At 66.3% G+C, this 52,305-nt stretch carries 42 protein-coding genes (1 of these 42 running past the window's edge); 15 read left to right on the top strand and 27 right to left on the bottom strand.

The window, feature by feature from the left end; translation table 11 throughout:
* Positions 1 to 1,370 precede the first annotated feature (1,370 nt).
* Both F757_RS36455 and F757_RS0105355 read right to left on the bottom strand, forming a co-directional pair.
* A complete protein-coding gene (locus tag F757_RS36455) occupies positions 1,371 to 5,405 on the bottom strand; it encodes a hypothetical protein (protein WP_027210520.1) in 4,035 nt (1,344 codons plus the stop codon).
* A gap of 95 nt (positions 5,406 to 5,500) precedes the next feature.
* The gene (locus tag F757_RS0105355) at positions 5,501 to 6,199 is read right to left on the bottom strand and encodes a GNAT family N-acetyltransferase (RefSeq protein ID WP_027210519.1); all 699 of its coding nucleotides are present in this window, start codon (positions 6,197 to 6,199) and stop codon (positions 5,501 to 5,503) included.
* A gap of 422 nt (positions 6,200 to 6,621) precedes the next feature.
* On the opposite strand from F757_RS0105355, the gene F757_RS0105350 reads away from it, so the two are divergent.
* Positions 6,622 to 7,086 (top strand): hypothetical protein, encoded by a 465-nt coding sequence (locus F757_RS0105350; RefSeq protein ID WP_232221359.1) that lies wholly within the window; start codon positions 6,622 to 6,624, stop codon positions 7,084 to 7,086.
* A 128-nt stretch (positions 7,087 to 7,214) separates the two neighbouring features.
* Here the strand turns inward: F757_RS0105350 and F757_RS0105345 are convergent, their stop codons facing one another.
* From F757_RS0105345 to sctU, 11 genes are all read right to left on the bottom strand, one after another.
* Positions 7,215 to 7,682, bottom strand: coding sequence for a CesT family type III secretion system chaperone (locus F757_RS0105345; protein ID WP_027210517.1), 468 nt, complete (start codon positions 7,680 to 7,682; stop codon positions 7,215 to 7,217).
* Positions 7,683 to 7,873: 191 nt separating this feature from the next.
* Positions 7,874 to 8,038 (bottom strand): hypothetical protein, encoded by a 165-nt coding sequence (locus tag F757_RS36065; RefSeq protein ID WP_006047110.1) that lies wholly within the window; start codon positions 8,036 to 8,038, stop codon positions 7,874 to 7,876.
* 107 nt (positions 8,039 to 8,145) lie between these two features.
* Positions 8,146 to 8,406, bottom strand: coding sequence for a hypothetical protein (locus tag F757_RS0105335; protein ID WP_051376676.1), 261 nt, complete (start codon positions 8,404 to 8,406; stop codon positions 8,146 to 8,148).
* An 8-nt stretch (positions 8,407 to 8,414) separates the two neighbouring features.
* Positions 8,415 to 9,881 (bottom strand): secretion protein, encoded by a 1,467-nt coding sequence (locus F757_RS0105330; RefSeq protein ID WP_027210516.1) that lies wholly within the window; start codon positions 9,879 to 9,881, stop codon positions 8,415 to 8,417.
* A 248-nt stretch (positions 9,882 to 10,129) separates the two neighbouring features.
* Positions 10,130 to 11,035, bottom strand: coding sequence for a hypothetical protein (locus tag F757_RS0105325; protein WP_027210515.1), 906 nt, complete (start codon positions 11,033 to 11,035; stop codon positions 10,130 to 10,132).
* On the bottom strand, positions 11,032 to 11,295 hold the full coding sequence (gene sctS, locus F757_RS0105320; protein ID WP_013341121.1) for a type III secretion system export apparatus subunit SctS: 264 nt from the start codon (positions 11,293 to 11,295) through the stop codon (positions 11,032 to 11,034). Before sctS ends, F757_RS0105325 begins: the two co-directional genes overlap by 4 nt.
* A 37-nt stretch (positions 11,296 to 11,332) precedes the next feature.
* Positions 11,333 to 11,983, bottom strand: a complete 651-nt coding sequence (sctR, locus tag F757_RS0105315) for a type III secretion system export apparatus subunit SctR (RefSeq protein ID WP_013341120.1) — start codon at positions 11,981 to 11,983, stop codon at positions 11,333 to 11,335.
* The gene (gene sctQ / locus F757_RS0105310) at positions 11,967 to 13,514 is read right to left on the bottom strand and encodes a type III secretion system cytoplasmic ring protein SctQ (RefSeq protein WP_027210514.1); all 1,548 of its coding nucleotides are present in this window, start codon (positions 13,512 to 13,514) and stop codon (positions 11,967 to 11,969) included. The genes sctR and sctQ overlap by 17 nt, the downstream gene beginning before the upstream one ends.
* A gap of 58 nt (positions 13,515 to 13,572) precedes the next feature.
* Positions 13,573 to 14,256, bottom strand: a complete 684-nt coding sequence (gene sctP / locus F757_RS0105305; protein WP_027210513.1) for a type III secretion system protein SctP — start codon at positions 14,254 to 14,256, stop codon at positions 13,573 to 13,575.
* Between the two features lie 28 nt (positions 14,257 to 14,284).
* Positions 14,285 to 16,381 carry a type III secretion system export apparatus subunit SctV gene (sctV, locus tag F757_RS0105300; protein ID WP_027210512.1) on the bottom strand — a complete coding sequence of 699 codons (2,097 nt, stop codon included), beginning with the start codon at positions 16,379 to 16,381 and terminating at the stop codon, positions 14,285 to 14,287.
* Complete coding sequence (sctU, locus tag F757_RS0105295; protein ID WP_027210511.1) at positions 16,365 to 17,465, bottom strand: type III secretion system export apparatus subunit SctU; 1,101 nt, start codon at positions 17,463 to 17,465, stop codon at positions 16,365 to 16,367. Before sctU ends, sctV begins: the two co-directional genes overlap by 17 nt.
* A 550-nt stretch (positions 17,466 to 18,015) precedes the next feature.
* Here sctU and F757_RS0105290 point away from each other — a divergent pair.
* The 9 genes from F757_RS0105290 (at position 18,016) to sctC (ending at position 27,247) form a co-directional block, all read left to right on the top strand.
* Positions 18,016 to 18,591: an HrpB1 family type III secretion system apparatus protein gene (locus F757_RS0105290; RefSeq protein ID WP_027210510.1), complete on the top strand. Its 576-nt coding sequence runs from the start codon at positions 18,016 to 18,018 to the stop codon at positions 18,589 to 18,591.
* Between the two features lie 225 nt (positions 18,592 to 18,816).
* Positions 18,817 to 19,206, top strand: a complete 390-nt coding sequence (locus tag F757_RS0105285; protein ID WP_027210509.1) for a type III secretion protein HrpB2 — start codon at positions 18,817 to 18,819, stop codon at positions 19,204 to 19,206.
* A 15-nt stretch (positions 19,207 to 19,221) separates the two neighbouring features.
* Positions 19,222 to 20,058, top strand: a complete 837-nt coding sequence (sctJ, locus tag F757_RS0105280) for a type III secretion system inner membrane ring lipoprotein SctJ (RefSeq protein WP_051376682.1) — start codon at positions 19,222 to 19,224, stop codon at positions 20,056 to 20,058.
* Positions 20,025 to 21,422 (top strand): type III secretion protein HrpB4, encoded by a 1,398-nt coding sequence (locus tag F757_RS36450; RefSeq protein ID WP_232221358.1) that lies wholly within the window; start codon positions 20,025 to 20,027, stop codon positions 21,420 to 21,422. Before sctJ ends, F757_RS36450 begins: the two co-directional genes overlap by 34 nt.
* Positions 21,407 to 22,408 (top strand): type III secretion system stator protein SctL, encoded by a 1,002-nt coding sequence (gene sctL, locus F757_RS0105270; RefSeq protein WP_027210506.1) that lies wholly within the window; start codon positions 21,407 to 21,409, stop codon positions 22,406 to 22,408. The genes F757_RS36450 and sctL overlap by 16 nt, the downstream gene beginning before the upstream one ends.
* Complete coding sequence (gene sctN / locus F757_RS0105265) at positions 22,405 to 23,808, top strand: type III secretion system ATPase SctN (protein WP_027210505.1); 1,404 nt, start codon at positions 22,405 to 22,407, stop codon at positions 23,806 to 23,808. The genes sctL and sctN overlap by 4 nt, the downstream gene beginning before the upstream one ends.
* A gap of 4 nt (positions 23,809 to 23,812) precedes the next feature.
* On the top strand, positions 23,813 to 24,352 hold the full coding sequence (locus F757_RS0105260) for a type III secretion protein (RefSeq protein WP_051376674.1): 540 nt from the start codon (positions 23,813 to 23,815) through the stop codon (positions 24,350 to 24,352).
* Between the two features lie 38 nt (positions 24,353 to 24,390).
* Positions 24,391 to 25,206 (top strand): type III secretion system export apparatus subunit SctT, encoded by an 816-nt coding sequence (sctT, locus tag F757_RS0105255; protein ID WP_027210503.1) that lies wholly within the window; start codon positions 24,391 to 24,393, stop codon positions 25,204 to 25,206.
* A gap of 208 nt (positions 25,207 to 25,414) precedes the next feature.
* Positions 25,415 to 27,247, top strand: coding sequence for a type III secretion system outer membrane ring subunit SctC (sctC, locus tag F757_RS0105250; RefSeq protein WP_027210502.1), 1,833 nt, complete (start codon positions 25,415 to 25,417; stop codon positions 27,245 to 27,247).
* A gap of 96 nt (positions 27,248 to 27,343) precedes the next feature.
* Here sctC and F757_RS0105245 read toward each other — a convergent pair whose 3' ends face one another.
* The gene (locus F757_RS0105245) at positions 27,344 to 28,369 is read right to left on the bottom strand and encodes a response regulator transcription factor (RefSeq protein WP_027210501.1); all 1,026 of its coding nucleotides are present in this window, start codon (positions 28,367 to 28,369) and stop codon (positions 27,344 to 27,346) included.
* A gap of 632 nt (positions 28,370 to 29,001) precedes the next feature.
* On the opposite strand from F757_RS0105245, the gene F757_RS0105240 reads away from it, so the two are divergent.
* Positions 29,002 to 30,072, top strand: coding sequence for an aromatic ring-hydroxylating dioxygenase subunit alpha (locus tag F757_RS0105240; protein WP_027210500.1), 1,071 nt, complete (start codon positions 29,002 to 29,004; stop codon positions 30,070 to 30,072).
* Positions 30,073 to 30,151: 79 nt separating this feature from the next.
* Here F757_RS0105240 and F757_RS0105235 read toward each other — a convergent pair whose 3' ends face one another.
* Complete coding sequence (locus F757_RS0105235; protein ID WP_027210499.1) at positions 30,152 to 33,934, bottom strand: hypothetical protein; 3,783 nt, start codon at positions 33,932 to 33,934, stop codon at positions 30,152 to 30,154.
* Positions 33,935 to 34,031: 97 nt separating this feature from the next.
* Positions 34,032 to 34,748 carry a DUF3455 domain-containing protein gene (locus F757_RS0105230; RefSeq protein ID WP_027210498.1) on the bottom strand — a complete coding sequence of 239 codons (717 nt, stop codon included), beginning with the start codon at positions 34,746 to 34,748 and terminating at the stop codon, positions 34,032 to 34,034.
* Positions 34,749 to 35,301: 553 nt separating this feature from the next.
* Between F757_RS0105230 and F757_RS36790 the strand changes: the two genes are divergently transcribed.
* Both F757_RS36790 and F757_RS0105220 read left to right on the top strand, forming a co-directional pair.
* Positions 35,302 to 35,433 (top strand): hypothetical protein, encoded by a 132-nt coding sequence (locus F757_RS36790; protein ID WP_269658429.1) that lies wholly within the window; start codon positions 35,302 to 35,304, stop codon positions 35,431 to 35,433.
* Positions 35,430 to 36,245 (top strand): hypothetical protein, encoded by an 816-nt coding sequence (locus F757_RS0105220; RefSeq protein ID WP_027210497.1) that lies wholly within the window; start codon positions 35,430 to 35,432, stop codon positions 36,243 to 36,245. The genes F757_RS36790 and F757_RS0105220 overlap by 4 nt, the downstream gene beginning before the upstream one ends.
* A 353-nt stretch (positions 36,246 to 36,598) precedes the next feature.
* On the opposite strand, the gene F757_RS0105215 is transcribed toward F757_RS0105220, so the two are convergent.
* Both F757_RS0105215 and F757_RS0105210 read right to left on the bottom strand, forming a co-directional pair.
* Positions 36,599 to 37,798, bottom strand: coding sequence for a cytochrome P450 (locus F757_RS0105215; protein WP_027210496.1), 1,200 nt, complete (start codon positions 37,796 to 37,798; stop codon positions 36,599 to 36,601).
* Between the two features lie 61 nt (positions 37,799 to 37,859).
* Positions 37,860 to 38,471, bottom strand: coding sequence for a hypothetical protein (locus F757_RS0105210; RefSeq protein ID WP_027210495.1), 612 nt, complete (start codon positions 38,469 to 38,471; stop codon positions 37,860 to 37,862).
* A gap of 273 nt (positions 38,472 to 38,744) precedes the next feature.
* Between F757_RS0105210 and F757_RS0105205 the strand changes: the two genes are divergently transcribed.
* Complete coding sequence (locus tag F757_RS0105205; RefSeq protein WP_027210494.1) at positions 38,745 to 39,215, top strand: HrpB1 family type III secretion system apparatus protein; 471 nt, start codon at positions 38,745 to 38,747, stop codon at positions 39,213 to 39,215.
* Positions 39,216 to 39,277: 62 nt separating this feature from the next.
* Here the strand turns inward: F757_RS0105205 and F757_RS0105200 are convergent, their stop codons facing one another.
* Complete coding sequence (locus F757_RS0105200; RefSeq protein WP_027210493.1) at positions 39,278 to 41,539, bottom strand: winged helix-turn-helix domain-containing protein; 2,262 nt, start codon at positions 41,537 to 41,539, stop codon at positions 39,278 to 39,280.
* A 466-nt stretch (positions 41,540 to 42,005) separates the two neighbouring features.
* Between F757_RS0105200 and F757_RS0105195 the strand changes: the two genes are divergently transcribed.
* Positions 42,006 to 43,478, top strand: a complete 1,473-nt coding sequence (locus F757_RS0105195) for a helix-turn-helix transcriptional regulator (RefSeq protein ID WP_027210492.1) — start codon at positions 42,006 to 42,008, stop codon at positions 43,476 to 43,478.
* A gap of 81 nt (positions 43,479 to 43,559) precedes the next feature.
* Here the strand turns inward: F757_RS0105195 and F757_RS0105190 are convergent, their stop codons facing one another.
* The 8 genes from F757_RS0105190 to F757_RS0105155 form a co-directional block, all read right to left on the bottom strand.
* A complete protein-coding gene (locus F757_RS0105190; RefSeq protein WP_027210491.1) occupies positions 43,560 to 44,306 on the bottom strand; it encodes a phage tail tip lysozyme in 747 nt (248 codons plus the stop codon).
* 259 nt (positions 44,307 to 44,565) lie between these two features.
* A complete protein-coding gene (locus F757_RS0105185) occupies positions 44,566 to 45,186 on the bottom strand; it encodes an ANTAR domain-containing response regulator (protein WP_027210490.1) in 621 nt (206 codons plus the stop codon).
* Positions 45,183 to 46,358 (bottom strand): transporter substrate-binding domain-containing protein, encoded by a 1,176-nt coding sequence (locus F757_RS0105180; protein ID WP_027210489.1) that lies wholly within the window; start codon positions 46,356 to 46,358, stop codon positions 45,183 to 45,185. Before F757_RS0105180 ends, F757_RS0105185 begins: the two co-directional genes overlap by 4 nt.
* Before the next feature lie 32 nt (positions 46,359 to 46,390).
* Positions 46,391 to 47,698: an amidase gene (locus F757_RS0105175; protein WP_027210488.1), complete on the bottom strand. Its 1,308-nt coding sequence runs from the start codon at positions 47,696 to 47,698 to the stop codon at positions 46,391 to 46,393.
* A 28-nt stretch (positions 47,699 to 47,726) separates the two neighbouring features.
* Complete coding sequence (locus F757_RS0105170) at positions 47,727 to 48,440, bottom strand: branched-chain amino acid ABC transporter ATP-binding protein (protein ID WP_027210487.1); 714 nt, start codon at positions 48,438 to 48,440, stop codon at positions 47,727 to 47,729.
* Positions 48,437 to 50,296 carry an ABC transporter permease subunit gene (locus F757_RS0105165; RefSeq protein WP_027210486.1) on the bottom strand — a complete coding sequence of 620 codons (1,860 nt, stop codon included), beginning with the start codon at positions 50,294 to 50,296 and terminating at the stop codon, positions 48,437 to 48,439. The genes F757_RS0105170 and F757_RS0105165 overlap by 4 nt, the downstream gene beginning before the upstream one ends.
* Positions 50,289 to 51,122 carry a branched-chain amino acid ABC transporter permease gene (locus F757_RS0105160; protein ID WP_013341090.1) on the bottom strand — a complete coding sequence of 278 codons (834 nt, stop codon included), beginning with the start codon at positions 51,120 to 51,122 and terminating at the stop codon, positions 50,289 to 50,291. The genes F757_RS0105165 and F757_RS0105160 overlap by 8 nt, the downstream gene beginning before the upstream one ends.
* Positions 51,123 to 51,206: 84 nt before the next feature.
* Positions 51,207 to 52,305 carry the 3' portion of a substrate-binding protein gene (locus F757_RS0105155; protein WP_027210485.1) on the bottom strand. 71 nt of this gene lie beyond the right edge of the window, so the window shows 1,099 of its 1,170 coding nt (coding positions 72–1,170); the start codon falls outside the window, past its right edge; it ends in the stop codon at positions 51,207 to 51,209.

The following is a 52,305-nucleotide window of genomic DNA, read 5'->3' as shown; positions in this document are numbered from 1 at the left end:
CGATTGGGGTTGACCCGATCGAGCGTAAAAATCCGTCCATGCAGGAAGCTTGCAGGCGCGAAGCGGTTTGCGGGGAGGCGAAGCGGGGCAGCGGGCTCAACGACGCCCCTCGTCGCTGCTCCCCGCGGGTCCGGCCGGCCATCCGCGCGAACGACGGGCGCCGGAGCCGCTGTCGTCACTGACGGTAGACCATCCCGCAGGCGGCGAAGCCGGCCGGGGCGGAGCCGGNGGGCGCGCTGCCGGCGGNTCGCCGTTGGCAGCGGGCTGTTGCGCCCATCCGGCGCCTGTGGTCGATGGAGGCGGCGCAACGGGGTACGCCGATGGCTGCGGCGCGAACGGCGGCCCCCACCCGAATGGCGATGCCGGGTTCGGCTGTCGCCATGAGCCGGGTTGGGTCCCCGCGGGAGGCGAGGCTTGCGCTGCCGGATTGGATTGCCAACTCGCGGATTGCCAACCCGTGGCTTGCCAACCCGTCGGCCCGGCAGACGGTGGCGGAAACGGCGGCGCAAAGGGCGGCGCAAACGGCGCCTGGCCAGGCGCGCCGGCATAAGGCGCCTGTGGTCCTGCTTGCCACGGCGGCGCGTACGGGCCGGGCTGCTGCCCCGGTTGAGCCCAACGCCCGGCGAACTGGCCGGCGCCGCGGCTGCCACGAAACAGCAGCATGCCGAGCAGACCCATTTCCGCGATCGAACTCAGGCCGAAGATTGCACTCATCGCACCGAACGACATGCCGCCGCCCATCATGCCGAGCGACAGTACCGACGGTATCGTCATCAGGCCCGCGACCACCGCCCATCGCTTTGCGTTCGGGTTGCTTTGCCACGACTGCATCAGGCCTGGCCCAGGTCCCTGGTAGTTCTGCGCGTTCGGTGGATGAGGCGCATAGGACGCATGAGGTGGATAGGGCGGATGGGGCGGATGGGGCGGCTGCGCAGGGTGCGGCTGTCCGGCCGCGCCGGATTTGTATGGGCCGGGCCCGCCGGGAAATGGCCCGCCAGCGGTAGCCGGCCCTCCGGCGCTATCAGAACCGCCATTCGCGCTCACCCCCCATTGCACCCTGTGCGCGCCACCTGCGGCCCGACCGCTTTCCGCGCGCGGCAGACCGTCAATCGGCGAATGTGAGCCCGGCTGGGCCTGAGCCCCGCCCGCACGCCGCGCACCGGGCGACGAACGGCCGTCGTCAGGGTCTGGCCGACCATATTGCCCGTACTCGATGCGCGGATCGGGTGCTTGCGCACTACCGCCAACCGGAGTCGACATGATTCCTCCTGTGCCGCCGAACGGCTCAATCAGTCGATTGTCGTTTGTTGGCGGCGGACCGGCGCTCGATCATGCGAACCCTGCACCACGCGCACGAAGCGCGCAACGTCTTACCGATCCAGCGTTTCGAGCACGGCGAACGGCACGCCCTCGGTCACGATCTCGCGATCGCCGAGCGCGCCGGTGCGCGTCGTCAGTTGCAGCATCACGTTTGGCCCGAAGCTGCGGGCGCTCGCGTTACGCTCTTTTACCTTCAGCTCCGTAGCCATCCATGTAGCCGGGTCGTCGAGAATGCGCGCGTTGCTCTGCGCGATCTGTGCCTGAAGCCTTGGGTCGCCGCCAGCCTGAGCGAGCGCTGCGTGATTGGCGTCGAGCAGCAGCGCTGCGTGCCGGCGCAGCCGGTAGCGCTGCACATAGGTCAGATTGGGGCGCTGGTTTCTGCGCACGTTCGCCAGATGCTCGTCGATGCGCTCGGCGGCTTGCGCCTCGGGGGTGGGTGCATGGGGTGCATGGGGTGCATTTGCTGCATTTGCTGCATTCGGTGCATGAGGTGCATGAGGTGCATGAGGTGCATGAGGTGCATGAGGTGCATGAGGTGCATGAGGTGCATCAGGCGCATGCACAACATCAGCCGCGCGATGCTCGTCACGCCCCGCGGGCGTCCGCCGCCGCGAGCCCGCTGCCTCGTTGCGCTGGCGCCGCGCGACGGCCTCGGCGGCAAAGAGCGCAATCAGTTCGCCGCGCGCCGCGTCGACGGCGCGCGTGTAGGTGCGTGCGTCCTGATACTCGATGTCGAGAATGGACCCGCGATGATTGAGGCGACCGTCCTCGCGCACGAGCAACAGCTTGGCCGAGCGGTTGCGTTCGCGCAGCGCCACGGTCGCGGCAGGCGCGTCGATCGAAAAGAGCCCCACGGTGTGGCGGCCTTCGGCATCCAGCGGATGAGAAAAGCCCGGCGCGATGCCGCCGCGCAACTGCCAGTGACTGCCTACGCCGACGCGGTGCTCCTCGACCTGCACGCGCCCGCTGCGCTCGACCACTTCCGCGCTCTGGCGCGAGCGCTGCCAGCCGCCGCCCGCCGACGGCCCGGTGCGCACCGACAACGGACGCGCACGCTCGCCGCTGTGTGGGTCCACGAGCGTTTCGCCGCCAAAGCTCGCTACCTTGACCGTGGCGTTCGCGTCCAGGGTGACGCCGCGTCGCCGGACCAGCGTGTGCGCGTCCGTCCAGCTGACCGACACATCCGGGTCGTCCCAGTAGCGTGACGCAAGGCGGTTCCAGACATTCTCGGGCCCGTCGCCGTGCGCTCCGGCCGATTCGTCGAACAGATGCTCGACGACGCCCGCAAGCTTCGCGCGCAGCGCTGCGTCGTCGTAGCCGCTGCCGTCGGGCAATGGCCGGCGTGCGACGCGCAGCGTGACGCCGCGCGGCTCGCTCAGTTCCCGCGCATGCAGCGTGGCGTTCGCCACGAGGCCCGCGCGCAGCGCTGTCAATGCTGTGCTCACGTCATAGCCGACGAGGAGTCCCGCGCCGACGTGGCGCATGCTCGACCTGGCGGTGCCGATGAAAATGGCCGCGCCATGCGTCGAGCGGCTGATGTCCACCACCGCCTCTCGCGTGCGCGACGCGCGCAAATCGAGGCGCGGCGAAACCGGCACGCCGTGGCCGCGCAGGACGGTTTCCACGGTCAGGTTCAGGCCGCGCGTGCTGATGCCTTGCCTGCCGCCGTCCGTGAGCCGCAGACGCTGCCCCGATTGCAGGTTCGCGGCCACGTCGAGCAGCGTCTCGCGCACGTCGTCGACATTGTTGGCGGCGCGCGCGTCCTGCTCGTGCCGTGTGGCCGTGCGCAGTTCGTTCACCGTGTGCCAGAAAGGCGCGTCGTGAGGCAGGCCGGCGACTTCGCCCCACACGGCGAGCCGCTCGACGGTGAACGGCCGTTTCGCAATCGAGCGAAACGCTCGCGTGCGTGCGAGTTGCTGCGGCGTCATCGCGAGCCAGTTGGCGGCGGCCTCGCGGGCTCGTGCGCGCACCCGCCGCGGCGCGTCGACGTGTCCTGCGGCGGCTGCGCCATCCGCGCCGGCAGACCGGGGCAGCAGCGCTTCTTCGCACAGCGCATGCGCGCGCTGGGCGATCGCTCGCAGCGCGTCGTCGTCCAGGCGGCCGGGCGCAAAGCCGCCGCGTTCCAGCCACACACAAAGCCCGGCGAGTTCCGCGAGCGACGCCTCGGGCCGCGCGTGAGCAAGCGCGGCACGCGGGCTCATCGCCGGGCTTTGCAGCAACTGCGGTAGCGCCGCTTGCAGGTGCTTGCGCACCTTCGCCTGTTCGGCGGCGATGGTCTTGCGCGGCACGCCCTGCGTGCCCAGGCGCAGCGCCGACAGCGGCGAGCCGTGCCGGCCGCGGAACATGCGCGGCAACAAGGTCTTCCAGCGCTTTTCGCCGACGCGCGGGATGGTGTTGCCGACGAAGCGGGCAAGGCGTTGTCTTGTTTGCGAGAGCTCGCTGTGGCGGCTGTCTTCGCTGAACGACTGGCGCCACGCGAACAGCGCGCCGTGCTGATCGGCGCTCAACGCGTCGCGTCCGAGTGCCAACAGGGTGGAGGCGGCATTGAAGGCGCGGGCGGGGAGCGGGGCGGCGGCTTGGTTGGGTGTGCGGATGGCAAGCGCCGGGTTTTCTCCGGTGTGGGTCGTGTGGGCCGGCGGGTTTGCGTCCGTCTGGTTCGGGTGGGCCTCGGAGTTTGCGTCGGTCTTGTTCCTGTCGGCTGCCACATTTCCGCCCGGCTGTCTCGCAGGAACCGCAAGTTGCTCGCCAGTCCTGGCCGTGTCTGCTGCGGGCGTTCCGCTCATGCGCGCGGCGAGCGCGCCGGGCGCCGGGTCGCTGGCGGCGAGCGGGTCGTCGTCGATTGCAACCGGCTCCAGTGCATTGGCGCTGGTGAGGAGGACCTCGATGGCAAAGCGCTGCAACTCATCGCGGTACGGGTTGAGCGTCGCAGCGCGCAATGCTGCAAGTATCTCGCGGCCTTCGCCGGAGCGCGCGAGCACACGCGCCGCGCGCCACGCCTCGCGTTCGGCACCGCTCTCCGAGCGACGTCGATGCGGTGCGGCGAAGTCGAGCATGCCGATGCGCTCGATCGTCAGATGCGCTGACCGGCAATCGGCCGCGCCTGCGCGGGCGAGCGCGTCGGCCAGCAATGCGCCGCGCAGCGCTACCTGGGCGTCGTCGGCTTGGGCGTCGTCAGCATGTGTGGCGTCGGCATGCGTGGCGTTGTTGCCGGGCGGCGCAGCAGTGTCCATGCGTCCAGCAGTGGCGCATAGTCGGTACAGACGGTCGGCGAGGGCTGCCCCGTCGATGGTCTGATCGACGCGGACATTGAATGGCCGCTGTGCATCGGCGGAGAGATCGGCGGGGTCGTTGAATGGCCGCTGCGCATCGGCGGAGAGATCGGCGCGGGCATTGAATGGCCGCTGCGTTTCGGCGGCGAGATCAGCGGCGACAGTGAATGCCCGCTGCGCATCGGCGGCGAGATCAGCGGGGTCGTTGAATGGCCGCTCCCCCTCGGCGGAGAGATCGGCGTGGGCATTGAATGACCGCTGCGTTTCGGCGGAGACATCGGCGGGGACATTGAAGCGCCGCTGCACATAGGCCGTGAGACCCGCTCGCGTCACGACAGCTTCGAAGCACAGCTCCTGCGATGCCGCTGCCTGCTGTTCACCGCTTTCATGCGCAGCCGACAGGCCTTGCGCGTCGCCGCCAGACTCCGACTCGGACCGGAACACCACCTGGGCCCCACGCGCACTCGACGCCGACGCGGCGCGCGCGGCCAACAGTCCCGTGTCCGCGAGCGGACCGGTTTCGCGCCGCGCATGCCGCGCGGTGTCGGCCGGCGGAAAGCGGCGCTCGCCCGGCACGTGATGCTCGGGCCCGGACGCGCTGCCATGCGTGCTGTGCTGAAACAGCGCCGTGCTCAACTCGACGCGCCGCGCGCCGACGATTCGCGCCGGCCGCGCGAGCGAAGCGCGAAACCACCCTGGCATGCGCCGCTGTATCGGCTGCACCGGCGCGGGCGCTTCCTGCTGTGGCCCCGCGCCGGGCGCGTTGTCCAGCAGACTGTCGGTGGACGAAACATCGAGCGGACGATAGCGGAACATGTCGACGCGGCAGAAGTAGACCGCGTTGCACTATGTCCTCGCAATGTGACAGCCGGATTGATGCAGCGCCGCGCGATGCGAAGCGCGGCGTCGATTTACGAATCGGCGATTTGCGGGTCCTGCGCGTGGCCATGCGCGAGCGCAAGCGCGTCCGGGCCAGTGTCGGTGCCGCCCGGCTCGAAGTCGGCATCGAGCGCTGCGTACTCGGCGAGCCAGCGTGTCGCGGGCGTGTCGTCGGGCGCCTGCAATGGGCGCGTCATCGCGTAGAGATAGCTGTCGCCGGCGAGCACGCCGAGATTCGGCCGGCACTCGTAATTGGTCAGCTTCGCTTCGAGCGTGAAGCCGAGCTTTTCCATGCTGCTGTGCGCGTCTCCATCCACGGCGCAATACGCATAAATGCGCAGAATCGGCGGCTGCGCGAGCATCCATGCAAGCAGCTTGCGCAGCGCACGCAGCCCCGCACGGCGGCGACGCGCACCGCCGCGCCGGCTGATCATTACGCCGACTTCGACGCGCGGCGGATGCGGCCGCAGTTCGATCATGCCGGTGAGGCGGCCGCTCGCGCGGTCTTCGAGAACCCAGCGGATCAGTTCGCCGCTGCGCCAGCCTTGCACGGAATCGTCGATAAACGCGAGGGTTTCGTCCAACTGCGTGTGGCGCCGGAAACTGAGGTGGCGCGTCGTCTCGGGGTCGCCGAGCATTTCGTCGAACAGCGCTTCGGCGTCGCGCGGCTCGGGCGGCCGCATCAACAGGTCCGCGGATTCGATCAGGGCAGGAAAGCGGAATGGCGACATTGGCAACCTCTACGCACGGCATGTGATGCGATTGTCGATGCACGGGCGCAACGCGCAGCGGCCGGAGCGAAGGCGCACGCGCCAATGCGAAGGTGTTGGACAACGCCGGCGCATGCATGGCCTTTAACGCGATTGCCGAGGCGCGCAGGTGTGGTGTTGCTGTCGCTATTGCTGTCGCTGTCGCTGTCGCAATCGCTGTGATGCCCCTGCGACTGCCAAAAGCCGTCCTTACCCCAGCGAACACGCATCGACGCAAACATCGCAACCCGATGCAGCGAAGATTTTGCGGACAGCATGCGCTCGCGCTTCGCTTCGCCTCACGCCATTTCGCGCGACGGGAAACGCCGCGCGCCAGCGGGCGCTAAGGTGCGTCGATGGCGGCACACGTCGGTTTGCCGCGCCGAACCTGGGAGACAGCAACCGTGAACAGCAAGGCAATTGCCGCGGGGCCGGCGACGAGCGTCGGCGGCATCGAAGGCACGCACAACCACACGACGCACGGCAAAGCTGCCGGGCGCGCGGCGCTCGTGCCGACGAGCGTGAAGCTCGCGGCGGAACTCGCGCCGCTGCGCGACATCCCACCGCCCCAAGGCCCTGTCAGATTCAGCCTGTCGCGCAAGGACGCCGACAGGCTGCCGGTTCTGCGCAGGTCGAGCGTCGTGGTGATCAAGCCGGGCGCCGCGCACGCGCGCGACGACGTCGCGTCGTCATGGGCGCGCACGTTGCCCCTTCGGCCCGTTGAGCCCGTGCGAACGCAATTCACCGGGACACCGCCAGTCACAGACAGCCCCTTCGATGCAGCGGCGGCGAGCCAGCTGCTCGCGAATCTTCAGGCGCTGGTCGAATTCACCAAGCACGTTGGCCAGGTCATTCATGGCGCGACCTGAGCTGACCGAGGCGCTGCGGCACCGCAGCGCCTCAGAGCCGCTGTCTAAAGGGCCACGCGGCTCGGGCCTGACTGTGAACGTCTGCCACTGAACCCGCCATTGAAGCCGCCTTTCGCGCCCACCTCACTTCACGCCCGCAGCCAGGTAAACTCGCCGGCGACGATCCCTTCGAACATCTCATCCGTCGACTCGATAATGCTCTTGCGCCAATAGCGGCCATGCTCGGCGTAATGCGCGAGCAGATCGGCAAGCGCGGCGCCGTCGACGTCGTGCGTCATGGGCACGCGCAGCACCAGCACGATTCCGCCGGTGTCGGTGTCGAGTCCCAGTTGCGCCTGGTCCTGCGCGTAGATCAGCAGATTGGCCTCGAGCATCAGCCGGAACACGACGAGCGTGCGGCCAGCCGTTACCGTGCCGTAATGAAAGTTGGCGTACAGCGCGTCCAGATCGTTCTCGAAGTGTTCGAGCCGCACGTCGAACCCTTCCACTTCGACGGAGCGCGTGCGCAACACGTGCTCGGCGTCCGCGAGGCCGACCGTCGCGCACAGGTCGCGCACGAGCGATGCATAGCGATCCGAACTATCGTGGGTGTCCAAGTAAAAGGCCCGCGCAACTCACAAAGGATCATACGGACGACGCAAGAAGCCGGCGCGCGGAGAACCGCGAACCGGCCGGCAAGACGTGACGCAGCCCGGCAACCAGCGGCCTGCCGCAGACCCAACGGGTAGGCCTCGCGGCGCTGCCGGTCCTCGCGAACCGGCACGCGCCGGACTGCGAAGCTTGCGCGCTAGTGCCCAGTGCCGCCCTGGATCGTCTGACCCGCGGTTTTCATGGTGTTGGCCACCGCGCCCGCCAGCGACATCTGCAGCGTGGCCTGCGCCGCGCCGATGGCCGCCGTGCTGCCTTGCGCGGCCATGCCGGTGATCGCACCCATTGCTGGACCGATAGACATAAGACCTCCTCGTTTTCCGGTTAAAAAGAAATGCTGCCCTGTGTGACAGCCAGCCGCCGCCGCACAGGGCGAGCCTCGTGCCCGGCGCTCACGCCGGTGGCGCGCCCTCAGGCCGCGCCGCGTTTGTCCGCGAGCTGACCGACGATGCGGCCGGCGGCAAGCAGGCCGCGATACAGCTTCGCCAGATCGTTGCGGTCCAACTCGGTTGCGCCATGTGCTTCGCCGACGTTTTTCGCGGTCGCTTCCAGCGCCTCGCGTATCGCGGCAAGACGCGGCCCGCCGGCGGGATCGGCGAGCGTCTTCTGCAGATCGTTGAAGTCGGCGGCGCACGCTTCGAGCGGTGCGTAAATGGTCGATGTCTGCGTCATGGGAAACCTCACTTCGGTAGCGGCAGATAAGCGGTGGTGTTCGCGGCTCGCGTCGCGGGCGAGGGCGGCGTCGCGGGAATGTCCTCGACGGGCTGCATCACGCCGCGCGCGGCGCCGCTGCGGACCAGGCCCAGGCCGTCCGACGGTGCGGGCGTGAGGGAATGCACGCCGGGCCCTTCGCCGGCACTGTCCGTCGCGCTCGTGTCGGGAGTGGCTGCGCTGTTGGCTGCAAGATTTGCCGCGCCGTTTGCGGCGTTGTTTGGCGCGCTGTTTGCCGCGTTATTGGCAGCGTTGTTTGAGGCATTGCTCGCAGCGTAGTTTGCCGCGCCGTTCGCACTGGAGCCGGCAAGACCATTCGCCGCGGCCGCGATCGCCGCCGACGAAGCCGGGTCTTCCGGCACGGTGTAGATATGCTTGACGCCGTCGGGCGTTTGACCGTAGCGCACGTCGTCAGAAGCCATCAGGAAAGAGAACGAGGGCGCCGACGGCAACGCGTCTTCCGCCTGCGCGACGTTCACACGCACGTTCTTCACGTTGTCGCTGAGATCGTGGCGCATTCGCGCAACGGCCGCCTCGACGTCGCGCGGATTGGCGGCCTTGCCGCTGATCTCGAAGACTCCGCGCCCCGCATACGTCACCTTCAGCCCCTGCATCGCGAGCGAATCGGCGATGTTGCGCACGTCGTTCTGCGCGATGTCATAGTGGCGCACGATACGGTCCGGCGAGATGCGCATCAGCATCTTGCGCACTTGCGTGTCTTCGTCGGCTGTCGCCACCATACCGCTTACGGTTACCGTCGACCCGCGCACGTGCGCATGCAGTTCCTTCATGTGTGCGGCGGCCAGTTCGAGATTGACACGCTGCGCGAGGTCGCCCGCGTCGCGCGGCAACGCGGCACGGCTCACGGCCGTCGTCAGCATGACCGAGCCGATCACCAGTACCGCACCCAGCATTGCGCAAGCGGAGACGACGCCTGTCATTTTGCGGCGGCGCGAGCGCTCGGCGGCGCGCCGCGTCTGGTCCGGCTTCACGAGCAGCGTGGAGAGCAGGTCCAGATCGCTTGGCCACGCGGCGTCGTCCGAGCCGATACAGATGACGGTATCGCCGAACTGCATCGGCACGAACTCGAGCAGGATGACGGTGCCGGGCTCCTCGTCGCTTTGCGCTGCGTGGCGCGCTCCCTGCTCGCCGTCGTGACCTTCGTTTGCGCGAATGCGTGTGCTGCTGTGTGCGTCGGTATCCGGGACGGTTTTCGGTGCGGTGTCCGGGTCGCCCTCCGCGAGCGCGACGACCGGCTGCATGCGGCGCGCACTCACCACGCCGCTTGCATCGACGACGAGCGACACGTCGTCGCCGCGCCAGTCGGAGATGCGGATATCGGCGTCGTCGTCCGCGCCGATCCGGTGAATGCCGGCGCTGAGACGCAGTTCCGCGCCGGCATGCACGCCAGTCAGGATACGCAGCAGCTTCGTCATGAAAGGCCCGTTGGAGGATGATGCGGCGTGCAGCGGCACGCCTTCGACACTCACTCTAGCCGCCGCGGGTGACCTTCCGGCACACAATGCGAAGCAGATACCAGGAAAGCGAAACCGCGCGCGCCCGTCAGGGCAAAGCGCTGCGTCGGCCGCTTTGGTCAGTCGCGTTGGGCGGCCGCGTTGTCAGCGGCGTTCATCAGCCGCGTTCATCAGCCGCTTTGGTCGGCCGCGTTGGTCAGCCGCGTTGGTCAGCCGCGTTGCGCGGCCGTCAGCGCGACGCCGCGTTGCACGATGCGTACGTTCATGGCGCGCTCGCGCATGGCCGGTGTCGAGGGCCTGCCGTAGCTGAGCAGCAGGAGCGGCATGAGCAGATTGAGCTGGCCCACGCGGGTGATTTCTTCCGTCGATGCGCCGGCTTGCGCGCCTGCCTCGCGTTCGCCCGATGCCTCGATCAGGCGCTGCCGCCATGCGCCCATGCTCGCACTGGCAGTCGCACCGCCGCTTGTACCGCCGCTTGCACTGATTTGCTGCTGCACGGCGAGCAGATCAATGAAGTGCTCGTGCAGCAGCGCATCGAGCGGCGCATGCGGACGCGCTGCGGCTTCATCGCGCAACGCAAGCAGTGTGTCGCACCACAGACGCGGCAACGTCTGCGCCATTTCCGGATTCGAACAGAGCGCCTGTGCAGCGACGTATTTTTGCAGCGCGCCCGGCGCGGGCGGCGCAATCACAGCGTGTCCACGACGCGTGCGGATCTGCGCGCGCGGCATGCCCCCGTCGCTATCGGCACCGTCACGACCGTCATGCTGCGGTTGGCCGTTACCACGGCCACCGCCTCCGCCTTCGCGTTGAATGCGCCCGGAGTGGCCGCTGTCGGCGGCATGCTCATACGCATCGTTGCCAGTCACGACGAGCGGTCGCCGCATGCCTGTGCGGCGTGCCGCATTGCGCTTGCGCGCGTTGAGCGCCGCGAGCTTGCGCGCGAGCAGCGAGCCGCGCATCGCCATCTGCTGGGTGCGGGCATAGCTGAAGGTAACGGTGCCGCGATACAGCACGGCAAAACGCGCGAGCGTGGCCTGCTGCGAACCCTCGCGCACCGCCTGTGCCTGTGCGCCGAGCGACGTGGCATGGCTGTGACTGCCGACACGCGTCATTGCGGCACCGCCGTATGCATGATTTCGTTGGCAAAGTGCAGCAGTGCCGCCGCGGAAAACGGCGCGGCGATGACGATAGCGATCGTCACCGCAATCAGCTTCACACCGTGCGACAGCGTCTGGTCCTGCATCGACGTGATCGCCTGCAGGAACGACACGCCGAGCCCCACGAGCGCGGCCACGATCACGATAGGCAGCGAGATGTACATGCATAGCAGCATGCCCTGAGTCGTGAAGCGAACGAGCGTGTCGATGTCCATGTGCCGGTTGTCCCGAGTGGTTCGCGCGCGGGCCGCGCTAGCGATAGGTCATCACGAGGCCGTGAATCAGCGTGGACCAGCCGTCCATGACGACGAACAGCAGCAGCTTGAACGGAATGGCCACGTTGGTCGGCGTCACCTGGTTCAGACCCATCGCGAGCAGCACATTCGCGATGATCAGGTCGATGACGATAAAGGCAATGTAAAGCAGAAAGCCGATCTTGAAGGCGTCGGTGAGTTCGGTGAGCGTGAACGCAGGCGCGAGCACGATCAGGTCGTTCTCATGCAGGCTCGACGCGGCTTCTTTGGGCCACACCACGTTTGCCGAGCGGATAAAAAAGCGCTTCTCGCGTTCGTTGGTGTGCTTCTGCAGGAATGTGCGGAACGGCTCGCGCGCCGCGCTGAACACCTGGATCAGCGCCTGGGTCGGCTGGCCGGCAATCGCCTGACCCTGCATCGACTGCATGGCCTGCATGCCGACCGGGGCCATCACATAGATCGATACGAGAATCGCCACGCCGTTGAGCACCATGTTGGGCGGCACCTGCTGCACGCCGAGCGCATTGCGCAACAGGCCGAGCACGACGACGATCTTCGCGTACGAGGTGACGACCATCGCGACGAATGGGACCAGGCTGATCGCGACAATGACGATCAGCAGCCCGGTTATGTCACTGAACTGGACCATCGCCGTGCGCCATGCGCAGGATGCGAATGCCGAGATGATCGCCCACGGTCACGAGTTCGCCATAGCCAATGGTCTGCCCGTGCGTGACCAGTTTGAGCTGTGCTTCGGCAACCGGGGTCGGCAGTTCGAGCACATAGCCGGGACGCAGCGCATAGAGTTGCGAGAGCGGCAACGCGACCGTGTCGACTTCGAACTGGACGGGCAGATCGAGTTCGCCGATCTCGATCGGACTCGAATGTTGATCTGGGGCGAGCAGGTCGTCAGGGCGAACGGGGTCCAGCTCATCGGTCATGATGGGCTCCTTCGTGAGTGAAAGCCTGCGGCCTTCCATGTTGACTTGCGCGTGCACGCGCATCAGGCCGGGCGAGCCCCAGGCCACGGTGGCGCTTGCGGGCTCCGGAAGCGGCGCGGCGTGGCCCGTGGCAGCGGGGGCGGCGCCGGCTTCATCGACATGCCGGCCACCGCTGCCCGGCAGCAGCGCGCGCAAACTGGCGGGCAGCGAACGCAGCAGCACGTCGCCCGCTTCGAGGGCGCGCAATGTGTCGACGGGCAGGCGCCGCGCACCGAGTATCAGGCGACCCGGCACCATGCAATCGGCAAACGCAGGCGCTATGTCGGTCACTTGCGATGCGGTGTGCGCCGCGAATGTACCGGCCGCATGACGGGCTGAATGACGGGCCGAATGCGCGGCCTGCAGGGCTTCGAGCGCATCAACCACGGGCGCCGTGAGCAGCACGCGCGCGCGATGCCATGTTCCGTCGAGCGAGAAAGTGACGCTGAACGCAGCGCAATCTTGCGTATTCGTCTTATCGAACACGTGCGGTTTGCCGCGCGCAAGCTGCGTGACGCGCATGCCTGCAAGGCCGAGCGCTTCAAGACGCTTGAGCAGCGGTTCGAGCAGTACACCGGCGACTGCAATGCGCAACGCGCGCGCCGTGTCGCCGGGCGTGGCCGGCCGCGAACCGTCGGGCAGTGCGGCGATGTCGAGCGCGGGGTACTCAGCCAGATCGAACAGCACGCAAACCGGGCCGGCCGGGTGAGCCAGATGGAGCACGCCCGGTTGTTCGAAGGAGGCGCTGCTGCTGTCGAATGACGCTTCAAGCGTGGCTTGCCATGCCGCGACGGCGAGTTCGCGTTCGAGGCGCCGCGCAGTGCCTGCGTTGCACACGAGCCTCGCCACGCGCGCGGCCAGCGGCTGGACGGCGCGAAGCGGCAGAGCGGAGATCGGCGCGGTAGGCGTAGAGGCTATTGCGGTGTGTGCAGTGCCGGGCGATACGTGGGGCAATGTGGTTTGCGCGGCTGTGCCGGCGGTGGCCTCATGCTTCGCGCGCGCTATGGCTATGGCGCGGTGTCCACTGGCGGCGTCGGCTTCGCTCACGCCGCCAATATGGTCAAGTTCGCGAACCTCGTCGGCATCGCCAATTTCTTTAACCTGTAGAGCGGCTTGCCCAACGCCATGCGCTGCGTCATGCGTCGCCGCGTGTTCGGCGGCAGCCTCCATCCCTCGCAGTTCGGCGGTCGAATAAGCCATGCGGCGTCGGTTCAAGGATGCGGCCAGCGTCGGCCTGGATAAACGATGGACGGCGCGCTCACCACACCGTCAGCTCGATGTCGCGCGGCGTGCCCCACGCGTGCAGCAGCGCAGCGAGCTCGCGTTCGAGCATCGCACTGTGGTCGAAGAGTAACTGGCGCGTTTCGATACCCCGCGTGTCGAACCGAAGCGACAACCAGAAACGCGAAAGAGAGAGATAAAGCGTGGTGTCCGGAAGGATGCGCTCGTCGAGCGCCATGCGCACTTCCCAGTTGCCGGCCTCACCGATCGCCGGGTCGGCGCAGAAGGCCGCGACCTCGCGCGCGAGCGAGCGCGCCAGTTCGAGAAAATGGCCTTGCGTGCGAAACAGGGCGTCGACGGCGGGCATCGTCGCCGCCGGCAAACGCTGCAAGAGCGCGTCGTGCGCGGCGAGCGCCGCTTCGGATGCGCGTGCGCCTTCGCCTGCCGTCGCGGCTTCCGTGTCGGCGCTCGAGTCGCGCGCTTGTCCGTCGTCGAACTCGCGCTCATGTGCGGTGTCTTTACTGCCGCCCGCTGTGCCAGCCACACGGTCGGCCTGCGCCGCGTCTGCCGCTTCGCTTGAGCACACCTGCGCGCGCGGCGAGCGCGTGCGGCGAACCAGCGCCGCGTAATCGAAACGCCGCGCGCGCGCAGTGCCGTCGGCCGGACGCTGTTCGGAATCCGCAGGAATGATGCGCAGCGGCCGCGATTCGATGAGGGTCATGAGCGTGAATGTGGCAGGAATGCCGCGGCTAGATCGTCACGCGGCCAAGCGGCTGCAACTCGACGTGCTCGCCCAGTTCCTGATACGAGTAGACGGCGAGCCAGCCAAGGCGCGCCTCGATCATACGGCGCACATAACGGCGAATATCCATCGAGGTGACGAGCGCGACGCCGTCACGCGGCGTATCTCCAACAAAAGACTGAATGCGGTCGATCAGAAAGCCCACTTCGTCCGGCGGCAGCGCAAGAAAGTTGCCGGTCGGCGTCTGCTTGATCGCCTGACGGATGTGCTGTTCAACTGGAAGATCGAACAGTACCGCGGGTAATTGCCGGCCCGCGCCCGCCGCGCGATGCGCGAGAAAGCGCGCGAGGTCGCCGCGCACGTATTCGGTCAGCATGAGCATGTCCTTTTCCTTCGCGCCCCAAACGACCAGGCTTTCCAGAATATTGCGGACGTTGCGAATCGGAATCTGTTCTTCGAGCAGGCGCCGTAGCACGTCGGCGATACGCTGCGGCGGCAGGACTTTCTGCACCTCGGCGACAAGGCCCGGATATTCGGCGTTCTGCTGATCGAGTATCCATTGCACCTCCTGAATGCCGAGAAAGAGCGATGCGTGCTTGCGCAGCATCGCCACCGACGCGTGCGCGATGACCTGCTCCGCGCGCCACGCCGCTTGTTTGGGCGGCAGGCTCTTTTCGTCGAGCCACCACGTGGGGCCGGGGCCGCCGTCGAGTCCCCGGCGTTTTTCCGCGCGGGCGTCGCCGCGCGCGGCGAGCGCTTCGGCGTCGGCGCGAGCCGCCTCGTGCGAGCCGGTGAGCGCCGGGTCGGGCAGCATCACCTTGCCAGGCGGCAATTCGATCGCACAGTACGGCACGTCGTGCATCAGCAGTTCGCAGCTCGAAGCGGGTAGCGCGTCGCTCGTCCACATGGTGATGCCTGGAAACGGCAAGCCGAGATATTCCTGCAGACGTGCGCGTTCCGTTTCGAACGAGCGGTCGAGCGCGGTGGTCGACAGGCGCGCCACCAGGTCGGGCGAAATGCGCACGCCGAGCGGACAGGTGAATTGCGGCGCACGCGTGAGGATGGCCGGTGTCTCGGCCTTCGAGCCGGCGCGCTGCATTGCATTGACGGCTTCGCCGGCATGCGTGGTCGCCGCGGGCTTGCTCTTGCCGAGCCGGTAGCCGCAGAAGGCGAGAATTGCCGCCAGCAGCAAAAACAGCGCGCTCGGAAAGCCCGGCACGGCGGCGAAGCCGAGCAGCAGCAAGCTCGCGAAGTAGAGTGCGCGGGCGCTCGCCGACAACTGCCGGCCGATCTCGTCGCCAAGCGAGAGGGGGCGCGCGTCGCGCTCGTCGGAAACACGCGTGATCATCACGCCCGCGGCGACCGAGAGCAGCAGCGACGGAATCTGCGAAACCATCGCGTCGCCGACCGAGAGAATCGAGAAACGGTTTGCCGCTTCGCCGGCCGACATCTCGTGATACGCGACACCTACTGCAATGCCCGCGATGATGTTGATCAGGGTGATGATGAGCCCGGCCACCGCATCGCCCTTGACGAACTTCATGGCGCCGTCCATGCCGCCGTGCAACTGGCTTTCGACGGCGAGCGTCGCGCGCTTGCGGCGTGCCTCTTCGGGCGTGAGCAGGTTCGCGCGCAGATCGGCGTCGATACTCATCTGCTTGCCGGGCAACGCGTCGAGCGTGAAGCGCGCGCCGACCTCGGCCACGCGTTCCGAGCCTTTCGCGATCACGATGAACTGCACCGTCGTGATGATTACGAACACGACCATGCCGACCACGAGGTTGCCGCCCACCACCAGTTCGCCGAAACTTTCGATGATATTGCCCGCATCCGCGTGCAGCAGAATCGATTTGGTCGACGCGATGTTCAGCGAAAGCCGGTACAGCGTGGTGAAAAGCAGCAGCGAGGGAAACACCGAAAGCGACACCACGTTCGGCACGTACATGGTCACCATCAGCAACGTCACGCTGATCGTGATGTTGATGGCAAGCAGAATGTCGATCAGAAACGGCGGCAGCGGCAGAATCATCAGCGAGATGATGGCGACCACCAGCAACGCAATGCCGATCTCACCGCCAGCGGGTAACTTAAGTGTCTTGAACATCGCGGCTCCCGAAGTTGTGGTCCTCGCGCTCCTCGATTCGGCGCGCGCCGATTGCATCGACCCAGCGCAGGATCGCAGCGACCGTTTCGAACAGTTCCTGCGGGATCGGCTCGTCGATTCCAACCTTGTAAAGCGCACGCGCGACGGGCGGGTTGCCGATGATCGGCACATTGGCGTCGCGCGCAAAGCGCCGCAGTTGCGCCGCGCTTTCGTCCATGCCGCGCGCGATCACCAGCGGCAGCGGATGCTCGGCCGGCGCATAACGGACCGCTACCGCATAGTGCGTCGGGTTGACGATCAGCGCATTCGCGAAGCCGACGCGTTGCGCGGGCGCGGCCGAGGTCGCGAACTCGCGTGCGAGCTTCTTGCGTTCGGCCTTGATTTTCGGGTCGCCGTCCATCTGCTTGCGTTCGCGCTTGACTTCGTCTTTCGACATCTTCAGCTTGCGCAGAAACAGCACCTGTTGCAGCTTCACGTCGACCACTCCGATCACGATGAATACCGCCACCGCGACGGCACACAGTTTGACGAGCAGCGACCAGAACAGCCTGGACAGTTCCGGCAGCGGCTGATAAAGCGAACCGACGATCAACGGCAGGATCCACTTGATCGTGAACCACATCACCGCGCCGATGATGGCCGCCTTGACGATCATCTTCACGAGGTCGATTACCGTGCGCCACGAAAAGATCCGCTTGACACCGTCCACGGGGCTGACGTGCTTGAGATCGGGTACGACCGGCTTGGTCGCGATCTGAAAGCCCACCTGCGGCATCAAGGCGGCCACTGCGGCGAGCGCCGCGGCGCCTACGCATGGCACGATCACGATCAGCGCCTCTTTGCCGAGGTCGAACAGCTTGCCGAGCATGAGCGGCTGATCGTGACTGCCCGACACGAATTCAAGCGCGATATTCACAATGGAGCGCAGCGCGCCGCCAAAGTGCGCTGCCGCGAACGCGAGCACGCCGAGCACCGCGGCCATCGTCGCGGCGTCGACCAGATCGGTGCTCTTCGACGTCTCGCCGTCCTTGCGCGTGTCGCGCAGCCGCTTGTCGGTGGGCTGCTCGGTTTTCTCTTCGCTCATGACCTTCCGCTCGTCACCGCATGCGCCGCGCTCCGCCGCGTGTGATGCTGATACGCGACGCCCATGCCTTCGTAGCCCGACGGTAGCGGGCCGCTCGCCGGGGGGCGCAGCGAATGCGAAGCCTGCGTGTGGGAAGCGAAGCGAGGCGGCTCGGCAGCAGGTGAGCCGGGTGGGGGAGGGGCTTTGCGGCTTTGCCGCTTTGCGGATAGCGGATAGCGGATAGCGGATAGCGGATAGCGGATAGCGGATAGCGGATAGCGGATAGCGGCATAGCGGATAGCGGATAGCGGATAGCGGCATAGCGAGGCATGTGTGTATCGCTGCGGCCACCGCATACCCTCGTTTTGGCAAGGCCACGCGGCCATCAGTGCGCCACACCGTCCGCCCCCGCCACTCGCGCTTCGCATACATCACGCTCGCTTCGTATCGCGCATGTGCCCGAGCGCGCCGGACGGTATCCTGGTGCATCGCTGCGCGCCGCGTGCCGATGCCTCGATCGGCGTCGCGCCACAGTGCTTCGTCGACCAGTCCATCAGCAGGAGTTCTCGCCATGAGTACCGCCACGCCGGATTACCTCAACTGCAGTCAGGCCATAGTGGGCGGTCTGATCGACACGCTGTCCTGCGCGCTGCTCAACAATTTTCCGACGCTCGAAGCAGATCCCTACGACATCGAACTGACACTCGACGCGCTGCGTCTGTTGCGCCCGCGCATGGCCGAGCTCGACACGATGGAAGCCGTGCTCTACATGCAGCGCGGCCATTGGGATGACGCGATCCGCGTGTTCTCGCGCGTGATCGAGGGCGCGCCGCATTTCTCGTATGCGAAGGCGCTGCTGGCGTTCTGTCTTTCGGTAAAAGGCGATGCGGGTTGGCGCCAATGGGCGAGCGAGGCCCTTGCGCAAAATCCGGATCGCGACACGCGTCAACTCGTGCGGGCGCTGGAAGCACGCGACGATCTGCGCGAGGCGATCCGCGTGTATCGCAACGGCGGCACCTTCGAAGTGCCGCTGTCGATCACCGCGCTCAACGACGAGTTGCCGCAGGAGCCGCCCGTCGTCACGACGCCGCCTCCGCCGGCCGCTCACCACGAGGCGCTCGCACAGCAGGGGTACTTGCGCATCTGAATCGGCGCATTTGAATCGGCACGCTTGAATCAACGTGTTCGCATCCCGGTGTTCGAATCAGCGCATTCGAATAAGCACGTTGGAATCAGCACATTTGAGCCGGCGTGTCTTTGTTAGCGCATTCAAGTCAGTGCACGTGCATTGGCACATCAGTTCAGCACATTTCGGGTCGGGCGATGCCGCGCTGCGGCGTCGCCCGAAACCATCCACGGCAAGAGGCTCACCATGGCACTTTCTGTCACCAACCAGCAGATTGCGGCCGCGCTGCAGGCGGCCGCGCCGGCGGCGGGCGGCGACGCGTCGCTGCAACAGGCCGGAGACCGCTTCAAGGCGATGATGCAGAACCCGCGCATGGCGCCGCCCAATCGCGGCGACGACATGAGCAACAACGTGATCGCGCAGATGGCGGCGTCGCAGGACGCGGAGATCCAGAGGTCGGTGAACGACGTGGTCGCGCTGTCCAGCCAGGCGAACAGCATGTCGGTGCAGGAGATGACCGCGGCCGCAATGAAGGCGACGCTCGAACTCGCGAGCACGCAGCTCGACATGGAGGCCAAGATGGGCGTGGTCAACTCGTCGAAGTCGTCGGTCGAAACGTTGATGAAGAATCAATAGGCCATGCGCAAAGCCATGCAAGCGCCGCGTGCCGCAGCCGGCCCGCGCGTCCACGCGACGCGTGCGGCCCTGCTCGGGCTCGCGCTGGCCGGCTGCATTCTGGTCGCGGGCTGCCAGAAGGAGCTGTACCGCAATCTCACCGAACAGGACGCGAACGAGATGGTGGTGGCGCTGCTGGAGCAGGGCGTCGATGCGTCCAAGAGCACGGTCGACAACGGCAAGAGCTGGACGCTCGAAGTAGACGACAGGCAACTGGTTCGCGCCATGCAGGTGCTGCGCGAACGCGGCCTGCCGCACAGCCGTTACGACGATCTGGGCAGCCTCTTCAAGAAGGACGGCCTCGTGTCGACGCCGACCGAGGAACGTGTGCGGTTCATTTATGGCTTGTCGCAGGAGCTGTCCGCGACGCTCTCCAAGATCGACGGCGTGATCGTCGCGCGCGTGCAGATCGTGCTGCCGAACAACGATCCGCTCGCGCAGCAGATGAAGCCGTCGTCGGCGTCGGTGTTCATCAAGTACCGGCCGGATTCCGACGCCAACGCGCTTGTGCCGCAAATCAAGACGCTCGTGATGCACAGCGTGGAGGGCCTGACCTACGACGCGGTGAGCGTAACTGCCGTGGCCGCCGACCCGGTGGATGTGCCCAGAGCCGCGCCGATGCAGGCGTCGCCGCTGCCCGCGCTGATCGCGGCCGCACTGGTGTTTCTGGCCGGCGCCGCAAGTCTCTTCTTGTGGCTGCGACGCGGCATGCCCGCGCAGCGCACGGCGGCTTCGCTGTATTCGCGGATTCATACGCGGGTCCATGCGCTCGTCGGCAAATGGCGACGGGCGAAACCTTCGTCGGCTGCGTGATGGCGGCGTCCACCGTGTTCTTGTGCGCCGTTGCGGCGTCGGGCGCCTCGGCGTTTCCCGCAGCGGGGCCCGCGCCTGGCGCAGCGCTTGGCTCGGCGTCTGCTGCTGCGCCCGCATCGGAGTCTTTGGCAGCGGTTCCTTCGGCGGCTTCCTCAGGGGCCGCCGCTGCGCTTCACTCGACGCCCGCCGCTGCGCTTCACTCAGCGCACGGCGCTGCGTTCCGTTCAGCGCCTCCCGCTGCGTTTCCGTTTTCGCGCACGGCTGCGGCGCTCGTCGCGTGGCAGCGTAATGCGAGCGAGGCCGCGCGCTGGGCGCATCCGTCGTGGTGGGGGCCGGCGCTCGATGTGCCGCCCGCCACGGCTTCTGCCGCCTTCGAAGCGCTGCGCGAGGCGCTTGCAAAGACGCACGCCGCAGCGTTGGCCGCCTGTTCGCGGGCGCTGTTGCGTGCCGCGGACGTGGCGTTGCCGGGCTTCGACAGCCTGCGCGCGCCGAACCCCGCCGTGCTCGATGCGTTGCCGGTCGAGGTCGGTCTGCGTGTGTTGCGCATGCGCGCTCTGCTGTTGCGCCGCGCCGAGGTCCGACGGTTGATCGACAAGCAAAGCCGCCGCCGCCTCGCACACTGGATCGGGGTCCCGCTCGAACGGCTGGCGTTCGAGCCCGGGCAGGGCACGGCTCACGCGGCGCTGGGCACCGAGTGGGCTCGCCCGGGGCCCGGCAGCGAGTCGGCGCGTTTGCCCGCTGATCTGTCCACTCATCTGTCCACTCACCTGGCCAGTAAGGTGCCGACTAGGGTGCCAACTAGGGTGCCAACTAAGGTGCCAACTAAGGTGCCTCGTCACGTATCGGCGAATGCGCCCGATCTTGCGCGCCTCGTCGCGAGAGGCGATTTGCCCCCACTCGATGAGATCGACGACGAGCGGCTTGCGTATGAAGGCTACGCGTTGATCGCGAGAGACATGCAGGAAACAGCATGGTCGCATAAGCTCGCCGCGGCAGAGCGGCAAGCCACGCGCAAAGGACCCAGTGACGATCCGCACGAAGGACTGCATGACCGTCCGCACGAAGGACCGGGCAAAGGACCGCATGACCGTCCGCATGACCGTCCGCATGAAAGTCCGCATGAAAGTCTGCAAGAAGGACCCCACGAAGCGCACCACCACTTTCACGCTCCCAAAGCGAGCCCCACCCACGGTCACCCGCCACCCTCGCCACGCCCGTGTCCGTTGCTGCGCCTAGCACTGCCACGCGATCTGCCGCCGCCGTGGCCGAGCGCAAGCGCACGGGAACTCGATGTGGGTGACACCGCGCTTCTCTTCGCGCAACTTCCCGAACTGCTTCCGGAGTGGGCATGGCTATTTGGCTGAGATCGGACCGGCTGCTGCCCGCGGTCGGCGACGGAGTCTGCGGCGGCGAGGCGCCCGGCGAAATGCCCGGCAAATCGAGCGGCGAACCGAGCAGCAAATCGAGCGGCAAACCGGGCGGCACCGGCCAGGTGGGCGCGCATGCCGACGTGGTGCCGCGCGCCGCCTTCGGCGCACTGCTCGAAATCGACGCAGCCTACCAGCAATTGACCGCCGATCGCGACGCCGCGCTTGCCGCCGCCCACGACGAAGCGGCGGCGATTGTCGCCGCTGCCCACGCTGAGGCCGATGTGATCCGCCAGGCCGCGCTGCACGACTACGAGCAGGCGGCCGCGCGCGGCTATCGCGACGGCGAACAGCGCGCACTCGCCGACTGGGTGGAGCGTCTCGCGGACGCGGGCGCGGAGCAACGCAGGGCGCAACTGAAAATGCGCGAGCGCATTGCGAGCATCGTAACGGTGGCCGTCGAGCAGATCGTTCAGGTGCAGCAGGCCGATCAGTTGTTCGAGCGCGCGCTTTCGACGGTGGACCGCATCGTCGAGGGCGCGACATGGCTGCGCGTCGCCGTGAGTCCGGTCGACTACGACAAGGCTTGCATTGCCTTCGAACGGCTCTCGGCGCGCTGGCGCGATCTCGGCCGGCCGTTTCCGCTCTCGGTTGTCGCGGACAAGCGGCTCGCGCCGGGCAGTTGCCTGTGCGAATCCGACTTCGGTGCAATCGACGCGAGCCTCGCCACGCAAATGCGAGCGATGCGGCTCGCGGTGTCGCGCGCGCTCAAGCAGTCGGCGGGCGAAACGGGCGAGGCTGGCGAAATGGACAAAGCGGGCGAAGCGGACGAAGCGGACGAAGCGGACGAAGCGGACGAAGCGGACGAAGCGGACGAAGCGGACCAAGCCATGCAGTCGCTCGCGCCTGATCCGGAAAGGGCATACCGGCACACCGCCGAACTCGCGGATGCAGGCGGCTGGAACAACGAGGGCTGGCAATGAGTTCTCCGCGCGCAGCGGCCATGCCCCGCATCCGCGAAGCGAGTGAGCCGGAGGACGCGCTGCTGCCGCTCTTCGATGCACAGCGGCTTGCCGACGCGATCGAACACGAGATCCTGTCGACGCCGAGCATCGCGCGAACCGGCAAGGTGCTCGAAGTCATCGGCACGCTAGTCAAGGTGGCCGGACTCGACGTGACGCTCGGCGAGCTGTGCGAACTGCGCGCGGCGAACGGCGCGTTGCTACAGCACGCGGAAGTGATCGGCTTTACCCGCGACGTCGCGCTACTTTCGCCGTTCTCGCGGCTCGCCGACATTTCGCGCTCCACGCGCGTCGTGGGGCTTGGCCGCTCGCTGACGGTGCCAGTCGGCGACACGCTGCTCGGTCGCGTGATCGACAGCCTTGGCGAGCCGATCGACGGGCTCGGGCCGCTCGAGGCGACCGAACAACGCCCGGTGTTCGCCAACCCGCCTTCGCCGATGAGCCGGCGCATGATCGACACGCCGCTTGCCACCGGCGTGCGCGTCGTCGACGGCATGATGACGCTCGCCGAAGGGCAGCGCATGGGTATCTTCGCGCCGGCGGGCGTCGGCAAAAGCACCTTGCTCGGCATGTTCGCGCGCGGCGCGCAATGCGACGTGGCCGTGATCGCGCTGATCGGCGAGCGTGGCCGCGAGGTGCGCGAGTTCGTCGAGCTGATCCTCGGGCCCGAGGGCATGGCGCGCTCCGTCGTGGTATGCGCGACCTCGGACCGCTCGTCGATCGAGCGCGCGAAGGCGGCCTATGTGGCCACCGCGATTGCCGAGCACTTTCGCGACCGCGGGCAGCGCGTGCTGCTGATGATGGACTCGCTCACGCGCTTTGCGCGCGCGCAGCGCGAGATCGGCCTGGCCGCCGGCGAGCCGCCCGCGCGGCGCGGTTTCCCGCCGTCGATCTTCGCGGAGCTGCCGCGTCTGCTGGAGCGCGCGGGGATGGGCGAGCACGGCTCGATCACCGCGCTCTACACCGTGCTTGCCGAAGACGAATCGGGCAACGATCCGATTGCCGAGGAAGTGCGCGGAATTGTCGACGGCCACATGATCCTGTCGCGCGAAATCGCCGCCAAAAACCAGTATCCGGCCATCGACGTGCTCGCAAGCCTTTCGCGTGTGATGCCGCAGGTCATGACGCCCGACTACGTGCGCGCGGCGGCCCGCTTGCGCGAACTGCTCGCCAAACATCGCGAGGTCGAGCTGCTGCTGCAGATCGGCGAATATCAGCCGGGCGGCAATCCGCTTGCCGACGAGGCGATCCGCAAGATCGACGCGATCCGCGCGTTCTTCAATCAGGCGACCCACGAAATGGCCGCACCGCAGGACACCGAGGCGCGGTTATTTGAACTGGCGCAAGCGGCGACCGGCTGAACCGATGACGACGACGCAAAGTCCCGAGACGACACGTCGACGCATGGCCGCGCTGCAGTTGACCATTGGCCGCCGCGAACGGCTGGAGCGCCGCCTGCAGTCAGACCTGGTTGCCGCGCGTGAAGCGCACGCCGCGGCGCTCGGGCAGCACGACGCGCAACTCGCGCGCACGCATGCGGAGCGCGCCCAGTTGCACAGTTTTCACACCCGCATCTCGCAGATGATGACGGGCGGCACCGCGTTCCAGTTGGCCGAACTGAATGCGACGATGCGCTATGCGGAAGTTGTTGCCGTGCGGGTCTCGCAGATGGAAAACGAACTCGCGTCGTTAGAGGTAGCGTTGCGCAGCAAGGCCGATCAACTCGCCGCTGCGGCCCGCGCACTTGCGCAAAACCGCGGACGCATCGACCTGTGTGGCGAGCGCATGGCCGGACTGCGCGCGGCCCTCGAGCGCGAGGCAGCCGACGCCGGCGACGAGGAAGCGGAAGAAGCGGCGCTCGCACGTTTGCGCTCGTCTGCTCAGGCGCAGCGCACGGCGGCATGACAGCCGGCAACGTTTTGCGATTTGATTAGCCATCCATAATGTACGACACTATCACCACGCTACCGCAGTTCGGCGCCACACTGATCCGCTCGCTGACCGTGCTCGGCGTCTGCTCGGTGCGGCTTTTTGTGGTGCTTTACCTGTTTCCGCCCACCGCGGACGGTATCCTGCAAGGCGTGGTGCGCAACGGCGTAGTGTTGCTGTTCAGCTCGTTCATCGCTTATGGCCAGCCGGTTTCGCTATACACGTCGCTGAGCGGCACCACGTTGGTTGTGATCGGCCTGCGCGAGGCGGCCATCGGCCTGTTGCTTGGATTTGCGGCATCCACGGTATTCTGGGTTGCGGAAGGCGCGGGCATTTACGTCGACGATCTGGCCGGCTACAACAACGTGCAAATCACCAACCCGCTGCGTGAGGAACAGTCCACGCCGACCGGCACGTTGCTCGCGCAGGTGGCAAGCGTCGCGTTCTGGACCTTCGGCGGCATGACCTTCCTGCTCGGCGCGCTGTACGAGTCGTACCACTGGTGGCCGCTCACGGCAGCCACGCCCGTGCCCGCGAACGTGCTCGAGAGCTTCGTGCTGCAACAAACGGACTCGCTGATGCAGACCACCGCCAAGCTCGCTGCGCCAATGATGCTGATGTTGCTGCTGGTCGATTTCGCGTTCGGCTTTGCGGCGAAGTCGGCGCAAAAGCTCGAACTGATGACGCTTAGTCAACCCGTGAAAGGCGCGCTCACGGTGATGATGCTCGCGCTCTTTGTCGGCATTTTTGTCGACCAGGTGCGCGACCAGCTCGTGCTGACCGGACTCGGCGAGCAGTTGCGCGCCATTGCCGGCGCAGTGCGCAAATAGACACGGCGCGCAGGCCGCGCCAGTACAGGCCGTGCCAATGCAGACCGCGCCAATACAGGCCGTGCCAATTCTCAACACTCCTCAAATGCGTGCCAACCGTCAGATTTGTTGAGGATGTGGTTCACACGCTTCGATACATTGGGCATCGCCGGCTCGCGTTGCATGACGCGCGGCCCATTCCTTGACCATCGTGGACATCGTGGAACTCATGAACAATAAACCGCTCATGCTTGCTGCCCGGCTGGCAGCGTCTCTTGCGTTCGCATTGCCCGCCTTGCTCGCGGCGCCCGCCGAAGCCGCGGCCATTCACTGGCGCAGCTCGGTGGTCCATGTCAGCGCCGAAGGGCAGGACGTGAAGGACGTGCTGCGCGATTTCACCGCTGGACAAGGTGTGCCCACAACCATTTCGGGCGACGTGCACGGCAGCGTGAGCGGTCGCTTCGACATGCCGCCGCAGCGCTTTCTGGACACGCTGGCGTCGAGCTTCGGCTTCGTGTGGTTTTACGACGGCAGCGTGCTCTCTATCAGCGACGTCAACACCGTCACGCGGCGCGTGATCAAGCTCGATCATGCGAGTGCCGCCGACCTGCGCTCGGCGCTCACGCAACTGCGAATCGAGAATGCGCGCTTTCCGATCACCTACGACGAGAGCCAGGGGACCGCGCTCGTCAGCGGGCCGCAAGCGTACGTGCAGCTCGTGTCCGAAGTCGCGCGCCGTCTCGACGACAACGCCGCGCAGCGTTCGGGTTCGATGATCCGCGTGTTCCAGCTCCATCACGCGTGGGCTGCGGATCACAACGTCGAGATCGACGGCAAGACGGTGACGGTGTCCGGCGTCGCAAACGTGCTGTCTGCCATGTACCATCCGCGCGATCAGCGTGGCCGCAACGGCGCGGACAGCTACGAGCAGGCCGCCAACCGCGCCGCGCGCGAACCGACAATGCGCCGCTTGCAGCCGATGCGCGACGTGACCGGCAGCACCGACGGCGGCGGTTATCAAAGCGGCGTGAATCCGCCGCTGCCGGCCGGCATTGCCGCGAACGGCGGCGTGGCGCCGGGCATCGGTGGATTGCTGAACGGCATGGCGGCGGGCGGTGGACCGGGCATGCAGTCGATCGGCTCCTCCAGTAACGGCGACGGCGACAGCGGCGCCGATACGTCGGTGAGCGGCAGCCAGACGCTGCCGGTTATCGAAGCCGATCCGCGCACCAACTCCGTGCTGATCCGCGACGTGCCGCAACGCCTCGCGCAATACCAGAGCCTGATCGACAAGCTCGACGTGCGGCCGCGCCTGATCGAGATCGAGGCGCATATCATCGAAATCGACGACAACGCGCTCAAGCAGATCGGCGTTGACTGGCGCGCGCACAACAGCCACATCGACATCCAGACGGGCAACGGCACCACGCAGCAGAACGGCTATAACGGCAACATCGATCCGATTTTCGGCACGCAGACGCTTGCAGACGGCACGACCGTGATCAACACGTCGCCGCTCGGCGGGTCGCTGACAGCCGTGCTCGGCAACGCGGGCCGCTATCTGCTCGCGCGCGTGAACGCGCTGCAGCAGAGCAATCTCGCGAAGATCGACGCGAGCCCGAAAGTCGCCACGCTCAACAATGTGGAGGCCGTGATGGACCAGAAAACGCGCTTTTTCGTGCGCGTGTCGGGCTACACGTCGGCGGATCTGTACAGCGTGTCGACCGGCGTGTCGCTGCGCGTGCTGCCGCTCGTGGTCGAAGAGAACGGCAGAACGGACATCAAGCTCAACGTTCATATCGAGGACGGCGCAATTACATCGCAGCAGGTGGACAACATTCCGGTGATCACGACGAGCACGATCAATACCGAATCGTTCGTTGGCCAAGGCGAGAGCCTGCTGATTGCGGGCTATCGTGTCGATACGTCGACGAACGGCGAAACTGGCGTGCCCGGTTTGTCGAAGATTCCGCTGATCGGCGGGCTGTTCCGCTATCGCGACGACCAGCGCAGCCATATGGAGCGGCTCTTTCTGCTGTCGCCGCGCATTATCGAGTTCTGAGCGCGCGAGTGCCGGCGAGTGGTTCATCGGTTAGTAGGGGTTGGAGAAGCGGCGCGCAACGGAGTTGAAGGCGCGCCGCGCTGTTCTCACAAGTTCTCACCCATTGCCGCGCGTGCGCGCGGCGAGGGCGGCCGCGCTCAGCAGCGCATACGGCGTTTTCGGCACGCCGCCCGCCGAGGCAGCGAAGGCCGCTTGCGAGTCGCCCCACGCGGGCGCATTGCGTGCCACGGCGCTATCTGCGGGATGCACCTCGGCACGCGGCGGCGAGGCCGGCACGGAGGCGCGCGGCATCGGTCCGATGCAGACAACGGCCGCCGCTGCTCGCGACTCGCCGTGCAGCGAGGCGAACGCAGTGCTTTCCACGCTTGCCGGGCTATCCAGGCTTTCCATCGTCTGCACGCTCTGCGTGCTTTCGTCGAGCGCCGCATCCGCTGTGTCCGTCATCTCGATCCGGTAACCGTGCGCATACAACGTACGCAGATGCACGCCCCAGGGGCCGTTCAGTTCGAGCTTCTTGCGCAGTTTGTAGATGTGCTGTTCGAGCGTGCGGCCAATGATGTCCTCCGAACGGCTCCACACCGCGCCGGCAATCTGGCGTCGGCTCACATATTCGCCGCGGCGCGAGAACAGTAGCCACGCAATCGCGAACTCGCGCGGCGTGAGCCGGACCGCGTGGCTGTCCACGTGCACCGTGCAGGTGCGGCGATCGAGCCGGTACACGCCGCATTCGAGCATGTCGCTGGAATCTGCGCTCTGTAGTTGCGCACGCAACAGTGCGAGATGTACCCGCAGCATCACCTCGCGCGCGTCGACTGGCGAGAGCACCACGTCGTCCGCACCCGCGTCGAACAGACGGGCTATGGCTTCGCGATCGTGACACGCGCCGATCACGATCAACGGCGCGCGACGGTCCGCGTAACAGGCGCGCCTCGCGAGCACGGGACGCAGCGGATTGAGCCCCGTGTCCGCGTCGATCAGGATCGCGCTGTATTCGTCGCGGTAGATTGCGCGCGCGAAGGCCACGTCATCGGCGAACCGGTGGCAGACGGCGCCGTCGGCTTCGAAACAACGGCAGATCAACCCGAACAGTGTTGCGCTTCTGGTCATCACTGCAAGTTTCATTTTTCCTCCGTGCGATGCCGGGCGCCCGTGAGACTACGCGGGCGTAGGGCAAACGTTATTCGTGGAACCGGTGGGTCGATGCGTTTGCGCGTCGAAGCGATTACGCATTTCGAATGACTCGACAGTAGAGGGAGCGGCCCATCAAGGATGTAACGTTTTGTTTCGCAATCGCGATTCAATCGGCTGATTCAAAAACAGATCACGAATTCGACATTTTTCTTCCACCTGTTTTTCGTAGTTCGCCACCTGCATTACACGTTTTTTGCACGGCCTCGAAAAAATAACGCGGATGCGGGACGGAGCAAACCTTACAGATGCGAAGCGTGGCGAACCGCGGGAGATCCAGTGTTTACGGTGGTTTCTTGGCTAACCTTACAGTAACGTAATTTATATGTAAGGTTTCGGCGCGCTTCAGATGTGGGCCGCTTGGGGTTTGCCAGCAGAGCTGTCGGCAAATTCCCATACGCATTGTCGCGGTATTAGGGATTCGCATTTATTTCCGATTCACGCGAATGTAATTGCAAGAATGCTGCTATTTACCGCTATGAGAATTGTTGAGTGTGCTTATTTGTGTAGTGCCTAATATGGGCACGCCGCCGCACTGAATCGCCGCGTTCGATGGGAGTCTTGCCGTGCCCTATCTGCTCAATGCCTGGTATGTCGCCGCGCTGTCCAGCGAGGTCACGGCGCATGCGCCGCTCGGGCGCACTTTGCTAGACGAGCCCGTGGTGCTTTACCGTACTGCTGGTGGCGAGGCCGTCGCGCTCGCGGACCGCTGTCCACATCGCTTTGCGCCCCTGTCGCGCGGCCGCATTGTCGACGGTACGCTGGAATGTCCGTATCACGGACTGCGTTTCAACGCATACGGGCATTGTGTGTTGAACCCGCATGGCGACGGGCGCGTGCCTGCGCGTGCGCAGGCACGTCGCTATCCGGTGCACGAGCGCTATGGGGCGGTCTGGTTCTGGCCGGGCGATCCACAGCGCGCGCTGAGCACGCCGCTCCCCGCATTCGACTATCTCGATCCACGCGATCACTTCACGAGCGAGCGTTATTTGCACACGCGTGCGAATTACCAGTTGAGCGCCGACAATCTTCTCGATCTCAGCCACTTTCAGTATCTGCATCCCGACACGCTCGGCAGCGAGCAGATGGCGAGCGGCGTGGTACGCGCGACGGTGGCTGGCGACACCGTGTCAGTGCATCGCGAGATGAAGGGCGAATTGTTGCGGCCGATGCTCACGCAAAGCTTCGAGCTGCTGTACGGCGAGCGCGCCGACCGCGAACTCGACGTGCAGTGGATGCCGCCGGGGCTACTCACTATCGCCGTGCGGGTTTGCGAAAGCGGCTGGCCCGAGACCACGCGCGAAGTCGTCTCGGCGCACTGGCTTACGCCGGAAACCGCCGCGAGTTCGCATTACTTTTTTGCGTTCGGTTTGCCGCGCGCAATCGGTGCGCATGGGGCGGAGCTTGTGAACCGCACCGCACAGAGTCTGCTCGCACCGTTTCGCGACGAAGACATTCCAATGCTGGAAGCGCAGCAACGCATGATCGGCGATCGCGATTTCTGGTCGCTGCGCCCAGCCATGCTGCCTATCGATGCGGGCGCGCTGCATGCACGCCGGATCATGGAGCGGCTGATCGCAGACGAAGCGCGGCAGGGCGGCCGCGAGGGCGTCTCTTCTGTGCAGCGGGCGTCGTAGTTGGGGGAACCCGAGCGCGGCAGCGGCACGGTGGATGCCCAAGCCGCTCGCGGCTCAGGGAACCAACCGTCGCGCGCATTCAAACACCGCCGCCAGGCCCCGCTGATGCAGCCGCGCTGCCCGCAGCGCCTGCGTCTGCCAGCTTCTGAGCCTGATTCATCTCCGGAGCCAAACTGCCCGTAGCCGCGCTCACGCCTTCCGCCGCAGTCGATTCAAGCTCCGGCTCCGACACCGGCGTCCAGAACGTCAGGCTTCTGCCGATCCGGCTTTGTTCGTGGGAAGCGCGCACGCCATACTTCCAGCCTTGCGAGCTGCTGCGCGAAACCTCGCGTAGACCGAAGAGACCGAGCGGTCGCCAGGCGGACGGATCCTCGAACGTGCTCTGCATTTTCCGCTCGAGAACCCGCAGCCTGGCCTCGGTCAGCGCGCGCTCGGCGCGACTCGGCGCGGGCACCGACGCATCGTCGAGGCGCGCTCTCAGCTGATTCGAGAGCGTCAGATACTGATTCAGGCGCGGCACGCATTCATCCGCGATAACCCAGCGTTCCCCGAACGAAAACTCGCCCGACGATTCGAGCTGCGTCTGCTCGATCACCTGTTGCAGCCGTTGCGCGCCGATGCCCTGCACCCACGCCGGGTTCGCGCGAACCGAGCGGGCCCAGTCGTCGGCATTGCGGAACATGCGGTCCTGCATCGTGTATTCGGCGACGAACCCGCGGTTATCGCGCATCGCAAACATGAATGAAGAGCGCCCGAACGGCGTAGCTTCGAGCGCCGCGCCCGCGAGCGTTTTCGCGCCCGGGCTCACCGATCCGACTTCGCCCGCGCCGTCGGCGAGCGTGAACGCGCGCGGCGCGAACTGCGTGCCCGCGCTCGCGCTCAGCGTCCCCTGCACGGCGGTGGCGCCGATCGTGCTGGCGAGCGCGCCGCTCTCCTTGAGATCGGCGGCGGAGTAGAGCGTCACGCCCGAGCTCACGCCCGCATACATGCCGACACGCTCGGGCGAGTTCGCGCCCGGCACGTTCGCTCGCGCGACGCCGCCCAGAGTTAGCGGCGTGGCCGTCACCGAGGTCGCGTTATTGTTTTGCGACGACAGCGAAATCCGTTCGTTATCCGCAATGCCCGCGGCGAGAACCTGCATGAACTCGTCGGGTGTTTGCGCCTGCTCGGCCGCGTCCCAGTACGCGTTGACCATCTGCTGGCTGTCCTTGTGCCAGTGCTCGGCTTCGAGTTCGGCGGTTGCCGGCGTGGGCGCGAGCCGCCGCGCGCGCAGCACGACCGACTCCTCGCGCGCGAGATAACCGCCCACGCCCGAGGCGGCCCACGCGCCCGCCATGCCCGCGACGCCGGCCACGTCCAGCGTCGCGCCGACGAAGCCCTGCGCACCCACTGCGCCGTTCACGCGGCTACGGGTGCCGAACATCATCTGTCCGCCTTCGTACGCGGTGCCGATCGAATACATCGAATCGCGCCCGCCCAGCACTGTGACGATCGGTCCCGCCGACACCAGCAGCCGTGCAGGCAGGTTGCCCCACGCGCTCGCGTCGATACCGAGCGCATTGCCGTCATACGACGTAAAACCCGTGCCCGGAATGTTCTGCGCCATCAGCGCGAGATGCTGTTCGCGCAGGTTGTGCGTCGTAATGCGTTGCAGCGGTGGAATGCCGGGGTTCCCCAGCAGTTCGTGCGCTGCCTGCAGATTGCGCTGCGCTGGTTGCGCGCGGGCGGGGTGGTCGGCGGCCATCCCGCTCGCGTTGATGCAGCGTTCCAGCGCGGCCAGCGTGAAGCCGCCGCTCGTCACGTCGTCCACGAAGCGGCGGCGGCGCTGCGGATCGTCGAACATCCGCAACGCGCGCTCGACGTTGCGTTGCGTGCGCTGATCGCCTTCGGCGCGCAAACCGGCGACGCGGGCACGCGCGTCGTTCCACATGCGGCGGGCCTCGCGCCGCCCGATGCCGAACGATTCGGGCCGGCGCTTTTGCAGCTCGCGCGGTTTGGCGTTCGCCGGGACATCAGGGCGCGCATCGGTCCAGGCCTGCAGGCGCTGCGCATTCAGCGCGTGCGTCAGCATACGGCCCGGCGTCGCAGCGGCCGGCAATTGCTCGTTGCTGTAGTCGAGCAGCGCGTCGCGCGCGGCGATCAACGCGCTGTCGTATTGCCCGCGCGTGGTGTCGAAGAACGGCGTGTCGGCGCCAAGCAGACTGGAGGTGTCGATCGGCGAGCGGTTCCTGCCGAACGCGCGCGGCACGTCGTGCACCGCCAGTCCCACACGCGCCCGCGCTTGCGCGAAGCGCTGGGCCGGCGGGGCGCCGTCGATCGGTCCCAGAGCACGGTCCTTGCGCGCTTGCCGGTCGGCGCCGCGCGCGACCCACGTGGTCCCGCCGTCGAACAGCAATTGCGCCGCGCGCTCGAGATCCGAACCTGGGCCGCCTTCGTCGAAGCCCATCTGCCACAAGCGGTAAGCGGTGATTGCTTCGATCTCGCAGTCGCCCGTGTCGTGCACGCTCGCGGCGTCGGGCGGCAGACGGCGGGCCGCGTCGAGCGCGAGCATCGCGTGCCGGCCATATGGATCGTCGACGAACATGCGGTAGGGGGAGTCGTCGTTCAACTCGGCGGGTGTGGCGCCGAGATCGGCGTCCATCGAACGCAGCTTGTGAGCGGCCTGCAGATAGACCACGAGCCGTGCGGCCATGCCGTTGCCGCGCTCCGCGTGTGGCGCGTTGTCGCCGTACTGGAGGCACAGCAAGCCCTCGAGCGCGGCGCAACGTGCGTGCGCGAGGTTTTGCGCGCAGCGCCACGCGCGCTGTTCGAGGTCGGCGGGCGCCGCCTGCGACGGGTGTTGCGCTGGCGCGGCGCGCATGCTGGTTGTGCGACTAATGCTGCTGGTGTTGCTGGTGTTGCTGATGTTGCTGATGTTGCCGGTGTTGCTGCTGCCGCTAGTGTCACTTGTGTGCGCAGTGTCGGTAGTGCCGCTCACACCGCTCGCACCGCTGACGTCGAGCGGCTGCTGCAAGCGGTGCAGAATCCGCGCGGCCAATGCCGGGTCGCCACCGCTTGCCTCGGCGAGCGCCTCGGCCACGGGCACCACGCACTCCTGCGGCAGACGCTCGACGGCCGCGGGCAACGACGGATCGGCGTGGACGGGCCGCGGCCTGCGCAGCGTGAGACCGTCGAGCAGGCTGTCGATGGCAGCCTGGCGCGCATCTGCAACTTCGCGGCTCGCGTTTGCAGGCACCGGAAACAGCCGGTTCACGGCGATCACCGGCTGCATGAAGTGCTCGTCGAGCGTGTCAGCCCATTCGCGGGCGGCAGCGTTTGCCTCGCGGTTGCGCAGGCGGCGCAGCGTGTCGCGAATTGCGCGGGGATTCATGAACCTGGGCACGGGCAGCGCCCCGCGCGTTGCATCGCCTGCGGCGAGGAAGGCGGCCGTGCGTGCGATCGAGGCGTCGGCGAGCTTCGCACCCTGGGTGCCTATCGCTATCTCTGGCACGTCGATCGCGTCTTCGTTCTCTACCGACCCCGGGTGCGCCCCGGGTTGCGCTGATGGCTGCGGCGGCGGCCTGCGTTGCGGCGGGCGGGGAAAGCGCGCATCGCCGGCCGGGTTGGCGACGCTGCCGGCCGCACTCAGCGTCGATTCGAGTACGGTGACCGTGGTGTTCGACGCGCGGAACATCCGCGTGACGGGGTTGTGCCGCACGCGATCCGACAGACGCGCAAGGCCGCTGAGCGGCGTCTGCGAATCGGCGGTTGGGTCCGGCCGCGGTTGAGGTGAGTCGTCTGGTTGCTGTGGATGAGCGGCGGATGGAGCGGCGCTGTCGCGTCCCGGCAGGAGCGACACGAGCGCGGTCAGACGAAAGTTCATCGGGTCCTCCGAAGCGTGCAGCGACGACGCGCACGGCCGGCAGCCTGTCGCGCGCGAACAGCGCCTACGTTGTCAGATCGCGCGCACGGCAGCGACTCTATTGCGTGGCCGAGGCGGCATCCAGCGGCGGCTCGGGCGCGGGCACGACCGCGTCCGGGTCGCTCGCGCGATAGAACAGATAGGTCGCGGAATACGGCACGAAGAGCGACACGCCTTCCTGAGTGCAGACCGGGTTGGGCGGAAGGCCGCCCGAGGTGAGCACGCGCTGCACCGACGTGGTCCGCGCGAAGCGGCCGTCGCCCGTGCGCTGGCCGGCATTGAAGCGCGCGGCCACGCGTTGCCACGGTAGCGCGCCGGGCGTGACGGTTTCGTCGGCCGTGACGCGTCCGATCACATAGCTGCCGTCGTACGCATTGAACATGCGATTGGGCATGACGGTGCCGACGCTTTTGCGTGCCTGGTCAACGAGCGTAGCTTCGGCGCCTGCCGAAGTCCATTGCAGCGTGGCGCCGCTTCGGCGGCAGTTCCATACCTCGTCGCCGACCGCGCTCAGCACGTCTTGCAGGACTTCCTGCGAATCGGCGCGCAGCGACAGCGGCAACGTTTCGTTGGCGGGTGGTACGAGCTTCTGCTGTTGCGTGATCTTCAGTTGCGCGCCGCCTGGCGTGGGGTCGGCGCAGGCTGCCATGAGGCTCGTGAGCGCAAGCGCAAGGGCCGCGCGCATCGCGACACTGGCAACGCCAGCGGCAGCAGGAGCAGGGCGCACAATCGGGGCGGCCACGGGGCACACATCGGCAAGGGCATGTTTCGGCACGGCGGTCTCGACATAACGCAATGGCGCCAGTAGACCCGAAGCGCGACAAGCGCGCCTATGCGCTGCGAAGTGCCGGACGGATTTGCGCAGAATCGGCTTGTTGCGAGGGCGTGCGGGGAGCGTCGCGAGTTGTGGCGCGGAGGACTGTGCAGACGGCTGGGCGGACATGGACTAATGAGGCCGAAGCGCTTTGCACATGATGCCGTCTGCGTTGGTGCAGTTGCATCGGCATCTGGCATCTGGCATCTGGCATCTGGCATCTGGCATCTGGCGTTTGGCGTTTGGCGTTTGGCACTTGCACCTCGCACCTCGCGCCTCGCACCTCGCACCTCGCACCTCGCACCTCGCACCTCGCGCCTCGCGCCTCGCACCTCGCACCTCGCACCTCGCACCTCGCATTTTGCATTTTGCATCTTGCACTTCGCATCTTGCACCCGGCACCCGGCATCTGCCATCGTCCGCTTCGCTTCGCTGCATATTGCTGCGCACTACACGCAACCGTTGTGCGCCGCCGCGCATACAGTCAGGCGTGCCCCGAAATGGGTGCGCCCACGTGCCAACCACCTGCACGCCCACGAGTGCACCCATCGACGCGCGCCGCGCAGCGGCCTTGATCGTGTCGATGGCGATGGTCGTCATATCGCGCGCGGGCGGCGTTGCCTCGCTCAACAAGGAGTCGTCATGACGTATAGCGCATTTTCCACGCTGTCATACCCGGCTGGTGGATACATGGGCGCAGCCGATCCGTCGTCGCAGTTCACGCGCTCAATCACTGCGCAGCCGAACGCGTGGGCAAACGCCGGCGCAGGAACCGCCTTCGGCAGCGGCAACAGCGCCGGCTGGAACTCGTCCGGCGGCCTCGGCGACAATGCACTCGAGCAACTCTTCCTGCAATTCCTGCTAAGCATCACCAGTCCGTCGCAGGAATCGTCGGGCATGCCGATGCCTTCCATGCCGTCGCTTCCCAGCAGCGGCGGTGGAGTCACACAGGCGAGCTACCGCCGCTCGTCCGGTACGGGCCCGGTTAGCTCGGGCGGGGCTGTGGAGCGAGGCGATCCCAATGTGAGGCCCGCGGGTTCGGGCAATGCGGCGGGCGTCGCGCAGACGCAGTTGCACAAGTCAGCGGCGAGCATCATGGCAGACCAGGGCGTGCCGATGGACAAGGGCGTCGATACGACGGTGTGCTGCGCGAACTTCGCGTCCGCGTGCCTCGTCAAGTCGGGGAAGATCTCCGAGTTGCAGCACACGAATCTCGTCTCGACACTGCACAGCGAATTGAAGGGCGACGGCTGGCGCACCGTGAGCCGCAGCGAGGCCAAGCCGGGCGATATCTGCATTGTCGGCGCCGACGAGCATGTCGAGATCGTCGCGAGCAACGAGAACGGCCGCATCACGCTGATCGGTTCGAACAACACACAAGGCGGCAGCGGCCCGCAGGTCGTGTCGTACGACACGTACACCGGCAACCGCGGCGATGTGACGTTCCTATCGGAATGAGGGCGATGCGCGATGAGTGGGCGTCGCGCACATCCGGTTCAATGCGCCGTTATGTCTCGCTCCGCCGGGCGTGTGCGCGAGACATAACGGCGGTGGCCAAGCGAGGGCGGCACAACTACGGCGGCACAGCTACGGCGCCACCTCAACAACACCACCACAACACCACCACAACACCACCACAACACCACCACAACACCACCACAACACCACCACAACACCACCACAACACCACCACAACAACACCACCACAACAACACCACAACAACACCAGCACCACAACAACAGCACCACAACAACAGCACCACAACAACAGCACCCCAACAACAGCACTCCAACGCTACCACCCAACGCCACTAACGCTCCACCATCAACCGGTCGTATCCATGAAACGAGCCGTGCTGCTGCCGCGGCTGCCAGCCAGGCGCGAGTCTCAGCCCAGGCATGCGCCGCACGAGCGCACGTAGCAGCGACTCCAGTTGCATGCGCGCGAGCGCGACGCCCATGCAACTGTGCGGGCCCGCGCCGAACGTCAGCGAACGGGCTGCTTCGCGCTCGAAGCGAATTTCATCGGGCGCGGCAAATACCGCAGGGTCGCGATTCGCGGCACCAATGAGCGGCATCACGCGCTCGCCGCGACGAATCCGGCAGCCGCCGATATCGACGTCGTCCCACGCATAGCGAAACACGGACTGCACTGCGGGATCGTACCGGTACAACTCGCGCACCGCTTGCGGAACGAGCGAGGCGTCGTCCGTGAGCGCCTGCCAGGCGTTCGGCGCGCGCAAGAGCGCAGCGATGCTATTGCCGATCGACAGCAAGGTCGTGCCGTATCCGGCAATGAACAGGAACAGAACATTGACGAGCATTTCGCGCCGGCCGATTCCGCCTTCCTGTTCGAGCCGCAGGAAGCGCGAGGCCGCGTGATCGGGTGCGGCGTCCGGGTCGACTTCGCGCAGGAACGCTTCGACCTTGCCGATGAACGTCTCGGTCTGCGCGGCCGCGAGCGCGCGTTCTTCGGCGGACATCGGCGCGCCGCTGATGAGTTGCCACGCGCCCGCCGACGCTTGCAGATAGCTCGCGCCGTGTGCATCGGGAAAGCCGAGCAGGCGGCAGATCGTGCGCACCGGCAACACACTCGCGACATGCGCGATGAGATCGAAGCGCGGCTGAGCATCGCATTGATCGAGCAGACGCTCGACTTCGCCGTCGATAAATTCTTGCAGCGATAGCAGCGCCTTGCGCGAAAACAGCGGCGCGAGGAAACGCCGTAGCCGCTCATGCGCTTCGCCGGTCTCGAACACAACCATGTTCGTGTAACCGAGCGGGTCGTCGAGCGGTTGCGTGCCGGGCGGCGGCCGTGCCGAAAAACGCGCGTCGTCGAGAATGCGCGTCACCAGCGCGTGCGACGACGCGAGCCAGACCCCGCTCGCGTCGCGACACAGTGGCCGATGCGCGCGCAACCATCTGTAGAGCGGGTACGGATCGACCGAACCCGTGCCGATAATGGACGGCAGCACGCTGCACGAGCCGGGGTCCGCGCTCTCGCAGGTCATACCGCAGGTCGTGGCCGATTCTTCGGCGCACCACAGCATGCGCGCACCGGCAGATCGCGGCTCAGACAGCAAGACCATAGTTGGCCGGCGACTGGGCGGGCTGCTCGACCGTCAGCGGTTGCACGCGGTTGTTCGGCGTGCCGTTCAGGTTCAGGTCGCCGGCGCCGATGTTGACCTGGTCGGCCGCGAACTTGTACGTGCCGTCGCTCTGTTTCTCGCCTGTCACAAAGCTGCCGCTCATGATCAGATCAAAAGGCGAGCGGCCGTTGGTCATCAGTTCGTTGACTTCTTTCTTGCCGTCGGCCGTGAAGCTCACGCTGCCATCCGCGCCGATGGTGCCGACCGATTTGCCGGTCTTGTCGTACAGATTGCCCGACGGATCTTCGAGCAGGCTCACCTCGCCGCCCGAGCGCGTCGACAGTTTGATCGAACGCAGCGGTGGATTGCCGTTCGAGGGCACGCCGGGATACTGGCCCGTCGAGCCGGGGAACTGCCCCCCGCCAGTATTCTGAGTGCCGCCCGGATACTGGCCGCCCGAGATGCCGAGGTCGTTGAGCAACTGCTGGATATCGGCGTCGATCTGCGCCTGATTCGCGCCGCCATACGACTGCCCGCCCGGGTACTGGAACGTCGGGCTCTGGAAGTACGCGGAGTTCACGTTATTGGTGGTCATGGTTCCTCTCACAAGGTTGATTCATGCGGATAACGAAGACTGATGAGGTCGCCAGATCGCGCCGACTTCAACACATACAGACTATGGAAAGTGCACCGTCTTGCGCGAGCGAATGCGAAGCAGGGAGTGGACGCGCGAAACCCGCGCGCGAGGGCATCGAGCGGATGCTTCGCGACCGCGCTCCGCGCTTCGTGTGTGCGCGATGCCAGAGCGCGACGAGTCCGAGAATGCAGAGTGTCGCCTCTCGCCATTCGTTCGCCCTGGTACGTGCACATGAAAAACGATCAATGCAGTTTCGCGGTGCTGGGTGTGCTGCTGACGATTTTCTCCGTAGGACTACGGATCGGCGCGCATGCCGATCTGGAGGAACTGCTGCTGGTGTTGCGTCAGCTTCATCCAAATCCGGCGGTCGTCGACATCTGCGAGGTGAGGCTGCTCGTGAATTCGCGGCGCTGGATCGACGCGTTGCGTCTGTTGCGGCAGATCGACGAGCAGGGCTACGGTTCGCCCGTCGTCACCGCGTTGCAGAGCTGGTGCCTGTACATGCTCGCGGATCGCGACTGGCGGCGCTGCGCGGCGGCCGTGTTGCACAGCGGCGATCCGACCGCGCTGGCGATTGTCGCGAAGTTTCTGGGCGTTGGCGGGGAGCCGAGTGCCGCGCGCATTGCCACGGTATTGGCCAGCGAATCAGGCAATCTGCCGGGCAACACGCTCGGCAACGAACTAGGCAGCGAATACAGGTGACAACGTTGTTACTGCATTTGCTTCGCGCGAGCGGTGCCGACTGGTCAGCGAGAGCCGCGCGCTCAGCGCGCCGCAGCGCCGTTGCGCGCCTGAGAGGCTCTGACGATGCGGTCATAGCGGGCCTGCAACTCGGCGGCGCGGCGTGCATCGCCCGCCTCGCTGCAGCACACGATAAGGCCGGTCAGCGCACGCTCGCGAAACGCGCTGTCGGCACACGCGTTGGCGAGTTCGTAGACGGTTTCCCACGCGGCGATCGCCTGCGCGACAGGCGCGTGGGCGAGCGGCAGCGCGCTTGCGAGAATCGCATGGAGGCGCATCTCGTCGCGGCGTCGAGGCGTCGCGCCGGCTTGCACGCCGGCAAGCACGGCACGGCCGCGCTGCAGATATTCGCGCTCCAGCGAAAGCCTCGCCCACAGCCACGCGGAGCATTCGAGCAGCGAGATTGCCGTGTCGAAGCGCCGGCATTCGACGCACCATTGAAGCGCCGCGCGCAAGTCCTCGAGATCGCTCATGTCGAGCGCGTCGATATGCGCGCGCTCGCCGCGCTTGCGGTGCGCGTTCAGGCGCACCGGCAGGCCGGCCGCGAGCGCATGCGCGGTGCGGTCCTGTTCGCCGGCGTCGCGCAGCATCTGGCGCGCGAGATGGCGGATGGGCCGCCGGATGTGCAGCATCCACTGACCGCTGCTGTCCAGTTCTTCGACGAGGCCCGCTTCGGTCAATACATCGAGCGAGGCGTCCGCGAGCGCGTCGCCGCGAATCGCGTCGCTCATGGCGTTGTGTGTGTCGCTCAGCATCTCGCCGGACGACTCGCCGCTCCCGGGCGGATCGCATGCGGTGAGCAGGCCGATGGCCGCACAGCGCGGGAATTCACCTGCGAACATCGCGAGCCGCAGCAGGTGCAGGCGCGCCCGGCGATCCAGCCGCGCGACGTGCAGGTCGAAGGCGAGGGCAATGGGCGCCGGGCGCGGATGCCGAACCCCCGGCGTTTCCATGCGCGGTCCGATGAGGGCCTCGAGACACTGCGCGTAGCGGCTCATGGCGGCTTCGAGCGGCTCTCCGGCGCGCAGGTCGTGGTCGATGGTCGCGGCAGCGAGTTCCAGGGCGAGCGGCACGCCGGCGAGCAGTTGCGTAATCGACACGGCTGCGTCTATCGCGGCCTGCGGCATCGCGCCGCCGTCGAGCGCCGCGAGCAGCGCGTTACCGCTCAGCGGACGCGGCGACGCGGGCGCTGCGATGCGTTGCCGGTCGCGGCGCGCGGACAGGATCGCGAGCCGCGCGAACAGGAGGCGCAGCGCGTCGTATTCCGGTGCGAGTGTGGCGTTGACCTGGGGCTGTTCCGGAATGCGCAGCGGACCAAGCGTGACCACTTCCTCGTTGCGCAAGCCGAGCGACGCGCTCGCGGTGACAATGGCACGTACGTTCGGTCCGGCCGTCAGCACTGCCTCGATGATCTCGGCTGCGAGCGCGCCGCTTGCAGCCTGTTCATGCCCGCCATCGTTGCATGCGTTGCAATCGATCACGAGCAGCACATCGCGCTCGCGCACGCCGTCGAGTAAACGGGCAAGCGGAGTCTGCGCGGGACCCGCCGGCAGGTTCAATGCGAGCGCGAGTGCATCGGCGAAACCGTCCTCTGGGGAGAGCGCGGATAGCGCGACCGGCACCACGCCGTCACGAAAGCGTCCGGCGAGGCGCCGCGCCGCTTCGTGCGCGAGGCGCGCCTTGCCTGTACCGGTTGCGCCGACGAGCGTGATGAGCCGCGCGATGGATATGAGGCCCAGCACCTCGGAAAGCTCCGCGTGCCGGCCGATGAACGGCGTGAATTGCTGCGGCGTGCGCGAAGCGCCGACTGCAAATGCCGGCTGAGCCGCGCGCGGCGCGCTCGCGCTGGCCGGGTCGCCCGGCAACCGCGAGCCTGCCCGAGGCACCGCGGCCGCTGTGGCCCCCGCGGCCCCCGCGGTCACTGCCGCTGCTGTGACAGGCTCCGGCGAGTGAGCGAGGCTGTTCGTATGAACCTCGGCTGCAAACCGATAGCCGAAGCCCGGCACCGTGACGATCAGATCACGGTCGTCGCCGAGCGCGCGCCGCAGCGCCGAAATCTGCACCTGAACCGTATTGACGTCGACATTCAGATCGGGCCAGCCGCGGCGGCCGAGTTCGGCCTGCGCGACGGGCCGGCCGCGCGCTTCGACCAGCGCGATCAGCAGCTCGAGCGCGCGCGCGCCGAGTTCGACCTCGAGGCCGTCGGCGACGAGCCGCGGCGGCTCCTGGGACAGCGTGAAGCGACTGAACGCTATGACCGTTTCGTTCGGTCGTAATGACGGCATTGTGGATCTCCAGCGGATTCGGCAAGCCCAACGCTTCAGGGCGGTGCCGCGTGCGGCGGATCAAATGCTCACCGGCGATCGTCGTCGTGGCGGCGTGCGCGGCTGCGCGCTCGCGGCGCCCGCATGCTGCGGGTGACCGCGCTCAACAGTTTCGCCGGGCGATGGATTCGTCAGCTTATTGCGAGTTGCATGGTTCGGCAATAGGGTGCAGCGCGCGGGTCTACGCACGACACGGCGTTGCGCGCGAAGCTCAGCGAACGCTTGCAGTTCTCGCCGACATGTGTTTCGCGCTGCGAATCTCAACAGTTCTCAAATCGGCCTCAACGCTCAGATTTGTTGAAGATGTGCGCCGCATATCTGCATAGATTAGGGGATGCGCACGATGGTGGCATACGCAACCATCGGTTTGCAGCAGGCGTGCGTCCCGTAGCCGTGGGCCGCCCGCGCATCGACGAGGAGTAGCGCAATGTTCCTGACGCTTTACTTTCCCCTGGCGGCTTCGTTGTCCGTTCACGATCTGCCGGACGGCTTTCTCAACAAGGTACGTGACGGCGACCTGCAGCCCGCGGGCGCTCAGGCGAGCCGTTGGTCCGAGCTCGCGCGCGGCGCTGCGGGTTCATACGAACTGTTGCGCCTGCATGCCGACATGCAGATGACGCTCGGCATCTGCGACGAGGCCGAGGAACAATATCGCCGCGCGCAGAAGGCAATTCGCTCGCCGCGCCACGCGATCCGCGCGGCGTCGTGCCGCAATGCCGGCTGGCAGGCGCTGTTCCGGCACAGGCTTGCGACCGCGCTGTCGTGCTTCGCGCGGCTCGTCGACGAGCCGGACGTGGGCACGGCGCAACAGGTCGAGGCTCGGCTCGGTATTGTCGGCGCGCTGCACGAGCTGGGCCGTTCGCGCGATTGCGGCGACGCACTCGACGAACTTGCGGCTGCCACCACGGACCCGTCGCTCGGCCACTGGCGCGAGCTGGTCGCCACCTTGCGCTTCGACATTGCCGTGCAGCGCGAATTGCGCGGCGCCACGCTGTTGAGCGATCACGCGTACTGGCAGTCCGGTCTTGCCGAGCACACACTGCGCGGTGTGGGTGCCGCGGGCGGCTTTCATGCGATGGCCTCGGCGAGCGACGCCGCCGATCTGCATGAAGTCGAGGCGTTGAACGTCTGCACGCCGCTGCTGCGACAGCGCGTCGACTATTTGCGGCAGTTGCGTGAGCTTGCGCGTGGGGAACGCGCGGCGCTCGAGGGTATCACCGCACATCTGAACTGGGCGCAGCAGCGCGGCTTCGGCGATTATCTGCGCAGCACGCGGCTCGAAGTCGTGCTGGCCGCCCTCGCGTCCGACGCACCGCAGTTGGCCGAGATGCTGCTCGAGCCGCTGCATCGCATCGACCATGCGGGGTCGACCGGGCATCGGCAGCTCGAATATCTGTATGCGGTCGCAAAGACGCATCAGGCGCTCGGGCGCAGCCGCGAGGGCATGCTGTTTTTCGGCCGCTACGCGCTGATCGCCACGCAGTGTCTGCGCGACGATTCGCAGGTGCTGGTGTCGTATGCGGGCAAGGCCGCACGCCAGGCGCCGCAACTCGACGATGTCGCCGCGCGGCTGCCCGCGCGCTACCGGCGCGCGTATCGCTACCTGCACGAAAACCTCGACCGGCGCGACCTCTCGGTGCGTGAGGTGGCGGCGGAAGTAGGCGTGACCGAGCGCGCGTTGCAAAGCGCGTTCAAGCATTCGCTCGGTCTTTCGCCCACCGAACTGATTCGCCGGCTGCGCATGGAGCGGATTCGCGCGGATCTGCTCGACGACTCGTTCACCGGCGAGCGCACGGTGCTGTTGACAGCCAACAAATGGGGCGTGCAGAACCGCTCGACGCTCGTGAGCGGCTATCGCAAGCAGTTTCATGAGGCGCCTTCGGAGACGCTGGAGCGCTGACGAATCCGTGCCGCACATGCGGTACGGATCGGTACGGATTCGGCATGGATGCGCCGCGGGCCGCTCACGCGCCGCGGCGAATCACGCCGTCAGCACGTATTGCAGATCGGCGAGGCGGCTCGACATTTGCGGATCGCCGGGGCGCTCGAAGGTGTTGCAGAACACGACCGTGGCGTCCTGCGCGGAGTGGGTATTCCTGATCGCGTCGATGGCGCCCGACTGCGAGGTCTGCAATTCGTGCTTGAGGAAGCCGTAGTTGGCTTGCTCGCTGGACGGATCGAGGTGGTTCGCGGAGCAATAGTCGAGATAGTCCTGCTTGCGCGAGCCTGTCCATTGCGCAATGCCGTAGCCGGATTGCAGGTTCGAATTGGGCGCGCCAATTGCGCCGCCCTGGTTGATACCCGGGTTCATACCGCCGCTTTCATGCCACAGGTTCGCGACAATGCCCGCCGCCTGGTTGCGGGTCAGGCCGAAGTCGCGTTGCAGGTTCGTCATGAAATATGCAGCGGTTTTCTTCGCTTCGGGCGTGCTCGCGGAGGTGGATTGGCCGGAGCCGTCGCCAGCCGGCACGCCTGCTGTCGAGGCCGTGCTCCTGTAGCTGGCGGGGGAGGCGCGGCCCGCGCTCGAAGGCGCCGAGGGCATCGCGGGGAGGGAAGGCATGGAGGGCATGCCGGAGTTCGACGATCCGCCGTCGCTGAAGAGCGCTGCGAGAATCTGCTCGATTTCACGTGCGATCTCCTCGTCGCTTGCGCTGCCCGAGCCGGAGCCGCTTGGGCCGAGTTGATGAATGAGCTGGTCCAGTCGTTTGAGTTCAGCGGCATCGATCATGGTGGTCTCGCTCGGGAGGTGTGGGACGAGATCGGTTGAGCAGGCAGGATCGAACCCACTCTAGCAGCGCGAATTGGGCGGCTGATACGCGGGTCGGAAGTTGACGCTGAGATAGCGAAGCGGTGAAGCGGTGACGAAGTAAAGCAGTGAGAAGATGAGAACGTGAGAAGGTGAAGGCGAAAAGGTGAAAAGGCGAGTAGGCTAGGCGCGGCCATCACGCGCAATCGCCGTCACAGCCTGGCTGCCGCGCAACTGCCCACTACGGCCTTAAGCGCTTGCCGAGCCCGAGCTTTTCCATGCCTTCATGAGCGTCGATCACGATGGTCGCGATTTCGCCGACCGTCACACGCAATTCGGTCGCGCGCGAGCGCATATGTTCGTACGCTTCGTTCTCGCTCAGCCGATGCGCGTCGATCAGGATACGCATGGCCCGCTCGATGTGGCGGCGCGCCTTGATGGCTTCCTCCAGCTTGCCGATCTTCGCGTGCAGCCGTTGCTGATAGCCCGACGACGCCCGCGCCAGCACGAGCGTGCTGAGCACGCCGGTGGAGCGGTACGGTTTGGTGATCACGCCGTGCGCCTGCGTATCCAGCAGCATTTTCAGCGCAGTGGGGTTCTCGTAGTCGGAGAGCGCGATCAGCGTGGCCTGCGTGTCGGCGGCGCTCCAGTTACCCGCGTTCCTGATCTCCAGGCCGACCAGAAAGAAGATCACGTCGGCGTCCGTCGGCAAATGCGCAGGCAGCGGCCAGACCGCGCGAACCGGGCAGCCTATGCGCCGCAACTGCTCTTCGAGCACGCTGCGGTCGTCGCCGGGCGGATGGATCACCACCACGCGCAGCGTGCGCAGATCGTCGAAGATGCGGCGGGCGCCCGCGTTCATACCGGCTCTCCATCAAGCCAGAATTCGGCGAAACCGTATGAAGTCAGATAAGGGTCGGGCTTCACCGGATGGCGGCCCTCCCACACAATGTCGAACGCGCCGTCCGGCCGGCACACCGCAATGCGCGGCGTGAGAATGGCGTGATTGTTCGCGCGGTCGATGCGCAGCATGCCTTCGGGCGAATCGAATTCCACCTCGTACACCGCATCGACCAGTTTTGCGGTATCGAGGCTGCGGGTACGCGCGAGCGCAAGTGCAAACAGATGCACCTGGTTGTACGCCATTTCCGACCACATGCTCGCGGGCTGTTCGCCAAAGCGTGCGCGCCATGACTTGAGAAAGCGCTGGTTGCCCGGCAGCGGGAGCGTGTTCACATAGCTCGCCGAAATGATATGGTGGCCGCACAGTTCAGGACCGATCATCCGCGTTTCGCCCTCGGTCATCGTCAAGCTTGCAATCGGGATGCGCGCGGGATCGATCCCGTGCTCGCGATAGAGCTGATAGAACGCACGCGCGCCCCGGCCTATCAACGTGGAAAATACCACGTCGGGCTCAACGGCCCGGATCTGCTGAACGACTTCACGCAATGCGGCGGGCTCGGCGTCGCTAGGCAGATAGACTTCTTCGACAATCTCGCCGCCATGCTGCTCAACCATGTCGCGCATGATCCGGTTCGATTCTCGCGGATAAATATAGTCCGCGCCAACCAGAAAAAAACGCCGGCCATGATTGCGCAGCAGATAAGCGGCGAGCTGCATGCTGTTCTGATTGGGCACCGCGCCCGTGTAGATCACGTTCGGCGAGTACTCGAATCCTTCGTAGATCGAGCAATACCAGAGCAGCGCGTTATAGCGCTCGATAACCGGCAGCACTGCCTTGCGGCTGGACGACGTGGAGCAGCCGAAAATGACCGTGACCTCGTCTTCCTGCAACATGCGCGAGGCAAGCCTGCGGTATTCGTCGGGATCGCTTTTCGGATCGTACACGACGGGGTCGAGCAGACGCCCGTCGATGCCGCCTGCCGCGTTGATTTCCTCGATAGCGAGAACGGTGCCGAAAAAATGCTCGGACTCCGTGGCCGCCGTTACGCCGGTACGCGAGAACAGCACGCCGACGCGCCAGCCGGACTCGGCCGGCGGCGCTTTCGCGGACTGTAGCGGATTCGTCTCCATTCAGTGTTCTCCTCGCTGCGTTCGGCGACCGGCTAGCGTGCCGCGCGCTCGCCCGGCGTAGCTGTTGCGATGATCGCCCGCTCGACGAACGCGGCCGCCTCGAGGCAGCGCGCGTCGTCCCACGGCCGGCCGATGACCTGCACGCCCACGGGCGCGCCGCGCGCGCCGGTGAGGCCCGGCACATTCACGCACGGACAGCCGAGCAGGGTCCAGTTGCGATTGAATGCCGGGTCGCCGGTCGACGCCAGTCCCTCCGGGGCTTCGTCGGGGGCGCTCGGAGTGAGCAGCATGGTGACGCCCTCGAACAGTTCGGCGAGCCTCGTTTTCGCGTGGCTCATCGCGGCGCATGCGCTTTCGTAGGCCGCGGCATCCACGTTCGAGGCGCGCGCGAGAAACGCGAACAGCATCGGCGAAAGTTGCGCGCGATGACGATCGTACTCGAAGCCTAGCGTCTGCCATGCCTCATAGCTTTGAATGGTGTCGTGCGCGGTGATCAGTTCGGCCATCCACGACTCGAAGCGCACCGGGCGCACGCGGCCACCCGCGCGTTCGACAGCGCGTACCGCCGTCTCCAGCACGTTGCTCGCGTTGGCCGAGGGCTCGGTCCACGGGTAACGCTCGGGCACGCCGAAGACCGGCGGCTGCTCGTTGCCTCGAATGGCCAGCGGGCGGCCGCTCAACACCTGCGCGAGCAAGGCCGCGTCGCGCACGCCGGCGGCAAAGAGGCCGACTGTGTCGAACGACCAGGAGAAGCATTTCATGCCCGCCGTCGGCAGCATGCCGAAGGTCGCCTTGAAGCCCGCGACGCCGCAATACGACGCGGGACGTATGGTCGAGCCGCCGGTCTGCGAGCCGATCGCAAACGGCGCGATGCCGGCCGCGACCGCCGCTGCCGAACCCGACGACGAGCCGCCCGCCGTGCGGCCCAAAGCGGCGGGGTTGCGCGTGGCGGTGGGCGCCATATAGGCGAACTCGCTAGTCACCGTCTTGCCGATCACGACCGCGCCGTTGCGCTTGAGCAAGGTGACAATGGCCGCGTCGGACTTCGGCTGATGGCCTTCGTAAATCGGCGAGCCGTACGAGGTCACGAAGTCGCTGGTGTCGAAGATGTCCTTCACGGCGACCGGCAGGCCGGCAAGCGGACCTGTCGCCGCAGCGGCGTTGGCGAGCGCGGTGTCGCGCGGCGCGACGGCGGTCATCGCCCGAATTCCGGCGTCGAGTTCGTCAATACGCGCGAGCGATTCGGGCACGAGACGGCTGCGCTCCGCGGGATCGCGGGCCGTGCGCTCAAGCAGCGCATGAGCGGAAAGTGGTCGATAGAATGATTGTGCAGTGGTCATGGCATGAGTATCGCGAAACTGCGGCGCGTCAGACGCGCAAATGTTCGTAGATCGATTCCGCGGCGGCTTCGTCTTTCGCATTGCCTTCGTCGACAATTTCGCCTTGCTTGAGCACTGCGTAGCGGTCGGCGACCTTGAGCGCGAACGGCACGTTCTGTTCGATCAGCAGCAGCGTGGTGCCGTGGCGGCTGCGCTCCCACAGCAGTGCGTCGGCCAGCCGGTCGATCACGGACGGTTGCAGTCCCTCGGTGATCTCGTCGAGCAGAATGATGGAAGGGCGCATCATCAGCGCGCGCGCCACCAGCAGCATCTTCTGCTCGCCGCCCGAGAGCGTGCCCGCGTACTGACGCAGACGGCTGGCGAACACCGGAAAGATCGGCTCGATCTGCGCAAAACGCTCGTCGAACACGGAGACGTTCGTGAGCCCCAGCCGCAGATTGTCGCGAATGCTGAGGTCCTGAAAGAGCGCATGTTCCTGCGGTGCATACGCAATGCCAGCCCGTGCGATGCGATGCGGCGGCACGCGCGTCATGTCCTGCCCATGCACGTGGACCGCGCCGCTTTGCTTGGGCAGATAGCCCATGATGGTTTTCAGCAGCGTGGTCTTGCCCATGCCGTTCTTGCCGAGCAGCGCAACGGCCTCGCCGTTGGCGACGCTCAAGGAAAGCTTGCGCAGCACGACCGACGCCTTGTATCCGCTTGTCACGTCCTTCAGGTTCAACGCGATCTGGCTCTGGTTCACGAGGCCTCCCGTTGTGTTGCCGCGCCGACGGCCGTATCGCCTTGCGCGGTGCCGGCGTAAATCGTCCGCACGAGTTCGGAGTTGACCACTTCGTCGAAATTGCCTTGCATGACGATGCGCCCCTGATGCAACACCACGATGCGCGTCGCGATGCCGGCCACGAAGTCGAGGTCGTGCTCGACCAGCAGGCAACACAGCTTATACCGGTGAGCGAGCGCCGCAAGCACGTTGCCGATTTGCGCGCGCTCAGTCTTCGTGAGACCCGCGGTCGGCTCGTCGAGCAGCACGATGCGCGGTTCCAGCGCGAGCACCATCGCGAGTTCCAGCGCCTGCTGTTCGCCATGCGAAAGGTCCTTTGCCACGGCACCGAGCTTGCGCTCGAGGTTGGTCGCGCGAACCACCTCCAGCGCATACGGCGGCAACGCGAGAGTGCCCGAGCGTCGGACGAACGAGGGCCGCTCGATCAGCGTGCCCGCAATGCGCAGACATTGCGCCACCGTGAGCGTCTCGAAGATGTTGGCATTCTGGAACTTGCGCCCGAGACCGAAGCGCACGCACCGGTCGGGCGGCAATTGGCGGATGTCGTTGCCGCACAGCATGACAGTGCCGGCCGAGCGCTCGGCGCCGTCGCTCATGCAGCGCATCAGCGTGGTCTTGCCCGCGCCGTTTGGGCCGATGAGGCCGACCAGTTCGCCGGCTTGCGCATCCAGATCGATGCCTTGCAGCACCTTGAGGCTGCCGAAATGACGCGCCACGCCGCTCATGCGCAACGCCGGCGCGGATGCATCCGGCTCATGGCCGCTGTGTACGGGCCGCTCGACGAGTTCGGGTTCGCGCGATTCGCCCGCGAAATGACGCAGCGGCGCGAGCAGCAGCGGCACGAGACCTTGCGGCAACAGCACGATGACGGCGACGAACGCGCCGCCGAGTATCAGCTGCCACGCGAACGGCATGATGCCGCTCAGATACGACGTGCCCACGTTGATCAGCAGCGCGCCGATCACCGGCCCCCACAACGTGCCGCGCCCGCCGAGCGCGACCCAGATGATGAGCTGCGTGCCCAGCACGAAGCCGGTCAGTTCGGGCGCGACCACACCGCTGAACGAGCCGTAGCCGAAGCCGGCGAGCCCCGCGACCGCCGCGGTCGCAACGAGCAGCACGATCTTCACGAGCGAGGTGTTGATGCCCAGATACAGGCACCGCGACTCGTTGTCGCGAATCGCCGCGAGCACGCGGCCGCCGTCGCTGCGCACGAAGATCCACGCAAGCCCGACGACGACGGCGAGCGCCGCGCCTGCGATCCAGTACCACGCTTCGAGCGAAAGATCGAAGGTCTGGTAGCCGGTTAGCCCGGAGCTCGAGCCTGTCCATTCTCCGCCGGAGAGCAGCAGCTGACTGAGCACGATGGGCAGCACGAGCGACATGACGGTGGCAAAGAACGGTGAAGCGCCGCGGTAGAACGACAGCCAGCCGAGCAGGGCGGCGACCCCGGCCGTCACGGCAAGCGTTGCCGCGAGCGCGAGCAGAACATAGGCCGCTGAAAAGCCGCCGTGCGTGAACACCAGTCCCGCGGCATAGGCGCCGAGTCCGAAGAACGCCGATTGGCCGAACGTCAGATAGCCGGTGTAGCCCCAGAGAATATCCACTGTCACCGCGACGATCGAGAAGAAGAACGCCTGGATCAGCACGTTCAGCAGATACGAGCCGAACAGAAAAGGACCGGCCGCGATCAGCAGAACGCCGAGCACGCCGATTGTTGCGAGACCGCGTAACGGCCTGGACCGGCTGCGTTGCCGCTTGCCGGCGGGCGACGGCTCGCGCCCGGCATGCCCCAGCGACGCGTTGACTTTAGCCATGAGAGAACCCCTGCGGACGAATACGCAATGTGAGCGCGGCGAGCACCGCAATGGTCAGCCCGCCGAGCACTGGGCTCACGAACGTGCTGACGAGCACCTGGCAGGCGCCGAACACGAAGCAGGTGACGAGCAGGCTCAGCATCGAGTGGCCGGACACCATGACCAGCATGAAAGCGCTCACGAGCCACGGCAAACCCATGTCCGGGTCGACGCTCGATAAAGGCGTGATCAGCACGCCGGCGAGCGAACCGAAGGCCGCGCCGAGGCTGAAGGTGATGAAGCGGATGCGTCCGGAGTGAATGCCCAAGCCGCGGGCGAGGTCTTCGTTCATGATGACCGCGCGCGTTTTGACACCGAAGCGGGTGCCCGTCAGAAGCGCAGTCATGATCGCGCAGATGCCGAGCGCGACCGGAATCAGCAGCAGGCGGTAAGCGGAATAGTCGGTGCCGGCAATCGACACGACGCCCTTGAGCGGCGTTTCGACGAATTGCACCTCGCGGCCGAACGTCATCACGATCAGTTGCCCGATGACGATGCCGAGGCCCCATGTGGCGAGGATCGCGTCGAGCGGACGCTTGTACAAAGGCCGCACGATGATCCACTCGACCAGCATGCCGACCACGGTGCCGACCACGACGGCAAGCGGCAGACCGAGCCACGGGTTGAGCTTTAGCTGCGTGACGACGAAGCTTGCGTACGCACCCATCGTCAGCAGCGCGCCGTGCGCGAAGTTGACGATCTTCATCACGCCGAAAATTACCATCAGGCCGGCCGTGACGATGAACAGCACGGCCGTGGTGGTCAGAATGTCTAATGCGAGAACCATGGTTGTCTCCAGTCGCATTCGCCAGAACGCAGGGCATCGCGCGGCGGTGCCGCGCTCAGGCGAATGCCGTGTTGCCGGTAGCGCCTACTTGAGGTTCGGGCACTGCGCGCCCGGATCGACGTCCGGGAAAGTCTGCAGGATCTTCACCGAGCCGTCGGACTGGATCTGGCCAAGGCGCATGGCGAGCGGCGTATGCCGGCTCTTGACCATTTCGATCTGACCGCGCGGACCGTTGAACGATACCTGATCGAGTGCCTTGATGACCTTGGCGGAATCCGTCGAGCCCGCTTTTTCCACCGCGGCCTTGTAAAGGAAAAACGCTTCGTACTGCGGCTCGGAAAGCTCGTTCGGGGTCTTGACGTCCTTGCCGAAGCGCTTGTCCATCGCGGCGAGAAACTTCTTGTTCGCGGAGGTATCGATACTCGTCAGATAGGAGCCCGACATATAAATGCCGGTCGCGACGTCGCCCATGCTCTTCGCCGTGCCCTCGTCGATGGCGAGATTGCCGTAGGGCAGCGTCAGGCCCGAGCCCTTCAACTGCTTTGCGAGCGACACGTTGGGCGCGCCGCCCGCGGTCGCGCTGATTAGCGCATCCGGATGCGCGGCGCGAATCTTCGAGAGAATCGGCGTCCAGTCCGTGCCGTCGGTGGGCAGATACTCTTCGCCTACCACCTTGCCGCCGTGTGCCTCGATGTATTTGCGCGTGAACTGCAGCATGCCGCGGCCGAATGCATAGTCGTTGCCGACCAGATAGAAAGTCTTCGCGCCCTTCGCCTTCGCGAAGTAGTCGACCACCGGCGCAACCTGCTGCTCGGGCACCCAGCCGTTGACGTACATCCACGGATTGCACGAACGTCCTTCGTAGAACGACGTGTAGATGAACGGCTTCTTGCCGCGCGCGACGATGGGTAGCGCCGCATTGCGCGCCGCGCTGGTTTCCATCGAGATGATCGCGTCCACGTTCTTCTGGAACACGAGCGTGTCGTAGGCCTTTTGCGCACCGACCGCGCCCGATGCGTCGTCGGTGATCTCGAGCTGGACGGGCCGGCCCAGGATGCCGCCCGACGCGTTGATTTCATCCACGGCGAGTTGCGAGGCCTGCACCACCGCGGGCGCGACCACACTGTTCGCACCGGACAGCCCGACCGCTACGCCAATGCGGATCGGCTCGGCGGCGAACACG

This window comes from Burkholderia sp. WSM2232 (assembly GCF_000472545.1).
Classification (GTDB): Bacteria; Pseudomonadota; Gammaproteobacteria; order Burkholderiales; family Burkholderiaceae; genus Paraburkholderia.
Note: the sequence above shows the minus strand (reverse complement) of the source record. Positions and strands in the feature narration are given on the sequence as shown.

What these genes read in the sequence shown, in the direction of transcription:
- F757_RS0105175 (WP_027210488.1), bottom strand. Translation starts at nt 47,698, where the DNA reads ATGACCACTGCACAATCATTCTATCGACCACTTTCCGCTCATGCGCTG.
- F757_RS0105260 (WP_051376674.1), top strand. Translation starts at nt 23,813, where the DNA reads ATGACGACGACGCAAAGTCCCGAGACGACACGTCGACGCATGGCCGCG.
- F757_RS0105220 (WP_027210497.1), top strand. Translation starts at nt 35,430, where the DNA reads ATGACGTATAGCGCATTTTCCACGCTGTCATACCCGGCTGGTGGATAC.
- F757_RS0105205 (WP_027210494.1), top strand. Translation starts at nt 38,745, where the DNA reads ATGAAAAACGATCAATGCAGTTTCGCGGTGCTGGGTGTGCTGCTGACG.
- F757_RS0105165 (WP_027210486.1), bottom strand. Translation starts at nt 50,296, where the DNA reads ATGGCTAAAGTCAACGCGTCGCTGGGGCATGCCGGGCGCGAGCCGTCG.
- F757_RS0105160 (WP_013341090.1), bottom strand. Translation starts at nt 51,122, where the DNA reads ATGGTTCTCGCATTAGACATTCTGACCACCACGGCCGTGCTGTTCATC.
- F757_RS36455 (WP_027210520.1), bottom strand. Translation starts at nt 5,405, where the DNA reads ATGTTCCGCTATCGTCCGCTCGATGTTTCGTCCACCGACAGTCTGCTG.
- sctL (WP_027210506.1), top strand. Translation starts at nt 21,407, where the DNA reads ATGGCTATTTGGCTGAGATCGGACCGGCTGCTGCCCGCGGTCGGCGAC.
- F757_RS0105195 (WP_027210492.1), top strand. Translation starts at nt 42,006, where the DNA reads ATGTTCCTGACGCTTTACTTTCCCCTGGCGGCTTCGTTGTCCGTTCAC.
- sctS (WP_013341121.1), bottom strand. Translation starts at nt 11,295, where the DNA reads ATGGACATCGACACGCTCGTTCGCTTCACGACTCAGGGCATGCTGCTA.
- F757_RS0105285 (WP_027210509.1), top strand. Translation starts at nt 18,817, where the DNA reads ATGGCACTTTCTGTCACCAACCAGCAGATTGCGGCCGCGCTGCAGGCG.
- sctC (WP_027210502.1), top strand. Translation starts at nt 25,415, where the DNA reads ATGAACAATAAACCGCTCATGCTTGCTGCCCGGCTGGCAGCGTCTCTT.
- sctN (WP_027210505.1), top strand. Translation starts at nt 22,405, where the DNA reads ATGAGTTCTCCGCGCGCAGCGGCCATGCCCCGCATCCGCGAAGCGAGT.
- F757_RS0105330 (WP_027210516.1), bottom strand. Translation starts at nt 9,881, where the DNA reads ATGACGAAGCTGCTGCGTATCCTGACTGGCGTGCATGCCGGCGCGGAA.
- sctV (WP_027210512.1), bottom strand. Translation starts at nt 16,381, where the DNA reads ATGTTCAAGACACTTAAGTTACCCGCTGGCGGTGAGATCGGCATTGCG.
- F757_RS0105185 (WP_027210490.1), bottom strand. Translation starts at nt 45,186, where the DNA reads ATGAACGCGGGCGCCCGCCGCATCTTCGACGATCTGCGCACGCTGCGC.
- F757_RS0105215 (WP_027210496.1), bottom strand. Translation starts at nt 37,798, where the DNA reads ATGACCTGCGAGAGCGCGGACCCCGGCTCGTGCAGCGTGCTGCCGTCC.
- sctU (WP_027210511.1), bottom strand. Translation starts at nt 17,465, where the DNA reads ATGAGCGAAGAGAAAACCGAGCAGCCCACCGACAAGCGGCTGCGCGAC.
- sctT (WP_027210503.1), top strand. Translation starts at nt 24,391, where the DNA reads ATGTACGACACTATCACCACGCTACCGCAGTTCGGCGCCACACTGATC.
- F757_RS36450 (WP_232221358.1), top strand. Translation starts at nt 20,025, where the DNA reads ATGGCGACGGGCGAAACCTTCGTCGGCTGCGTGATGGCGGCGTCCACC.
- F757_RS0105245 (WP_027210501.1), bottom strand. Translation starts at nt 28,369, where the DNA reads ATGAAACTTGCAGTGATGACCAGAAGCGCAACACTGTTCGGGTTGATC.
- F757_RS0105355 (WP_027210519.1), bottom strand. Translation starts at nt 6,199, where the DNA reads ATGTCGCCATTCCGCTTTCCTGCCCTGATCGAATCCGCGGACCTGTTG.
- F757_RS0105210 (WP_027210495.1), bottom strand. Translation starts at nt 38,471, where the DNA reads ATGACCACCAATAACGTGAACTCCGCGTACTTCCAGAGCCCGACGTTC.
- F757_RS0105325 (WP_027210515.1), bottom strand. Translation starts at nt 11,035, where the DNA reads ATGACGCGTGTCGGCAGTCACAGCCATGCCACGTCGCTCGGCGCACAG.
- F757_RS0105235 (WP_027210499.1), bottom strand. Translation starts at nt 33,934, where the DNA reads ATGAACTTTCGTCTGACCGCGCTCGTGTCGCTCCTGCCGGGACGCGAC.
- sctQ (WP_027210514.1), bottom strand. Translation starts at nt 13,514, where the DNA reads ATGGCTTATTCGACCGCCGAACTGCGAGGGATGGAGGCTGCCGCCGAA.
- sctJ (WP_051376682.1), top strand. Translation starts at nt 19,222, where the DNA reads ATGCAAGCGCCGCGTGCCGCAGCCGGCCCGCGCGTCCACGCGACGCGT.
- sctR (WP_013341120.1), bottom strand. Translation starts at nt 11,983, where the DNA reads ATGGTCCAGTTCAGTGACATAACCGGGCTGCTGATCGTCATTGTCGCG.
- F757_RS0105190 (WP_027210491.1), bottom strand. Translation starts at nt 44,306, where the DNA reads ATGATCGATGCCGCTGAACTCAAACGACTGGACCAGCTCATTCATCAA.
- F757_RS0105180 (WP_027210489.1), bottom strand. Translation starts at nt 46,358, where the DNA reads ATGGAGACGAATCCGCTACAGTCCGCGAAAGCGCCGCCGGCCGAGTCC.
- sctP (WP_027210513.1), bottom strand. Translation starts at nt 14,256, where the DNA reads ATGACCCTCATCGAATCGCGGCCGCTGCGCATCATTCCTGCGGATTCC.
- F757_RS36065 (WP_006047110.1), bottom strand. Translation starts at nt 8,038, where the DNA reads ATGTCTATCGGTCCAGCAATGGGTGCGATCACCGGCATGGCCGCGCAA.
- F757_RS0105335 (WP_051376676.1), bottom strand. Translation starts at nt 8,406, where the DNA reads ATGACGCAGACATCGACCATTTACGCACCGCTCGAAGCGTGCGCCGCC.
- F757_RS0105290 (WP_027210510.1), top strand. Translation starts at nt 18,016, where the DNA reads ATGAGTACCGCCACGCCGGATTACCTCAACTGCAGTCAGGCCATAGTG.
- F757_RS0105200 (WP_027210493.1), bottom strand. Translation starts at nt 41,539, where the DNA reads ATGCCGTCATTACGACCGAACGAAACGGTCATAGCGTTCAGTCGCTTC.